We start from the raw sequence: 51,977 nt of genomic DNA, 5'->3' as shown, positions 1-51,977 counted from the left end.
AGATCCAAGAATTATAAACGTAGCTACTTTTTTGGAAATGTAAATTGATATAATAGAGCATTACTATTCATGATAGTAGTGCTTTTTTAATGTAAAGGTTGTCGGTTCGAATGTCAGTATATTATAAAAAAGCCGAGTTTATGTATAATGTACTGTAGAAGATTCAAATATCATTCACTGAAGAAATAGGGAAACTAAGAATGAGTAAAAGAAAAACTATATCAGCCCTCACAGCAATAAGCATACTGCTAGTAGGCTGCAGTGAGAAAGCTAGTCAAACAGAAGAAGTAAAAAGTAAAGAGATAACTACTACAGCCGCCTATACCCAGCAGGAACCGACTGAAGACAATGGAGAATACGACTTCACCTTATGCTTTGCTGGGGATATTAATTTTGATGAAAACTGGGCCACGACACAGTACATGAATACTTGTGTAAACGGGATTTATGACTGTATCGATTCTGAGTTGATAAATGATATGCAGCAGGCTGACATAATGTGGATAAACAATGAGTTTACCTACAGTGATGGTGGACAGCCGCTGGCCGGAAAGGCATATACGTTTAGAGCAAATCCAGATAGAGTGGAGAATTTGGAGCTACTTGGTGTGGATATAGTTGGTCTTGCGAATAATCATGTTTATGATTACGGCAAAGAGGCATTGTTAGATACATTTGAAACATTGGAGCAGGCGGACATTCCTTATGTCGGAGCAGGACGGACTCTAGAGGAGGCAAGCGCTCCAGTATACATGGAGGTTGATGGCAAGACAGTGGCGTTTGTTGCAGCTAGCAGAGCTGAGAAAAACAAAATGACACCGCAGGCTACAGCTACTGAGCCAGGAATATTAAGATGCTATGATACCACCTTGTTTGATGAGAAAATAGCAGAAGCCAATGAAAACGCGGATATTGTTGTTGCGTTACCACATTGGGGGACAGAGTATTCCACAGATTTAGAGCAGGTGCAGATTGATACAGCAAGAGAATACATTGATGCCGGGGCGGATGCTGTAATAGGAGCACATACCCACTGTTTACAAGGATTTGAATATTACAATGAGGTTCCAATAGTGTATAGCCTTGGAAATTATTGGTTCAATGAAAAGACACTAGATACAATGCTTGTGAACTTACATTGTTACGGAAACAATGATGAAAGTCACATGGAAGTGAAGATTATTCCAGCCTTGCAATCAAACTGCAGGACCACATATGTCAGTGATTCTGAGGCTCAGAGGCAGCTATATGACCGCCTAGAGAATATTTCAGTTAATGTAGAAATTGATGATGAAGGCATAGTTCGAGAAATAAGTGAGTAAAAAAGGGGATTAATATGTTAAGTATGACTCACATAGCCGTGGGGTTGGCTAGTACCATTGCAGTTCTGTCGCCACAAACACCAACAGAGCTACGTCCGGTAGTTATTGGTGGTGCTGTAGGAAGCATAATATGCGATATAGATTGTAAGTACGGCAAATCAAAGGATGCAGTGTTGGGAAGAGCTGTTGCTGGAGTGATATCAGCAGTGGCATTGTATATTGATATTCAAAATCAGGGGAAAATATTTTTCTATGCCAGGGAAACCAGTATAGCTTTGATGTTCCTAGGATTAGCAATGATTTTTGTGACAGGGTATTTTGCAAGAGAATCTGAGCATCGATTCTTTTCACATTCTTTACTAGCCTTTGTACTATACAGCGTGGGCTTGTACTTGATGTGCAGACCTTTAGTTTTACCATTTATCATAGGGTTCGTATCTCATTTGCTATTGGATTTATTGAATTATCGTCCGGTACATTTATTATTCCCTTATAAAAATGGGTTTAGCTTAAAGCTTTGCAAGGCAAAATCAAAGGCAAATATTGTCATAATGATTGCAGGCTTTATATTGCTTGCAGTAGAGCTCTTTCAGAAAATATTGATCCACGTCTGATTCTTGATTTTCTGAGGAAAATAAAAAATATATGATTTTATATTAGAGGATTGGAAATGTATTTAATTTCAGCATATTTTGATTCAAACACTAATAAAATTCTACAAAAGTATATTGATGACATTGCAGCAGCCTCAGGAAACAGGTTTATGGTTGATAACAATGTGCCACCGCATTTGACTTTGTCTGCAATAGAGGCGAAATCTGTGGATGTGCTGGTGCCTGCATTTGAAAACTTAAGAGGTAGAATTAAAGCTGGTGAAATAGAGATAGTTACCATAGGGCAGATTATGCCGAAGGTCATATATGCAGCTCCATATCTCAACAGTTATTTAAATGAATTGTCAAAAAGCATTTATAGTACTTTTGCAGATATTTCAGAAACGACAATTAGCAAGTACTATAGACCTTTATCATGGCTCCCACATATTACCCTTGGAAAAACACTTTCATCTAGCCAAATGCAGGAGGCTTTTAAAGTAACCCAAGATTTCAAGCCATTCACAGGACAAATAGTAAAAGTCGGTCTTGCAAAGGTCAATCCTCATGAGGATGTGTCAGTAATTGAAATATAATTAAGCCCCTTGTAATGACTGGTAAGCAGTAGTATATTACTACTATATGAAAGGGGAAATAATATATGAAATTCAAAAGATTCATGGTACTCATTTGCGCATCTATGTTGTTTACAGGTTGTACATGGTCCAATAGAGAGCATCTTGATGAGTTAAAGGAAAAAGCGGAAGAAACAAAAGCAAAAAAAGCACAGGAAGAAACAGAAGAAACCACAACAGAGGATATCACGGAAACTGCTGAAAATGAGGATATGCTTTATCTTGGAGATATTCCACTAATCAGTTCTGAGGATAGTGCAGATGGGCTGGATTTGTATTTCCAGTATGATGGAGATGTAGATGATGAGAATCCTTTTATTGACAACTTGACACTTGTCAATGGCAGTAATAAAGACACAGCTACAGACATCTATTGCAGTTATAGTGAATTTGATGAAAGCTACCACATGTTCACAGATGATGATAGAGAGTATATTTATATTGATGCAGAATTAGGTAATGATTATTACAATATGTATGTTTTTGACATAACAGACGATAATGCAAAATTTGCAGGATTTTTTGGGCACACCAATGTATATGTTGAGGAACTTGATAGTGGTGAGGACTTTTCAGATCCAGACAATATGCTGATTTGTAATACAGAAGGTGTTCTAGGGACTTGTCAGTGCTATGATTATTATCATATTGGCGAGGATGGCATGCCTGAATCAAATACAAATGGGGCTACAATTTTTCATGTTAGCTCGAATAATATAACATCAAATGAATCCATGGAACTTGATATTGTGGATGACGAAGGTAATCTTACCGGTGATAAAATGACAGTAGCTTCAGGCACAACCTTCGTACCTGTTAGAACAGATCAGGAAACATGGATTGATGCTGAAATTGATGATGGCACCGTAGTTAGAATTTATTATGAATATGACTATGATGAATACGAATACATAATAAATGGTAAGACCTCAGATGAGATTTTTTCCGGACTTGAATACGTAGGATAGCAGCAATATAAAATAAAAGTGAGGACAATGTTTTGACAGAATTACAAAAGGGAAGACCGGCTGATACAACAGGCAGATTGGACAGAGAGATTCGAGTGTACGACTACCTTGATAATTTGGGAATCGAGTACATGAGAGTAGATCACGACCCAGCGGATACCATGGAGGTGTGTGCAGAGATTGACAAGGTGCTTGGTTCACTGATATGCAAAAATCTATTTTTGTGTAACAGACAAAAAACCAATTTTTATCTGCTCATGATTCCTGGAGACAAAAAGTTTAAAACGAAGGAGCTTTCGAAGCAGATAAACTCAGCAAGACTTTCCTTTGCGGATCCAGAAGATATGCTGAAATATTTGGACATCGAGCCAGGCTCTGTCAGTGTAATGGGTCTCATGAATGACAAGGACAATGTAGTCCAGCTGCTAGTGGACGAGGATGTGAAAAACAGCGAGTTTGTGGGCTGCCACCCATGTGTTAATACGTCTAGCTTAAAAATCAAAGCCAGCGATATATTTGAAAAATATCTCCCAGCCGTGGGACACGAGCCAATAGAAGTAAAGCTTTTGGGTGAAGATTAAAATGACATTAACAACACTTTGCTATTTAATAAAGGACAACAAATATTTAATGCTTCACCGCACCAAGAAAGAGCATGACATAAATGCCGGAAAATACATAGGTGTTGGTGGGCATGTGGAAGAGGGGGAATCCCCTGTTGATTGTATAAAAAGAGAGGTTCAAGAAGAGACAGGGCTGAGCCTTAACTCCTTGAAATGTAGAGGCTACATTACGTTTGTGATGGGGGATGAAACTGAGCATGCATTCCTTTATACAAGCGACGACTTTGTCGGTGAACTGGCAGATGAATGTAACGAGGGTGAGCTTGTTTGGGTGGATATAGATAAAGTTGAAGCTCTCAATCTTTGGGAAGGAGACAGAGTTTTCCTTAGACTTTTAAACGAAAGACAAGAATTCTTCTCTGTAAAGCTTGTTTATGACAGCGATGATAATTTACTTGAATCAATTGTAGAAATATAGATTAAGCTGATAAATTCATGATTTAGTCTGTAAATGGTCAAATCCTTTTCACAGAATGGTAAAGAGGAGATGGTATAATAACTCTGACTACAAATGTTTGTATGAGGATTTGCCATGACTAGCCTTAATCAAATGCCAAGCAGCTACGACGAGTTTTTGCTGCAAAATAGAAAATATATAAATACAACATTTTTATATATTGTTTTAACCTGCATACTTACAGGTCCAGCGATTGGACTTGGGATTTATGCAGGCATTTTTACGCATACATCTTATGAGACATGCATTATTATTTCTGTTGGCATGCTTTTACTGTATTTTGTCTGCCTGAATATTTATAAAAAATGGCCATATAAAGCCTATACGTCTTTTTTAGCAATTTTTGTAATGAATATACTGCTTGTGTACATGAGCTATGAGAAAATCAATGTCCGTGTAACTTGGTTTTTGATGCCTTTACTTAGCATGCTTCTACTGAGTTCCAAGTTTTATATTATCTCGTGTCTATTTAATTATGCCATGGTTTTGCTTTCAATATGGCTAGCAGCTCCATACATGAGTGCAATGAATGTAGATGAGTCTGCTTTTGATTATTTCAAATACGAAGCTGCAGCTCGTACAATAGAGACCTTTATAATGGCAGTGGTTGGGTATGAGATAGGGCGACTGATTTCGTTTTATTACAGATCATTGATAGAGGAAAAGCAGACGGTTTCTGCGGCTGAGCGCCAGATGGAAAAGCAGGTATTGCTGCTTGAGTCAATGAACGACTTGTATGACAAGGTTAATTACCTCGATTTTCAAATCATGAAAGAGCAGTCATTCCATGAAAATGAAGTGGAAGAGTACGACCTAGATTTTTCAAAAAGCACTCATTCTCACATGGTTCAGTCAATGCTTGAGTTCGTGCCAGAGGAAAGCAAAAATAGATTCCTTTGGTTTACAGATTTGCAGACAATACAAGAGCGACTTATTAAAAATAAAACTACCTTCGCAGAGTTTACTAATACAGAAAATGAATGGTATAGATTGCAGTATCTTGTGGTAGACTCAGATGAAAATGGATTGCCTACAAAAATAATATTTACAGCACAAAACATTGATGATGACAAGCAAAAGGAAAATGAGCTCCTCAAGATGGCATTAACAGATGAGCTGACAAAATTGGGTAACAGAAGATGTTTAGATATAGACATTGCAGAGTTTAACAGACATCCAATACCTGCCAATATCTGTGTGATGTCATGTGATTTAAACGGTCTTAAAATCACTAATGATACATGGGGACATCGAGCAGGAGATGAGCTGATTAAAGGGGCAGTACAGTGTATCCTAAAAGCTATGGAGCGATTCGGCAAACTATACAGAACAGGCGGAGATGAGTTTGTAGCCATTATTTTTGCAAGAAATTTTAGATTGGTTGAAAGTGCAATTATAGAGAATGCCAAAAGATGGCGTGGAGAGAATAATAACAGGCTGGCATTGTCAATCGGTGTTGCCTCTAGAATTGATTACCCAGATGCTTCAATTGCTGAGCTTCAGAAAATATCAGACGAGATAATGTACAAGAATAAAGAGGAGTACTATAAGGAAAACGGCATTGATAGAAATGCTTTGTATAATAAATATAAAGAACGGTAAAAGAAAACCACTATCCCTGACATAGAGATAGTGGTTGTTTTTATTGTATATAATTAAGCAATTCTTCGCACCTGTCCAGGGTCAGTCTAGCCCATTCTTCGTTATAGTCAACGGCCCACATTGAGCCATTAACCTCAGGACTAAATTGATCAAGAGTCTCTTCCTTGTCAGCAATCCACTGGCGCTGCTCGGCAAGAACCTTTTCATAAGTAGCATCATCAGTGTTGTATTTTACAAGAATCCAGAGACTATTAAGAACTCCGTCAACAGCATTTGCCTGTGCGGAGGTTATTTCTGTCATTTCGGCAGTTGTTACTGCATTTACAAGCTCCTCACTATAAGCATCATAGCTTTGTTTTGCCCCATCGTAAAGTGACTGTGCTTCTTCCTTATCAGACATGCGCTCATATGAGCAAATGCCCAAATCGTCTGTTACGTTTACAAGAGCAAGATGCTCAAGGGTATCCTGCTGGTCCTGATAATCAATGGATAACCACATTTTTAGATCATCGGAAAAATCATCAACAGGCTTGCCAGGAAGATAAATCTGAATTTCATCAGCATCATCTAAAGCATAAGGAGCAATTGGAATATATTTAATACCATCTTCAATATACTCATCTGGTTCAGTGGTTACAGTCAAATCAGTCAATTTCATGGTGTAGGTATACTCATCCACCTTCTTGATATCAGCGAAATGTCCTTCGTATTCGCAGATATAGTATGTGCCGCCTGGATAATCATCCCCTGTATCTCCCATATCAGAATCATGGTAGCAACCATGGAAATAGCCATCCTTTTCAATCTTAAAATCATCAGACCATCCACCTACACCGCTGGAAAATTCGTAATTGTATCCAGATAAAAATTTAAAATCGATAGTGTCTCCATCGTCCTCAGTAGCATTAGAATCATCTACTGAAATGTCCTCGGAAGAGCTTTGTTCCTCCGCCCTTGAGGCAGTGGATTCGGTTTTAGAATCTGTATTTGAAGCCACATTTTCATTCATTTTATTGTAGATTCCATAGCTTACAACTCCAGCAATCAAGCCAATTGCAATGACAATGAGTGTAATACTAATAGTTCTGTTTTTGCGTTTTCTTCTTCTAGCCATTTTATTATTCTCCTAAATCAAGTATTGTCCGAGTAACGAACAGAAATGATTTTAGCACAATAAAAGAAGTGTGTCGTAAAAATATATCATAATAAAGGAGCTAAAAATTCAAAGAAATTAATATAATTTGCATAGGTAGGGCATACTTGACATAAATAATTTTGAGTAGTAATATGCTACTTATAAAAAGCCGAGAAAGGTTATATTATACATAAAATCAGCTTTTAACAGGAGAAATGATAAGTATGAAAAAAGGTATTTTTGCTCTACTAGTAATGAGTTCAATTGTATTTATTGGTTGTGGATACACCAAAGAAGAGCAAGAACTCATGGATAAATATGAAGAAATTGGCGAAAGTAATGCGATAAAATATGTGGAAAACAAATATGGTTTTACCCCTAAGGTTATTGAAACAAAAAATACCTATAACGAACCAGGGATTGTTCCTGACTTTTCTCCTATGCCAAATGGAACGGTACTGGTGACCATGGAGTATGATGACAAAGAGTTTGAAGTGGAAATAACGGGCGAAGAGGAATCCTTAGAAGGTGCGGACAATTATCAGAAGGATGAAATTCTAGTATATCTGAATGATTATGTTGTAGAGCATTACCCAATGGTGGAGGAAGCAGAATTCTATGAATTAGAGCAGGATGATTATTATTTCTCTGAGCTGCTAACTGGGGATAATTTTAAAGATTATGTGGAAGATTACTATGTTGCTATAAAGCTTTGTGATAAGGATGTTAGTGAGTTTCCTGTAGCAGAATTTGGCGCGGAATCTAATTGTAGTGAGATTTCAGTACTTAATTATAGGGACAAGGATAAAATGCCTCTTTTGTTTAATTCAGGCATTTGGACATCATCTGGTGGTCCAGATATGGATTCGATTTTACCATACATAACTCAATATGAATGGTATAACCCAAGTGATGGAGAGACTATTGTTAAGGACGTTTATACTAAATACGACGAGGATATTGTGGTATGTACTTTAGTTGATGAGCCTGTCTATGTAACAAAAGCGGAAAAATCTGTTGATGATGAGGATTTACTGTCATACCAATCATTTATAAATGCATATAAAATCCAATCCAATGCAAAGGATGTGTGGATTTATGTTCCTCATAGCATGGTAAATAAAGACCAGTCGATAGCCTTTTACTGTGGAAAATATGAGGAAACTAGCTATGAAACTGAGGGCTATGATTACATTGACAATATGGTAATCAGTAATGATGAGTCCGATGAATTCGCTACTTCATTTGAAATAAATATTTGTACAGACAAAAAAAGGCAGAATGTAGAATATTAAAAGTAAAAGGTTGATTGAGCTAATTATCTTTTTCTATGGTTTAAAATCTAGTAAAATAGCTAGTAATTATAGTTGAAAACAATACATCAAGGAGGAGATTATGGTTAAGCACGTTATTTTATGGACATTAAAAGAGGAGTATTCTGCAGCAGAAAAGCAGAAAATTAAAGAGGAAATCAAGGCAGGACTTGAAGGCTTAAAGGGCCAGATTCCAGGACTTCTGGAAATACAGGTAAATATCGATGGTCTTGCAAGCTCAAATGCTGATCTTATGCTTGATTCTTCCTTTGAATCTGAGGAAGCGCTCAAAGGCTATGCAGTTCACCCAGCTCACGTTGCTGTAGCAGATGGCAAGGTTCGTCCATTTACTGCATCAAGAGTTTGCCTGGATTACGAAGTATAAAGGAATTAGCAATGAGCGAAAATGAAAATTTAGAGTGGGAAGAGATTTCCTGCGAGCATATCGTAAATAACGAATGGATAGATTTTAGAAAGAGTACTTACAGATTCCCAGATGGCAGGACATTTGAGCCTTACTATAGCTACAGCCGTAGGGATTACGTGGTTATCGTGGCAACAGACGAGGATGGAAATTATATCTGTGTACGCCAGTTCCGCCAGGGAATAAAGAAGGTTACCACTGAGTTTTGCGCCGGCGGCATAGAAAGAACTGATGGCAAGGAATACGGAGCAAATCAGGACGGCAAAAATTCAGAGGATGCTTTAGCGGCTGCAAAGCGTGAGCTGATGGAAGAAACTGGCTACGAAAGTGATGATTGGAAATTCCTTCTTCATGTACCTTCGAATGCTACGATTGCCGACAATTATGCATATATTTACGAGGCAAAGAATTGCAAAAAGGTTAGCGGCCAAAGCCTCGATGACACTGAGTATTTAAATGTTCATTTATATTCAAGAGAGCAAATAGATGAAATGATAAAATCAGGTGAATTCCCACAGGCTATACATGTGTTGGCATTATTATTAGCAGATAGACAAAATCTCTAATTTGATGTTTTTATTTACAGGACAGTTTTTATATGTTAGTCTATTAAAAGTAATTTTGACTAAGAAAGGAGGGCGTATTATGACTTGGAAAACAGTTAATATTCATTTAACAAAAGGTTCTATTTTTGCGAATGACAGGGATAGTGTGCCCTTTTTTAAGGGATAAACAAAGCTTCACATAAAGCAAAAGCACTATCTCCTAATTCTACTAAAATAGATAAGGAGATTTTTTTATGCAAAAATTTAATATAAAGACACAGCTTAGAAAGCTATACTGTATAGATACCTTTGGAGCATTGATGATTGCAGGGGGCTCTTGGGTAGCCCTACTCGCAGCCAGAGGTTTTTCCACATTTGAAATAGGAATATTTGAAAGTATATTCCATGTTGTAAGCATGATTTGCGAGGTACCATCGGGAGCCTTAGCCGATGTATTTGGACGAAAGAAATCTATGGTAATGGCTCAGATAATGTCCATGCTATCAGCGCTAATTATGATTTTTACAGACTCATTTTTTACTATCTCAATAGCAATGGGAGTCAGTGCTCTTAGCTACAATCTGGCATCAGGCACTCGCGAGGCACTTGCCTACGACAGCATGGTTTTGGCTGGTACTCAAAAGGATTACGAAAAGTTTATTTCTACAGATATGATTATCTACGAGATATTCAGCTCCAGCGCTACATTAATGGCAGGCGTTGCCTTGATGCTTGGCTATAAGCGAGCCTACCTCATAGACATCATAATGGGAAGCATTGCACTTATATTTGCCCTTTCACTTACTGAGGTACACGCCAAGGGGCACGAGACAATGACGATAAAATCTCGATTCAAGGATGTAGTTTACGGCAGTGCAAAGTTTATCAAGGAAAACCGTAAGGCGAGACTACTTATTGTGTTCAATGCACTTATCGGGGCAGTAGCAGTACTTATTGGATTTTTCTTACAGGCAAAACTGCCTGAGGTAGGATTACGCCCAGTATTACTAGGACCTGCCCTATTTACAATTGGAATCTTTGGAGCGATAGGCTCTAAGACTGTCACATTTTTCGACAGGTGCAGATATAGGACCATAGGACTCGTATCAGTAATAGGAGTTATGCTGGCATTTCTGTCAGTGTTTACCGGACATCCATACATAATGATCTTAGGAGGCTGCCTGGCATCCTTTTCCGACAGCTTCATAGAAATTCGCTCCGACGTAGTCCTAAATGATATGATTCCATCGGGGCAGCGAGCAACACTGATGTCCATCAATTCCTTCACCTACTCAGTGTTTATGATTATACTATCCCCAATATTTGGGTACATCTTTAGATAAAAGGAGACCAACAATGAACCAAGAACTTATCACCAGCTATTTGATTATGATCAACGCCTTCGGACTTGCCATCATGGGTATCGACAAAAAGCGTGCCATCCAGCACCAGTGGCGCATCCCTGAGAAAACCTTATTTCTCACCAGCATCCTCGGTGGCAGCGCTGGCACCCTAGCCGGAATATACCTATTTCGCCACAAAACCAAGCACTGGTACTTTGTCCTTGGCATGCCAGCCATCCTAATCATCCAACTCGTAATTGCATGGCTAATTTGCACCAAAGGCATCTAAGGCCCAATTGGCCCCAGCTTGCCACTATAAACCCTAATGGCCCCCGCAGGCCTGCCCACCCATCCACCTTAGGAAACACATCGCAAGAATATCTTGTTTTCCAAATATGCAAAGACTCGCATCTTTATTAGCATGTGTCTTTCTCATGTCTGCACAGTTTTGCAAAAAGTATTTTATGGGCGGACACAAAATAAAAAAATAGTACAACTCAGGCTCAGGGGGAATTGGGCGATTTTTAAGTGAACCTAGAAAAATAAAAGCAGGATTATCAATATATTGGCATGCGCCGCTAGGACGGCGGCGCAAGTGCGACACGCGACACGATGTCGTATAAAGCACGGTGCCAATATATGATAATCCTGCTTTTTAATTTTTCTTGGTGAACGATATATGAGCCCAATTCCCCCTTGAGACCTGAGTTGTACAAATTGAGAATTATCAATATGTCCGCCCAATAAAAATACATTTTTCAAAACAGTTCATCCATAGAAAGACACATGCGGATGCTCCCTTTTGCATATTGGAAAACTACGATATTCGCGAAATTGTGTTTCCTAAGGTGGCTGGGTGGGCAGGCCTACGGGGGCCCATGGAAAATGAGGTGGCAAGCTGGGGGCAATTGGTACCTATAGCTAATTTGCCGCAATTAAATTATGGTAAATTTAATATATTCTCGGTGGGTATAGATTTGGTAAAATGAAGGTGCACATGTTAATGTAAAAGGAGGGTGTAATATGGCAGAGAATAAGTACGCAGGCACTAAGACAGAGAAGAACCTTTTGGAGGCTTTTGCAGGGGAATCAATGGCTCGTAACAAGTATACATATTTTGCTTCGGTGGCAAAGAAGGCAGGATATGAGCAGATTGCAGCGTTGTTTTTAAAGACTGCAGATAATGAGAAGGAGCATGCAAAGCTTTGGTTCAAGGCCCTTGGTGGTGTTGGTACAACCGAGGAGAATCTTCTTCATGCAGCAGAAGGTGAGAATGCTGAGTGGACAGATATGTATGACCGCATGGCTAAGGAAGCAGACGAGGAAGGATTCCATGATCTTGCAGAGCAGTTCAGAGGTGTTGCTGCTATCGAGAAGGCTCATGAGGAGCGCTATCGCAAGCTTCTTCAGAATGTTGAGGCTATGGAAGTATTCAAGAAGAGTGGCGTAACAATGTGGGAATGCCGTAACTGTGGACATATAGTTGTGGGTACAGAGGCTCCTGAGGTTTGCCCTGTTTGCAAGCATCCAAAGGCTTACTTCGAGGTCAGAGAAGAGAATTACTAAGATATAAATAAAAATGCATCAGTATCGCTAGGCGATAACTGATGCATTTTTTTATGCTGAGAGTCGTTTAAGCAAAGGATGAAGGACTGTTGCAATAATGACTCCAAACACACCTTGTATAAGATTTGGAACGATGCCAGCTAGGGAAGCAATAACTCCGGCTGAAAGGCTAGAGTGGTTGGCAACTGCCAGCATAAATATTTCAAAAAGGAAATAGCCTAAAACCATCACAAGCTCGCCTAGGATAGATGCGATAATTAATTGTGGAATAGGGTTTTCAGTTTTAATTAACTTTTTCAACCCTGTGAAAACGAAGTAGGCGGTAATGGCTGTGAGGGCCTTTATTAACAATGTGGCAGGAACGTAAACGAAATATCCACCTATTAAATCTGAAAGTGCAGAACCAACTCCAGCGGCCAAGCTTCCCCATAGAGGGCCTAATATTAATCCGGATAATAACACAAAGCCGTCTCCTGGGTGAATGTATCCCATTGTAGGGGTTGGAACTTTGATAATCATTGTGCCAACGCAGGTAATTGCCGAAAATAAAGCCGAAAGAATAACCTTTTTAGTTTTGTCTGTTTCTAGATGTCTTACATTTATAGTTGTATCGCTCATAACAAAAACCTCCTAATTTTAAGTGTTGGTCAAAAAGCGCTTTCCTTTAATTTATGTTGGAGCTATAATATCACCAACCTGACAATATAAAAATATTCAAAAACAGATAATTTTTAGGGGACAGATATGAAGGTATATGAGAAAGTATATGATTATTTTGTAAATCAGATTCAAAAAAAGTCGTTGAAATCAGGAGATAAAATGCCATCCTTGAGGGAGACAGAGAAGCTTCTTGGGGTTAGCAGAACATCGGTAGAGACAGCATATTTGCAGCTTTCTGCAGATGGATATATCTATTCGGTGGAAAAAGTAGGCTATTTCATATCTGATACTGTAGATAGTGTGGCGATTATTAAGCCTGAAGAAAAAGAAATTAAAAAACAGACAGAAAAAATATATAAATACGATTTGTCTACAATAGGAGAGGATAAGGAGGTTTCCTGCCTTCAGCTTTGGAGACGCTATATGAAATCTGCCCTTCGTCAGGAGGATAGATTGCTTTCCTACGGGGATAATCAAGGGGAAAAGGACCTAAGAGAAGAGATTTGTAAGCATATTCGAAAAACTAGAAATATTATCTGCTCAGCTGATGAAGTGGTAATAGGTGCAGGCTTCCAGAATCTGCTTCAAATATTGGTGGCCCTTATTCCGGGAGAGAAAACAATTTCATTTCCAACTAAGGACTTTGCAGATGGTGCAACAACCTTTAAAAATGCAGGCTTTCAGGTAAGCTACCGTAATAAGGAAAGTCATGTTATTTATGTTACGCCCCAGTACATGACATTGTGGGGGGATGTGATGCCCATGAAGCGCCGTAGGGAGCTAGTGGAGCATGCCAAGGTTAATAATCATCTGTTAATAGAGGACGATTATCAGAATGAATTCGTTTTTTCACAAAAGCCAACACCAAGTCTTTATGCTTTAAATGGTGGTGAAAATACTGCATTTTTAGGCTCATTTTCTAGAGTGCTTTTGCCTAGTGTGCGCATAAGCTATCTTGTGCTGCCTAAGGGAATCAAAGAGGATTATCTAAAAATAAAGGATTTGTATAATCAAACAGCCTCAAAGGCAGAGCAGATAGCCTTGACCCAATTTTTAAGAGATGGCCATTTGAACCGTCATATTAAAAAGATGAAGAGATTCTATCAGGACAAGCGCAGCCTTATGGAACAGGAGATAGAAAAAGCATTTAGCTCAAAGGCTGAGATTATGATTGGCGACAGTGGTATGGAATTTGGTCTACGCTTTAAGAATTATGACAAAAAAAAGCTCCATGAAAACTCACAGGTAAAAACCACAATTCTCGATGAAAAGGATAATGAGCTGTTGCTTTTATTATCCTGCAGTAAAATACCAGAAAATGAGATTCACGAAGCTATTAATTCACTTAGTGATGTAATTATTTAACAGGCACGCAATGCTTGTCGTTGATATCGCAAACCTTTTGAACGCGCCGGCGATATTTTTCCTCCATAAGAGGGTCAGTGTTAAGCCATGTTTTTACAATCTCCATAGACATAAGTCCGCCGATTATTTTGGCGCCAAGGCAAAGGATGTTTGAATCTGTATGCTGCCTTGCAAGTGTAGCGCAAAGTGGGTCCTGGCAAACAGCTGCGTAGCAACCATTGATTTTGTTTGCGATTAGAGCGCTGCCGTAACCAACGCCGTCACAGAAGATACCTCTGTCACATTCACCCTTTGCTACTGCAAGTGCAGCAGGGTAAACAAAATCAGACAAATCGCAGCTTTCTTCATCATAGGTTCCAAAATCTACGACTTCATAGCCATTGCTTTCTAAGTATGCCTTAATCTCGTTTTTCATCTGTGTTCCGGCATGATCATTTGCCATTGCAATTTTCATATTTTATACCTCCATTAACTATATCAAGAAGAATACTTTTCAAGAAATTCATCCATAGGGATTGGCTTTGAAAAATAAAAGCCCTGTAGGTAGGTACAACCAATATCCCTCATCATGTTAGCCATCTGTTCGTTTTCGATACCCTCAGCAGTAATTTCAAAGCCTGAATTAATAAGCCCCTGAATCTCGGATGGAAGGATATCATCAGGTTTGTTGCAGTAATCCCATACTATGCTCATATCAAGCTTTACATTGATAAACGGCGTTTTCCTTAGGCGGGCGATGTTGGAATAGCCCTTGCCGTAGTCGTCTAAAACAAATTTGAAGCCCTTATTTGAAAGGGATGCAATCTGTTTTTCCATCAATTGCTCATCAGCCATATGCTCTTCGGTGATTTCTAAATGTATGAAGTCAGGCTTGGCTCCAATTTCAGAAGTATATGTGTAAAGGGAGTCATCTAAATCACTCCTCATAAACTGAACAGGAGAAAGATTAACATTGATGAACTGTAAATTGAGCTTATCAAAATCATTATCCTTTATAAAATGACAACATTTCTTGAAAACCTGTTTTCCTAACTGGTTAATCTTACCACTTTTCTCGGCAATTGGAATAAATAGTGCAGGGGAAATCAGATTTCCCTGGGAATCTCTGATGCGAGAAAGAGCCTCAGCTCCAACAATCTTGCGGGTTTTGCTATCCACAATCGGCTGCAGAAATACCTCCACTAGGTCGTTTGAAATGGCTAAATCCAAGGAATGCTTAACCTCATTTTCACGAACTAATTTATCTACCATTTCCTTTGAGAAAATGGAAATCTCGTTATCAGCCTGTTTATCAGACTCAAGGAAGGCTTCGATAAACAGTTTCAATAATATATCTGTAGGATGAAAGGTATCATCCAAATCGATGATGCATGCACCTATATCCAGATAAAGTTCAGTGTCGATTGAGGTCCAAGGCTTTCTAAATCTAGCTTGGAGTTTGGTGAAAATATCATGCCACTGGGAATTATCCTGGCTGAAAATAATAAAACGACCATTTCTGTAATAGAAAATCAGGTTCTTAGGGAATTCCTTCTGCAAATAGTTTTCAATTAAATAGATTCCTTGATTGATTTGCCTGGTTCCATATAGCTCAAAAGAATCCATGTAATTTTTGATAGAGAAAACTAAAGCACAAACAGGTTTAATACCATTGATTTCTCTAAGGTAATCACGTAGACCGTTTCGGTTAAATATGAATGTTCGCTCCTCTAAATAGTTATCAGGGTTTTCAAAGGAAAGGTATATAACAATCAGCGCCATCAAACAGAAGATGTCCATAAGTAGAAAGCGTGGGAAGGTATATCTGAGTGTAATTCCTAAAGTTAAAATGACGTTATACCAAAGTATTACGTACTTTTCTCGTCTAAGTACTAACCTTGAACGATACATGTACAAAGAAACAAAGGACAAAACAAGATAAAAGATAAAAATGACATACAAAAGACTATAGCAAGGACCGTTGTTGTACCCATTGTCGTTGATAAAATAGTATAAATGAGTCCACGGTGTGGATAAAACAATGAGAATTCCAAGGTTAACAGGAAGCTCCAAAATGAAAAGCCATGCTTTGCTTTTGGCAACGCCTGAGCCTAAAACATTTGCTGTGAACAGGAAGAAAGAGAATCCTTTTGCAAAAAATCCAATAAAATAAGCACTATTTAAGAAATAAAGTAGATAATTAGGGAAAAGCTCGTGGTTGATATCAGCCCATGTAGAAAGAATATCAAATGCCATAACGAAGCATGCGTTACCTATAAGCCATATGAAAATGCGATTTTTGCGCAAAGGAAGACGCGGGAGAGATAGGTAAAATCCCACAAAGACAGCTAATATTAAAAAGCTAGGTACAATATAGCTAAAATCCCACATATATGCTCCTAAAATCCTCATAAGAGGAATAATTCTACATTAAGACTATTAATGATTATAAAATAATATTGTGAATTATCTTTGGAGATGTAATGAAGTTACTATTAAAGAAATTATTGAAGTCTGTATAGTGGCTTAAGTATAATGGTTTTAACGGTTATGGGTTTTTAAAGAAAAGGAGACTGGCGTAATGGAAAAGGTTTTTAACGATGACACTAAAAAACTGGGATTTGGCTTGATGAGACTTCCACGTTTGGACCCTACAAGAGAGGATTCTATCGATATCGAGACTTTAAAGCAGATGGTAGATTATTTCATTGAGCAGGGATTTACTTATTTTGATACAGCTTGGATGTACTGCGGTTTTAAGAGCGAGGATGCGGTTAAGCCAGCTCTTGTTGACAGACATCCTAGAGATAGCTTTACTTTAGCTACAAAGCTTCACTGCGGATTCTTTAATAAGCCTGAGGAAATGGACAAGATTTTCAATACTCAGCTTGAGAAAACTGGCGCAGGCTATTTTGATTATTATTTGATCCACGATGTTGGAGAGGATCATTATAAGAAATATCAAAAGATGGGCTCCTTTGAGTGGCTGGCTAAGAAGAAGGAAGCTGGCCTTGTTAAGCACATGGGCTTTTCATACCACGACGGAGCAGATTTGCTTGATAGGATTTTGAATGAGCATCCTGAGGTAGAGTTCGTTCAGCTGCAGCTTAACTATCTTGATTGGGAAAGTGAGGCTATTCAATCTAGACGTTGCTACGAGGTTTGTGTAAAGCACAACAAGCCAGTTATCGTAATGGAGCCTGTTAAGGGTGGCACTCTTGCAAATGTTCCAGAGGGTGTTGAGAAGGTGTTCAAGGATTACAATTCAAGTGCTTCTATTCCATCATGGGCTATTAGATTTGCAGCTAGCCAGCCAAATGTAAAAATGGTTCTTTCAGGCATGGGAAATATGGACATGATGAGGGACAACACAGGCTATATGAAGGACTTCAAGCCTCTTAATGAGAGGGAGCTTGAGCTTGTTCACAAAGCTGCAGATATTATTAATGGAGCAGTGGCTATTCCATGTACTGCTTGTGCTTACTGTGTAGATGGTTGTCCAAAGAATATTGCAATTCCTAAGTATTTCTCACTTTATAATGCAGAAAAGCAGGAGTATGAAGGTAAAGGATTTACTCCACAGGGTGAGTATTATAATAGACTTACAGAAAACTTTGGAAAGGCAAGCGACTGTATTGAGTGCGGCAAGTGCGAGAAGATTTGCCCTCAGCATCTGCCTATCAGAGAGAATCTGAAAAAGGTTGCTGCTCAGTTCGAATAAGACATCATTTCTTCAAATTAATCTGATAGACTACTTTCCATAGGGAGAGCTTGGGAGCAGTTTATGGATTTTAATTTTGAAGATGAGAGCAAACCTTATACACCTGAAGAAGCCTATGAGGACCTTGAAAAAGTGCGAGAGATTTTACATGACGCTCAAAGAAAGATTAACAAAGACAAGCTCAGTAAGGCAGATATTGATGTGAGTATAAATATAGATATAGAGAACTGATTGAAAAAGGCTGTGTTTACAGTCTTTTTCTTTTACTATATTGTGCGCAATATAAATTTAGGATATATTTTAATCATCAAAAAGAAAGAGAGATTTAATTTATGTGGTTATTTTTCGCACTTGCAACAACTCTAATCTGGGGTCTTGCAGAATTATTCTATAAGAAGGGAGCACTTCCTGATGAGAAGTATGCTCACCTTAAAATCACTGTAACAGTAGGTATTGTAATGGGTATTCATGCAGCATTTTCGCTGCTGACAAAGGACATTGGATATGACCCAATGAACCTGATTAACTATTTACCTGTTTCACTTTGCTACATTCTTTCAATGGCATTTTCCTTCTTCGGAATGCGCTTCATAGAAGAGTCAATTTCAGATCCTATCGAGAATACTTCAGGTGCTATCTGTACAGTACTTGCAGTAGTAATCCTCGGTGAGTCTATTGCCCTTGGTTCTGGGGTAGCAATCGTACTTATTGTTATTGGTATCCTTGGTGTAGGAATCCTTGATAATACAGGAACTACAGACAGAAAGAAAAAGCTTGGTAAGAAGATGGCTATAGTAGCATTCGCAATGCCATTTTGCTATGCAACTATCGATGCTATCGGAAGCTTCTTAGATATCTATTTCCTTGAGATGGAAACTAGCCCACTTATCAATGTTTCAGAGGAGACAATCGAAGAGGTTGCAAATACATCATATGAGATTACATTTTTTATAGTGGCAATTCTTCTTATTATTTTCATGAAGATAAAGGGTGTAAAGTATGAGCTTCCAAAGCAGAAAGATAAAATCATTGCAGCTATTTGTGAGACAGCAGGTCAGTTTACTTATGTATTTGCAATGAGTGGTAACGGCGCAATTGCAGCACCAATTATTTCTGCAGTATGTGTAGTATCCCTTATTCTTTCAAGAATTTTCCTTAAGGAAAAGCTTACAAAATTACAGTATTTATTTATATTCATGGTTATCGCCGGAATCTTGATTTTAGCAGTAATTGAGGGGGATTGATTCTCACCCGAAAAATATACGAAAATATACAATACTTTAGTTGATTAAAGCGGTAAACTGGTGCTATAATGAAAGCATCCTTTTAGGAGAAAAAATGGGACAAACATTATATCTAGAATGCAATTCAGGCATTAGCGGTGACATGCTAGTTGGCGCGCTTCTTGATTTGGGAGCCAGCCAGGACACATTGTCCAATGTGCTTGATACTGTTCAGGCAGAGGGCTTTGATATCGTATATACGAAGCAAAAGCGTTCAGGCCTTGAGTGTATGGATTTTGATGTGGTTTTAGATGCTGACCATGAAAATCACGACCATGATATGGATTACCTGTATGGTCATTTGCAAGAGGACCATAGTCATGAGCATCACCATGACCACGAGCACACCCATGAACATGAGCACCATAATCAGCATAGCCATGAGCACCATCATTCTCATGACCATATTCATAGAGGAATAAAAGAAGTTAATGAGATTATCGATGCTGCCAAGATGACAGATAGGGCAAGAGAAATAGCAAAGGCTATTTTTGATCAGGTTGCCAAGGCTGAGTCAAAGGCTCATGGAGTGCCAGTGGAACAGGTTCATTTCCACGAGGTTGGAGCCATTGATTCCATCGTAGATGTAATTGCAATAGCCGTTTGTATCGATGATTTGGATATTACAGAGGTTATTGTTCCAAAGCTATATGATGGACAGGGCACCGTCAGATGCCAGCACGGAATTTTACCTATTCCAGTTCCAGCAGTAGCGAATATTGTAGCTGACAATGCAATCAAACTAGAAATTTTGAACGTAAGGGGAGAACTGGTTACTCCTACAGGTGCTGCAGCTGTGGCAGCCCTTCGTACTAGTGACAAGCTACCGGATGAATTTCTGGTTAAAAAAATAGGTATGGGAAGTGGCAAAAGAGACTATGGTTTGGCTGGATTTTTAAGGGCTATGATCATAGAATAATGTCACTCGGGGAGGTTGAGTTGAACAAAAAATTAGCTAATATTGACTTTTCTGATGGGGAAATATTGGGAATGCTTAAGGATTTGCCGGATGCTTGTTGTATTTTTCAAGTTGTAACAGATCCATTTGGTACAGTAAAAGATATGCAGTTTCTTTTTGTAAATGAAAAATATGCATCTTTAGTAGGCAAATCAGCGCCGGAGCTTGTAGGCTCCACCTTTTATGAGACCGTCTCTAATAGGGACGAGGACTGGATTAGGCTTAGTTATCAGGCGGCAATCATGCGTCAGTCTGTAATTAACCGCACCTACAATACCAAATACAATAAATGGTTTGAGTTTTGGGCAGTACCAGTTTATAAAAAAGGATTCTGCGCTTTTATTATTCATGATGTCACTGCAGAAAAAAGAGAAGAAGAAAATAGAACCATTCAAAACAACAGCAACAGAATTATTATCGAATGCGCTAAAAGCATGAATTCCAACGATTTCAAGACAGGAATCAATTTGGTTTTGGAGCAGCTTGGCAACGAGCTAAGCGCAGCCAGAGTTTTTGTTGTTGAAAGAAAAGAGGATGGCAGTGTAGGACAGTTTTATTCCTGGTCCCACAAGAATACAGGGATAGGTCTGCCTACGGTTAAGATATTCAAGAAATTTGATTTCTTCGGAATGTGGCAGCGACAATTGGATGAGGATAATATTTCCATCATCAATGACATAAAATCCGTTAATGAACATGCTCCTGAGATTTTTGAAAAGATATTGGAGGGCATTATCACCAATTACATGGTGGCGACTCTTAGAGACCATGATAGGATAATTGGCTATATGGTGGCAGATAATTACAATTATGAGGCTGATTTTGACATAGAAAATGTTTTCGAGACAGTTTCCATGTTTGTGGCATCAGAATTGAGTAATTATAATCTCAAGCAAGAGATTGATAATTTAAGGTGAAGGAGAGAATAGGCAAAATGGTTATTTCAAAAAACATGGAAACTCTCGTAGCAGGTAGCTCTACTATCAGAAAGCTTTTTGAGGAGGGATTGCAGCTTGCAAAGGAAGTAGGAGCTGAGAACGTATACGACTTTAGTTTGGGAAATCCAGCGGCTCCAGTTCCTGAAAAGGTCACTCAGTCAATCAAGGATATTTTGGCAGAGAAGCCAGATTCATACATTCATGGATATATGAAAAATGCTGGTTTTGATGAGGTTAGACAAAACGTTGCGGCAAGCCTAAATAAAAAGTTTGGCATGAGCTACGGACCAGAGGACGTTATCATGACTGTTGGTGCAGCAGGCGCCATGAACTGTATTTTTAGAGCTTTACTTGGATACGAGGACGAAGTAATCGCATTTGCCCCTTATTTTGGAGAATATCGAAGCTACGTAGCAAATTATGGCGGTAATCTTGTGGTTGTTCCAGCAAAAATGGACGACTTTGATTTGAATCTAGATGCTTTAGATGAGCTTATCAACGAAAAGACACGTTGCATTATCGTTAATAATCCAAACAATCCTTCAGGTAGAATTTTCCCAGAGGAGACACTTAAAAAGCTTGCAGAAATCATAGAGAAGGCTGAAAAGAGAGTAGGTCATCCGATTTATGTGCTTGCAGACGAGCCATACAGAGAGCTTGTATATGATAATGATGTGGTTCCATACATTCCATCAATTATCAAAAACAGCATTTACATTTACTCATTCAGTAAGACACTTTCACTTCCTGGCGAGCGTATCGGATACATGGCACTTTCCAAAAACATGGATTGCTATGACGAGATGATTAATGCAATGGCAGTAGCCAACAGATGTATTGGTTACATCAATGCACCATCACTTTTCCAGCTTGTTGTGTCTAGATGTCTTGATGTAGATGTGGATTTGGAATTCTACGATAAAAATAGAAGATTGCTCTATGACAAGCTGACAGAGCTTGGATTCAATGTGGTGAAGCCACAGGGCGCTTTCTACTTGCTTGTTCAGTCGCCATTTGAGGATGAGGCAGAGTTTGTAGCTCTTGCCAAGAAGCATCATATTATCCTGGTTTCAACCAAGACCTTCGGTTGCCCAGGCTACGTAAGAATTGCATATTGCGTAGATTACGAGATGATTAAGCGTTCATTGCAAGCATTTGAAGCATTGGCAAAGGACTGCGGATTATAAAATATATGGGATGTAGGTTAGCCTACATCCCATTTTTAAAGAATTCATTTATTTTCTTATAAAGCATATCTACTGGTGAAGAGATAGCATTTCTAGACCATGCGATGGAAATTGGCAGTGCCTCATGCAAATCAAAAATATGCATTCCCGGATGATGAATGCCCTGATACCAGGAATCTAGTACAGCTACTCCCAGACCATTCTCCACTGAAGCAAAAACTGAATTAATATTAGGAACTGCAAAAAACTTAGGAATGAAGCCATAAGGGCGGAACATAAGCTCAATATCCTGACATAGCTCACCAACCTTAGGGTCGTCAATCATGTAGAAGGTGTACTCCTCAAAATCCTTAGGGGAGGTGATGCTCTCATGATTTGGAAGCAGGTCAGAGTAGGCAATAATACGAGAAATACTAGTAAAATGATACTTGACGAAATCTGCTCGTCCCTCTAAATAATCATCTGTTGTGATAATCGCATCCAAATGTTTGTCCTCTATGGCCTGAACCAGGTCTCTAAAGCCCAGACATTCAAAGGAAATCTCCAAATCAGGATTCTCTTTTCTACATTCATCTACAATTGCAGGCAAAAAAGAGGATACATTCCAGCCGATATTGTAGCCTATTCTAAGGGTTGAGCTGGTGTTTGTAAGCATCTTTTTAATATTTCTAAACTCAGCATGGTAGCGCTGGAAGAAATTGAAATAGATGGTTCCCTCCTCTGAAAGGGATATATTTCTGCTATTTTCTCTAATGAAAAGAGACACACCTAGCTCCTGTTCTAGGGCAGAAATATATCGGCTGACAGCAGGCTGTGGAAGATATAAGTTTTGTGCAGCTTTTGTAAAGCTTTGATATTTACCTGTTTCTAAGAAACATTCAATTTGTTTATCAGTCATGCCCCTATTATAGCAAAAAAAAGAAAGCTGTCACGTGGCAGCTTTCTTTAAGAGAGAAATTAGAAATAATTGTAATATACAAACTATACGAGACACTTAAGGATGTAAACTCCATCATGCATAGCGTTCATATAGATGTAACCTCTATCATCAACGACAAGATCCTCGGCTGTTCCAAGAGGCTTGTTAGGCATCTTTACGTCGAAGCAAAGCTTCTCTGGATTTGGAGGAATAAAGTATGCTATCTCCTTTGGAACATATGGGTCTGAAATATCGTAAACACGAAGTCCAGCGTGGAAGTAGCAGTCGTAAGCACGATCGCTTCTGTCCTCAAGCCAAGGCTTTCCTGTCATTGGTTCATGTAAGTTGTGAGGACCAAATGATGTAGGGTAACCATATCCTAAATCATTAAAGTTCTTGTAAGGGAAGTTCTCAGGAACTTCTGGGTAAGGAAGTACTGAAATAAGTACTGGATCCTCAGGGTCTGAGATATCAAACATCTCAATACCGCACATAGCCTGAACGCCGAACTTATCAAAATCATTTTTGTTGTAAGTCCACTGACGTTCACCTTCCTGCATACCAATAGCGTATTTTGTACCGTGGATTGGCATGAATGTGTGGCAAAGTGCACCACCGAATTTAGTAGCAAATGGTGGAGTCATTTTTGCTTCTCCGATAACCTGTGGCCATTCAGGATTAGAAACATCAAGAATCTTGAAGCCTGCGCCAGCACAGCTAAGGTAAGCTGTATCTCCGTCAACATATGGGAAGTGTACGAATCCAGGGTAAGTATTGTAGCCCTGCCAACCGTTCCATTCCTTATCTCTTGTCTTCTTTGTCTGATTTCCAAAGAACTGACCTGGATTCCACCAGCGACCAACCTCATGTGGGTTAGTAGGGTCAGAAATATCTACAATTCTGTAAATAAAGTCCTTGAAACCAACAGCAGTAGCAGAAAGATGTAAGTATTTTCCACCATTGTAAGTAAATCTGTGAACACCAGCTCCTGGGTTATCAGTGTCGCCAGTTGCCCAGAAAGACAATTTCTTAGGGTGCTCAGGGTCTTCCTTTAATGAGAAGATATGAACTCCACCTGGAGCTGGAGTGTACTTCTCTGGTGCAGGACCATGTAAAAATTCAAGACAGTTTCCATTAGAAACAATCATTAAATCATCGGCAATCTGTACCTTTGGTGTAGACATGTATGGGTAAACCTCAGGATCCATAACTGGCATGTACTGTACGTGGCGTGGATTTGCCGGGTCAGTAACCTCTATAATTTCAACACCATATCCGTAGAAGCATCCACCGTAAAGGTAATAACGTCCATCTTGTGTCTTATATAACTGAGACTGGAAGAGATAGTGGTTATCAGCGTCGTGATAGCCAACGACTTCCATATTCTTTATATAGCCTTCGTTGCCGGGACTCTTAGCGTAAAACTTATCGCTCATTTAAAAACCTCCTTTTTCATAGCTGAGCACAATTGCAGTGCTCGTTCGTAATCAGATTGTAAGACCCATTTGGTAAAAACGTCCAATATTAAAGTTTGAATTTATCTATATCAAATTTGTTATTAAATCCATTGGATATTGATATTTTTTATCGAGAAAAGATGATGCTATGATTTAGCCACGGTCAATTTGCACAAAGAAAGTCAGTTAGGTTAATCTAACTTTGTATCTTTTTTTGTTAAAAAATAGTCAAAGTCGTATCTCATATGAATTTAAAGGAGGGTAATTTATGTCATACGAGTTTAATATCATGCGAAGCCTCATCTATGTAGGTCTTGCAAAGGAAGAGTACAGACCAAAGCTTGAGCATTGGCTTTACTATCATCACGTGCCAGAGAGCATCAGCAAGTTCAGCCCATACGTAACTAAATATGCATTTTATCAGTGCTATCCAACACCACCAGAGGGAGACAGATTTGGTGCTAGAGCGATGCAGCTTACTGAGCATTACTGGTTAGTAAATGAGCATCTTCCTGAGATGGCAAACAACATTTTCTGCGAGTACATGCCTATGGATGTTCTTCGTTGGCAGGGATGCATTCCAGATGTAAACAGCTCAACAGTACATAACAATGCTGAGTCTGGTGATGCAGGACGTGCAGCAGGCGGCGGAGATATGCCACCATTTATTTTCTCATTCGTCCCACTTAACTGGGAAGAGGACTTCAAGGGTAAGGAAAGAACACTTGAGGATGGACCAAACTTCCGTTGGCAGTTCCTTATCAAGTATCCAGAGGAGTGCGGCAAGGAAGAGGGCGAGAGATGGTTCCATGAGGAAGTAGTTCCATTCCTTACAGGATCAGTAAGAGTAAACAGAGTTGTAAGTAGCAAGGTAGTTGTGAATTATGGTGCTCCAGAAGCACAGTTCGATAGAGTTTGCGAGGTTTGGTTTGAAGGACCAGAGGAGTGGTATGACCTTTGTGTAAATCTTTCAAAGACACATCTTACAAAGCCTTCATGGGCACAGCAGGATGAGTTCCCATTCTTAAAGCCTCAGCACAACATCGCATCAGTATTCTTAGGTGACAGATGTACATCTGACAACTTAAGACAGTACAAGGGATATATAACAATGCGTTAATTGTGGATAACAAGGAGATGTAATTGAAATGAAGTTGATAAATGATGCTTTAAAGGCAGGAAAAACAAATTTCATATTGATTGGCGGTGCTGGCTGCGGAAAAAGTGAAATTTCACTAAATCTGGCAAAGTACTTAGCCAAGGAATCTGATAAAAAGGTACATCTCTTTGACATGGATATGACAAAACCGCTTTTTAGATCAAGAGATTTGCTAGAAAGCGAAGAGCTTGCAGATATTGCCATTCACTACGAGGAGCAGTTTTATGACGCGCCTACAGTAGTGGGTGGTGTAAGCGAGCTGTTAGCGGATCCAGAAAGTATCGTGGTTATGGACGTTGGCGGAGATGACATAGGTGCCAGAGCAATCGGAGGCTTCATGCTTCGAGCAAAAAAGGAATCCTTATGTGTCTTATATGTTTTGAATTATTTCAGACCATTCTGCCAGGACATTAACCATATAGATAGATTCTTATCAGAAATTCTTACAGTTTCACACTTAAGCCTAGAGGATATTCACTTTATTGATAATCCAAATGCCGGCATCACAACAACTATTGATGAAATGGTTGAGGGAGCAGGCAATATGGAAAAAATCGTCTCAGACCATAAGGAAATTGAGATGGTTTGCGTTCACGAGGGCTTGGTTGAGTCGGTTAAAAAGAATTTCAAGGTAGAAAAGATTATGCCTATACACTTGTACCTGACCTATGAATGGCTTAGGGATTGAGTTTATGGATATACAAGAGTAAAAGGAGGTCATATAATGGCAAAATTTAGCATTAATGTAGTTGCACAGCGATGCAAAAGCTGTGGTTACTGTATCAAGTTTTGTCCCAAGAATGTTCTTGAGATCGGAACTGAAGTAAATGCCAAGGGCTACGAGTATGTTGTAGCTGCAAGACAAGAAGATTGCGTAGGTTGTCTAACTTGTGGACGTATCTGTCCAGATGGGGCAATTGAGATTTATAAGGAGGATTAGATAAATGGCTAGAACATTTATGAAGGGCAGCGAGGCTGTAGCTGAAGCAGCAGTTCGTGCCGGCTGTCGTTTTTTTGCAGGTTATCCTATCACACCTCAAAATGAAGTCCCAGAGTATTTCTCAAGAAGACTTCCAGAGGTTGGTGGAAATTTCGTACAGGGCGAGTCAGAAGTAGCATCCATCAATATGGTTTACGGTGCAGCTTCTGCTGGTGTCAGAGCAATGACATCTTCATCTTCACCAGGAATCGCACTTAAGAGTGAGGGTATCTCATATTGTGCATCAGCTCGTATTCCAATTGTGTATACAAACTTTGCACGAGGGGGCCCTGGAGTAGGTTCAATCCAGCCAGCACAGATGGATTATTTTGAGGCAACAAAGGCAGCTGGTAATGGTGGTTTCCAGATGATGGTACTTGCACCTTCAACAGTTCAGGAGGCAGTAGACCTTACAGTTAAGGCTTTCGAGCTTGCTGATAGAGATAGAAACCCAGTTCACATTCTTGCAGACGGTGTTATCGCAACAATGATGGAGCCAGTTGAGCTTCCAGAGATGATGCCTGAGGAAGAGGTTCAAAAGATTAGAGAAGAAAAGAAGAAGTGGGCATGTGTAGGTCACAAGCTTGACTATGCTAACCGCTCTTGGATCCAGCCAGGTCAGTGGCAGACAACAGTTATGCAGAAGTGTAACGAAGAGGCTGCAGCACTTTATGAGTCATGGAAAGAAAATGACGTTATGGTTGAGGAATACATGGTAGAGGATGCTGAAATCATTCTTACAGCTTATGGTATTTCAGGCCGTATCGCTAAGTCTTCAGTTGATATCTTGAGAAAGCAGGGAATCAAGGTTGGTCTTATTCGTCCAATCACTCTTAATCCATTCCCAACAGAAGCTTTTGAGAAGCTTGACTATAGCAAGGTAAAGGCAATTCTTGATGTTGAGATGTCAATCCCAGCTCAGTATGCAACAGATGTAGAGGCAGTAGTTAGACGTCGTTGCCCAGTTGAGAAGTGCTTATGCTCAGGCGGTAACGTAATGTCAAGAGAGGCCGTGCTTGAGGCTGTAATGAAATTAGCAGGACAGGAGGCTTAACATGGCAGAATTATTATACGGAAGAACAAAAACAATTCAGGAGGACAAGGTTTCAGGATTTTGTCCAGGATGTATGCATTCTTCAATCATGAAGCTCATCGGTGAAGTTATTGACGAGATGGGCATCATTGATAAGACAGCTGCAGTTTTAGGTATCGGATGCTGTGGTCTTCAGATGGACTACATGGCATACGATAACATCACAGCTCCACATGGTAGAGCTTGTGCAGTTGCAACAGGTATGAAGAGAGCAAATCCAGATACACTTTATTTCACATATCAGGGTGATGGTGACCTTGCATCAATCGGTCTTGCTGAGACAATGTCAGCTGCAAACCGTGGCGAGAACTTCACAGTTATCTTCGTAAACAATGGTATTTACGGTATGACAGGTGGTCAGCTTGCACCTACAACTCTTTTTGGAATGAAGGCAACAACAGCACCAAAGGGACGTATTGCAGAGGAGCATGGTTATCCAATGCATGTTTGCGAGACACTTAACCAGCTTACAGCACCTTACTATCTTGAGAGAACAAGCTGTAACACACCAGCAAATGTTATGAAGACAAAGAAGGCAATCAGAAAGGCATTCGAGTATCAGCTTGCTGGCAAGGGATTCTCTCTTGTAGAAATCGTAACAAGCTGCCCAACAAACTGGGGACTTGATTCACTTAAGGCACTTGATTTCCTCGAGGAGAACATGCTTAAGGAATACCCACTTGGTGTTATCAGAGATCGCGGAATGGAGGAGAAATAATGGAAACAAATATATGTGTAGCCGGCTTCGGTGGACAGGGTGTTATGACCCTTGGAAAGTTCCTTGCTTCTGCAACATGTGATTCTACAGATAAGAATGTAACATTCTTCCCTTCATACGGCGCAGAGCAGCGTGGTGGTACAGCTAACTGCTACGTAGTTATTTCAGATGAAATGATTGGCGCACCACTTGGAGATGTTATGGATGACCTTATTGTTATGAATGGTCCATCTTTAAATAAATTCATCGGTACATTAAAGCCAGGCGGAAGACTTTTCATCAACAGCTCAATCGTAAAAGACAAGATTGAAAGAGATGATATTGAGCTTATTGAGGCACCTGTAACAGAGCTTGCTCTTGAGATGGGTAACTCAAAGGTTCTTAACGTAATCATGCTTGGTGTTTACGTTGGATATACAGAGGTTGTTGCTCCAGAAATCGTTTGGGGCACAGTAGAGCATAAGCTTGGTAGCAAGCCAAAGCTTTTACCTCTTAACAAGGCAGCATTTGATAAGGGACTTGAAATTGGACGCGAGTTCAAGGTAAAGAACGGCAAGAACTAGTTTTGAAAGGAAAATCAAATGGTATTTCACAATTTTGATGAATTGATTGCAAAGGTTAAAGGCGCACCTTCAAAGAAGATTATGGCTGTAGCTTGTGCAAATGATGATCATACTCTTGAGGCAGTTGTAAACGCTAGAAGAGAAGGCATCATCGAGCCAATCTTAGTTGGCGATAAAAAGATAATTACTGAGATTTTAGCAGACCTTAAGGAAGAGATTCCTGAGGAAAACATTATCGACGTACCAGCTGAGGATTTACAGCAGGCCTGCGAAAAGGCAGTAAAGCTTGTTAGCTCAGGAAAAGCTGATTTCCTTATGAAGGGTAAGGTAGATACAAAGATTATCCTCAAGGAAGTTGTTAACAAGGAATACGGACTTGGACAGGGAAGACTCATGTCACACTTTACAATGTTCGAGGTTCCTACATATCACAAGGTAATTCTTCCTGTTGACGGTGGAATGGTTACATATCCAGACCTTATGCAGAAGAAGGATATTATCCAGAACACAGTAGATACACTTTGCGCTATGGGTTATGACTGCCCAAAGGTTGGTGTACTTGCTTGTGTTGAGAAGGTTAATCCAAAGATGCCTGAGTCTGTTGATGCAGCAGAGCTTCAGGCAATGAACGAAAGAGGCGAGATTACAAACTGTATCGTAGAAGGACCTATCCAGTACGACTGCGTTATGAGAAAGGATCTTGCTGAATTCAAGGGACTTAAGTCTAAGATTGCTGGTGATCCAGACGTGCTTGTTGCACCAAATATCCATGCAGGAAACATCATGGGTAAGATGTATGCAATCAGCTGCGGTGCAAAAATGGCTGGCTTTATCGTTGGCGCAAAGTGCCCAATCGTTATGGTATCTCGCAGCTCTACAGCAGAGGAGAAGTACCTCTCAATCGTTGTATCTGCAGCAGCAGTTAAATAAAGGAGAATCCTATGGCAAATGAAAAAATATTAGTCATTAACCCAGGTTCTACTTCTACAAAAATCGCTATTTATCAGGGCGAGGAGCAGCAGTGGATTGAAAGCATTTCACATAGCTTAGATGAGCTCAAGGCTTATCCTACAATCTACGATCAGCTGGATATGAGAAAGGATTTGATTCTCGCATGTCTTACAAAGCACGGTGACAAGGTTGATAGCCTTGGAGCTGTTGTAGGACGTGGAGGAGCACTTCCTCCAGTAAAGACTGGAGCCTATGAAGTTAATGAAAAAATGGTTGAGACTTTACAGTTTCATCCAGTAGACCAGCACGCAAGTAATCTTGGTGCAGGTATTGCGTATTCAATTGCTCAGCAAATCGGTGTAAAGGCTTATATTTACGACGCAATCACAGTAGATGAGATGACTGAGGTCAACAAAATCACTGGTATCAAGGGCATTAGAGTTCCTGCAAAGGGTCACAACCTTAATACTCGTGCGGCAGCATTAAAGCTTTGCAAGGACAAGGGCATTGACTACAACAAGGTAAACATTATCGTTGCACACTTAGGCGGCGGTATTACAGTAAACCTTCACTCTAATGGACAGATTATTGATTTCTTCAATGACGAAATTGGAACATTCGCTCCAGAGCGTGCAGGTGGACTTCCAACTTATGCTCTCGTAGACATGTGCTACAGCGGTGAGTACACAAAGGAAGAGATGATGAAGAAGCTACAGCGTAGCGGTGGAATGATTTCTTACTTTGGCACAGCAGACATGCGCGAAGTTGAGCAGATGGTAGTTGATGGAAATGAAGAGGCAGCACTTTTATATGAAGCAATGGCTCTTAACACAGCAAAGACAATCGCAAGAATCGCACCATCTGTTGACGGAAAGGTTGATTACATCGTACTTACAGGAGGACTTGCTTACTCTGATATGTTCGTTGATTCAATCAAGAAGCATGCAGGCTTTATCGCACCTGTAGAGATTATCCCAGGTGAAAACGAAATGAAGGCACTTGCTGAGGGAACACTTCGTGTTATCCGCGGCGAAGAAAAAGCCAGAATTTTTGAATAAGACGGGAAATAGGAGGCTTTAATGAAAAAAACAAATAGATGGGCGCAAGCTATCTGGGGTGTTTTAATACTTCTATTTGCTGGACTTATATATGCATGGTCAGTACTTTCTAGTCCATTTGCAGCAGAATATCCAAATTGGAGCAAGGGGTCACTTTCACTCACATTCACCCTTGCAATGAGCTTCTTCTGCATCGGTGGACTAGTAGCTGGCCTACTAGCAGGAAAAGTGAAGGAATGGGTGATTTGCGGAATTTCTGCAGTGCTTTTCTTAGTGGGATTTATCATTGTTAGCTCAATGACAAATATCACACAGCTATATCTTGGCTTTGGTGTTCTTGCAGGACTAGGAGCAGGATTTGCCTATAACACAGTTATGGGCTCTGTAACAAAATGGTTCCCTGACAAGAAGGGCTTGATTTCAGGAATCCTACTTATGGGATTTGGAATCGGAGCCTTCATAATCGGAAAAGTTTATGCAGGATTTTTAGGCAGCTTTAGCTGGAGACAGGAGTTCAAAGCTCTTGGAGTTATCGTATGTGCAGTAATTTTAATTGGTGGTCTTTTTATTAAAAAGCCAACAGAGGAGCAGATACGAGAATATGTTCCAGCAGAAACAGCAAATAAGGCTGCAAAAGGCGCTGACTTTAAGACTGCCCAGATGATTAGCAAAGCATCCTTCTGGTTATATTTTGTATATGCGATTTTACTTAGTGCAGCAGCGTTGGCATTGGTAGCACAGGCTAGTGGCATTGTAACAGAGACATCGCCCAACCTCGCAGCAGGGACAATTGCAACTATCGTAGGTTTGATTTCAGTATTCAATGGAATCGGTAGAGTAATCTTCGGCGGACTCTACGATAGACTTGGTCAGAAAAAAACTATGTTACTCAACTGTGGACTTTATTTGGTTTCAGTTTTGATTAACATAGCAGCATTAAATGCTGGCAGCTTGGCACTTGTGGTACTAGGATTTATATTCTTTGGACTGTCATACGGCGGTGTGACACCTACCAATTCAGCTTTTATTATGGATTTTTATGGGGTTAAAAATTACCCAGTCAATTTCTCTATCATAAACCTGAATTTGCTTTTGGCTTCCTTCGGAGGAACTGCAGCTGGTGTAATTTACGACAAGCAAGGTACATACATGACCATATTTGTAATTATGATTGTAGCTATAGCCTTAGCTATTGGTTGTACTCTCTTAATTAAGAGACCAAATGAAGCAAAAAATAATTAGTAATAAGTCATTTGTTTCAGGAACAACCAATTATTAATAAAGGAAATCTAATAACTAAGACAAATTAAATTTAGGAGGTTTTTAATTTATGAAAATTTTAGGTTTGTCTTGTGGTACAAGAAACGGTAACAACGATACTATGTGCCGCGTTGCCCTTGAGGCAGCAAAAGAAATGGGAGCTGAGATTGAGTTTATCCACGTTTTTGATTGGGATATCAAATACTGCACAGGTTGCGTAGCTTGCTCAAGAAGCCTTGTAATGGGTAAGGGAATGGTTTGCTCTCAGAAGGATGATTATGCAGCACTCTTTGATAAGATGGCTGAAGCTGACGGTGTACTTGTTGTAGACCCAATCTATGAGTCAGGCGGATCTGGATTATTCCACGTACTTTGTGACCGTATGGGACCTGGACACGATATCGGAATGCTTCACATGCTTGATGGAAAGCTTAAGGAGCAGGGCAAGGATGGTCTTGATCCTAAGTACTTAAAGAAGAAGGCAATTTCATTTGTAGGTATCGGTGGTTCTGACTGGGCAGTTCGTGTTGAGACAGATCACGCTATGCTTGCTATGAGCCCAGCTTGGACAGTAATTAACAACGAGTACTTCTCATGGTGCAAGGACGTTATCATGCAGGATGACAAGGTAGAGCGTATGAGACAAATCGGACGTAACCTTGTTGAGGCTGCAAAGGATGTTGAGAATGCTAAGTGGATGGGTACACCAGGTGCTTGCCCACACTGTAACGGTAACAACTTCTACATCTTCCCAGGAACAACAGAGTGTGAGTGCGAGCTTTGCGGTCTTCACGGTACACTTGAGGTTGTTGATGGAGCATTTAAGTTCAAGTTTGATCCAGCAGATGAGCACAAGGCTCATGACACAATTTCTGGTAAGAAGCTTCACGGCGATGATATCTTCCAGAACGAGGGACGCCTTATGAACCTCTTCAAGGATCCAGAGTTCAAGGCTCGTAAGGAGCACTATACAGCTGTATGTGCACCAACACCTTCACCTAGCAAGGCAAATTAGAAGGGACCCATTTGAGGGTAATTAATAAAATCGGGGGAACTGGGCCCCTAATCCGTTAGGGGCCTAATTCTCTCTGGTAATAGAACAGCTAATAACTGTCATATAAAAGGAGAGAATAAAAATGGAAAAACCAAGTTTAAAATTTTTTGTTGTGTTCAATTTAGTAATGAATATTCCGCTTGCAACAGCAATGTCAGTGGGAGGAATGATATTTTCTGGAAACTCAGATAAGCTACTTACACCAGCTTTGCTGGTAAATATACTCTTGGGATTCGTGTTTGCATGTATTGTAAATGCAGTATTCCCAATACCTCTTATAGCCATCAATTTTCCTAAGTTATTTAAAGTAGACCCAGAGAGCGTTCCAGGAAGAATCCTAGGAAATGTGCCAGTAGTTTTAATTTTCGTAATCATCATTGGTTTGGTTATGAACTTCGTAAATGTGCAAGTATTTGGTGGAGCTCCTTTCCCAGCATTTTTATTTGCATTCCTAGGAACATTAATTCCTATGTACATCTTGTGCTTCGTAGTTGCTATGATATTTATTCCAATTGCGCAAGGTGCAGCAGGCAAAGCCTGTGCTCAATAATTTAATACTTTGGTTATATTTGACACTGAACTAAGCTTCAGTGTCAATTTTTATTATTTAAATTGCATCATTTGCAGAAAAGTGGTTAAATGTAACTAATAAGTATTTACAATTGCAAGATGTATGGGAGAGTTTAATGAGAAAAAAGTTAAAAGCATTGGCCATGTCAATCCTAGTTGCTTCTTCATTAATTGGTTGTGGTGAGAAAGAAGAAGCTCCTATGCCAATAAGTGAGATGAAAACAACCCTTACTGTGTGGGCCTGGGATTCTAATTTTAACATTCCAGCTTTGAAGGCAGCAGAGCAGGATTATCAGCAGGTTAACCCTGATTTTAAATTAGAAATAATAGACATGGGAAACTCGGATGCCATCGAGGACGAAATAGTGGCGGCAGACGAGAAAAAGGTTTATAAAAGCCTTCCAGATTTAGTGCTGTTTCAGGATCACAATATCCAAAAATACGTAAAAAACTATCCAAGTGCCTTTGTCCCAGTTGAAAGCGCAATTATAGATTGGGACAATTTAGGTCAGGACAAGGTTTCCTATTCTATAGTGGATGACGTGCACTACGGGGTTCCAGTGGATGCAGGAACATCGGTTTTTGCTTATAGAACTGATATTTTAGCGGAATGCGGTTACACAATGGATGATGTGACAGGTATCACCTGGGACAGATTTGCCGAGATAGGACAGGATGTTTACGAGAAAACAGGTAAGTACCTAATCGGCGCCATCGGTAAGGACAACGACCTTATTTATATGATGCTTCAAGCAGAAGGTGAGTCTCCATTTAGAGGAGGAAGCCCATACATCGTAGGAAATCATACTCTATGTGATGTTGTTTCAATGATTGTAAAGCTACAGCAGAATCACGTTTTATATTTGGCAGAGGATTGGACAGACTATATTGATAATGCCATTGGAAATGATATGCTTGCAGGAGTCTATGATGGAAACTGGATCATTAGCTCAATGGAGCAGGTTTCAGACCATTCAGGAGATTGGGAGATAACTACAGCCCCTTCATTTTCAGGGGAACCAGGATATTCTTCAAATGGCGGTTCATCCCTTTGTGTAACCACAAACTGCAAGAATTCTTTGGTAGCAAACGATTTTCTAGCCTATACATTTGGTGGAAATTCTGCAATTGATGGTCATTCAATTACCTATGATGAGGCACTAACAGAGGCAGGACTTATTGGTACTTGTGTGGCTGCAGCAGAGTCAGAGGTTTATAGTCAAGGAGTAGACTACTTTAACGGACAACCAATTTATTCTATAATTGTGGAGTACTCTCAGGAAGTACCACTTGTTGAGCAATCTGAATATCATTATGAGTGCAGAGAGATAATGTCCCAAGCAGTTCTTAGCATTATTGAAGGTAATAATATAGATGATGTTTTGGCAGATGCTCAGGTTAAATTAGAGGAGGTAATAGCGCCTACAGAATAGGCATTTTATTGGGGTTATAATGGCAAAACAAAAAAGACAGATAGAATATAGATATTATGAGATACCGTCTGATCAATATGTTTTGGCTCTTTTGGGAGATAAATGGATTCAAAGCTATGGTGAAGAAACTGGTAATATGCGACATTTTCATAATTATTTGGAGGTAGGCTATTGCTATTGGGGCAGCGGCAGGCTGATTATTGACGAAGCCACTGTAAATTATAAAGGGGGCATAATAACACTCATTCCAGAGAACATCCCACACGATACAAAAAGTGACGAAGGTGGAGTTTGCAAATGGGAATATTTGTTTATCGATATTGATAATTTTATAAAAAAGGAAATGCAGTTTCATAGACTTATTCCTGAGGAAGTTATAAAGCGGATAAATAGCCAAGGATACGTAATTCACTGGAGCAAAAATAAGCAGTTAACCAACATTGTTCGTAGCATTATTGAGGAATATCGCGAGCAAAAGCCTTATTACAAGCAGGCTGTAAAGGGCTATTTAAGGGCATTTGTGGCTGAAATGCTTAGACTTAATGAGAATTTGACCACATCATTGACCTTGGAGGAAAAGCGATTAAACGGCTATATAGAAAGAAGTGTTAACTATTTTGCAGAGCATTTTGCAGAAGATGTTAAAATGTCAGACGTAGCCTATGAATGTGGGCTGTCTGAGAGTCACTTCAGGCGTATATTTGAAGAAACCATGAGTATGAAGCCTCTTGATTATTTAAATATGGTCAGGATAGACAACGCATGCGAGCTTATTAAAAATAAGGATTATGGAATGGAAGAGGTTGGATACAGAGTTGGATATCAAACGCCTTCCACATTTAATAGAAATTTTAAAAAGCTGACAGGAAAAACACCCTATCAGTGGAAAATGGAAGAGAGCCATTTTGGTTCTACAAAAAAGAATTATAAGATTAGTGCCAAGAAAGGATGGTAATCGCGTTTTGTGATTACCATCCTTTCTTCACGGTTTCGCCACTTTTTCGTAGAAAAACAATTATTTAACAATCTTAAATAGTCGAATTTGCATGTTTTTGGCTTTTTTCTATTATATAAATAAATACTCAGTCGTGTATTATGACTATAGAAGAAAAGATTAAAGGGCTATTCATTATGCATATTGCACAAGTTGAGCCCGAGAATTTTTACAGAAGGAGAAGAAGGGGAATGAAGAAAAAATTAATTTCACTTATGCTCGTTGGGGCAATGGCAACTTCTTTAGTTGCTTGTGGCGGAGCAGAATCAACAGGCTCATCAGAGGTCGATAGCACAGGAGAAGGCGATACAGCGGCTGTGCAATCAGAGGATGAAAACACTCTTACAGTTTATGCTTGGGATGAGAACTTCAATATTCCAGCACTTAAAGCAGCAGAAAAGGATTATCAGGAGAAGAATCCTGACTTTAAGCTTGAGATTATCACACAGTCTCAGTCATCAGATGTTGAAAATGCTGTAACACTAGCAGCAGAGGCAGGAGATTACAGCACATTACCAGATATCGTTTTATTCCAGGATCACTACATTCAGCAGTATGTAACAAACTACCCAGATGCATGGCAGTCAGCTGAGGGAGCTACATGTGATTGGTCAGGTCTTGGAGCTGAAAAGCTTTCTTATTCTACTATCAATGGCACTCACTATGGATTCCCAGTAGATGCAGGTACAGCAATCTTTGCTTATAGAACAGACCTACTTGCAGAAGCAGGATACACAATCGATGATGTAACAGGTATCACTTGGGACGAGTTCGATGAAATAGGTAAAGCTGTTTATGAAAAAACAGGCAAGTACCTTCTTTGCATGGATGGTTCAGGAAACGACTTATTTTACATGATGCTTCAGGCAGAAGGTGTTTCACAGTTCAAGGATGGAGAGCCATACATCACAGAAAATGAAGACTTAGTTAAGGTATTTAATATCCTTGTTAAGCTTGCTCAAGACAATGTTCTTTACCTCGCAAATGACTGGTCAGATTATACAGATCAAGCTATCCAGGGCGACATGGTTGCAGGCGTTTACAATGGTAACTGGATTATCCCAACAATCGAGCAGGTTGCTGATAACGCAGGACAGTGGGAGATTACAACAGCTCCAACACTTACAGGTGCTCCAGGGTATGCTTCAAACGGTGGTTCTTCACTTTACATCACAGCTAACTGCTCTAAGACAGAGTTAGCACTTGACTTCCTATCATACACATTTGGTGGTGAGTCAGCAGCTGATGGACAGTCAATCACATATGATGAGGCCCTTACAAATGGTGGTGTAATTGGTACTTGTGCAGCAGCAGCTGAGTCAGATGTCTACTCACAGGGTGTTGATTACTTTAACGGACAGCCAATCTACTCAACAATCGTAGAGTACACACAGCATGTTCCAACTGTAGAGCAGTCAGATTATCACTATGCATGTCGTACACAGCTTGGTACAGCACTTCAAAACGTTCTTACAAATGGTGAGGATGTAGATACAGCACTTGCAACAGCTGAAGAGCAGTTAAGATTTGAAATGGAATTAGATTAATCTAAAGAAATCTTTGGGAAGTGGCTAGCCCACTTCCCATTTTTAAAAGAAGGGGGATGCCAAAGGTGAAAAATAGAAAAGGAATGACACTTGCTAATAAGCAATTGGCAGCCGGCTGGTTGTTCTTATTTCCAGCAACACTATTGATTTTCATAATGAATTTCTATCCTATAGTCAGGGCGTTTTTTATTTCGTTACAGACTGGTAAGGGCGTAAACATGAGGTTTGCAGACCCTTTATTTAACAATTACATTCGAATGTTCAAGGACGGTATTTTTTCTCAATCAATTAAAAATACATTCCTTTATTTAATAATAGAAGTACCTATTATGTTGATTTTGGCCATATTGTTGGCGCAGCTATTAAATAATAAGGACTTAAAATTTAAGGGACTATTTAGAACAGCAATATTCTTGCCATGTGCTACATCTTTGGTTTCGTATTCAATCATTTTCAAGTCAATGTTTGCAACTCAGGGACTTGTAAATTCGGTGCTTATGAAGCTAGGAATTATCAGCGAGAATATTAATTTTCTTGGAACGCCAGCTACAGCAAAGGCAGTTATCATCATTGCTCTTATTTGGAGATGGACAGGATACAACATGGTATTCTACTTGGCTGGACTACAAAATATTGAATATTCAGTATATGAGGCAGCAAAAATTGATGGAGCTACAGGCTGGAAGACATTCTGGTACATTACATGTCCACTGCTTAAGCCAACAATTGTTATGACAGCGATTATGTCAATCAACGGTACATTACAGCTCTTTGATGAGTCAGTTAACTTAACAAGCGGTGGTCCTGCAAACTCAACAATTACAATGTCTCACTATATTTACAACACTTCGTTTGGTGACGGCACAGGCAATATGGGTTACGCATCGGCAATGTCATTTATTGTATTTATTATGGTTGCAATTCTTGCATTTATTAACTTGAAAGTAGGTGATACACGTGAATAAGAAAAATAAATCAATGGTTCAACGTAGACTTATTCCTACATACATATTTTTAATAATTTGCTCACTCATATCGGTATTTCCACTGTATTGGATGATTGCAGCTGCAACAAATGCATCACTTAATATTGCTAGAGGTTCCATAGCGTTTGGAGACCAGCTGATGGTTAATTTCCAGCATTTATTAAATGCAGTTCAGGGAACACTTTGGTCATCAATGAGAAATTCATTTTTATTCTCAACAATCCAAACACTATTTACATTGTTTGCTTGTTCCTTGGCTGGGTATGGATTCGAGTTATATCACGACAAGAATAAAGATAGATTATTTGGAATAATCCTTCTTGCTATGATGGTTCCTCAGGTGGCAACACTTGTTCCACTTTATAAATTAGTTTCAGACATGAATATGCTTAACACAGTTTGGGGCTTTATTCTCCCAACAATAGCTACGCCATTTATGATTATGATGTTCAGACAGAATTCTCGTAATTTCCCACCTGACATCATGGAAGCAGCCAGAATAGATGGACTTCCTGAATGGAAAATCTTCTTCAAAATGTACGTTCCAATTCAAAAGTCAACTTATGCAGCAGCTGCTGTAATCACATTCATGACATCATGGAATGCATATTTGTGGCCAAAGGTAACAATGAGAGAAGCATCAGCTCAGACAATGCCTATGTTTATCGCTAACATAACAAGTGGTTATACAGTAGATTATGGAATGACAATGCTTGGTGTATTATTCTGCTCACTTCCAACAATGATTATTTTCTTTGTATTACAGAAGCAGTTTGCAGAAGGTATTACAGGTTCTGTTAAATAAAAAAATAATTGGGCGGTGTTCCCGCCCTTTTTTAAAGGGGAATGAAAAATGAGAAGTTCCGAATTTAATTACAAAATAGTAAAAGATCCAAGAATTTTTCAAGAAAACAGAATAGATCCACACTCAGATCATGAGTATTATGACAGCGAAGCGTATGGCTACGGTGATAGGTCAAATTTTAAATATCTATTAAATGGGATTTGGAAATTTGAGTATGCCAAGAATTACGATTCTTGCGACAAGGATTTCTATAAGGAAAACAGAGATTGTAAAAGCTGGGATGATATCAAAGTTCCTGCCCACATTCAATTAGAGGGATATGACAAGGTAATGTACGTAAACACACAGTATCCTTGGGATGGACACGAGGCAATCGATCCGGGAGAGATTCCAACTGAGGATAATTCTGTTGGCAACTACGTTAAATATTTTGAGCTTCCTCCGTTCATGAAAAACAAGCCTGTATACATTTCATTTCAAGGCGTAGAAAGCGGATTTGCTCTTTGGTTAAATGGCCAATACATAGGTTACAGTGAAGATTCATTTACTCCAGCCGAATTTGACTTAACACCTTTTGTTAAAGAGGGAGAGAATAAGCTTGCAGTTCAGGTTTTCAAATGGACTGCAGGAAGCTGGTGCGAGGATCAGGATTTCTTTAGATTCTCAGGTATTTTCAGAGATGTGTACCTATATACTGTTCCTGCAACACACATAAGAGACATTCGTATTCAGACTTTGTTAGATGACGAATATAAAAATGCAACACTAGTACTAGATATGGACGTTATTGGAAGTGGAATGGTGCATATGACACTCTCCAATGAGGAGGAGGATATTCTCAGTAAAGCAAATCTAGCAGAGGGGGCAAACCACATGGAGGTTCACGTTAGAGAGCCAAAGCTGTGGAGTGCAGAAAGCCCATATCTATTTGATTTACAACTAAATGTATTTGGAGAGGATGGAAGATTATCAGAGGTTCTCAAGGAAAAAGTTGGATTTAGACGATTTGAGATAATTGACAATATAATGCACCTCAATGGAAGACGTATTGTTTTCAAGGGTGTGAATCGTCATGAATTTTCTTCAGCTACAGGACGAGTTCTTTCTGAGGAAGATATTTTAAAGGATATAATCACTATAAAAAAGAACAATATAAATGCTATCCGCACAAGTCATTATCCTAATCAGACTGTATTTTATAGACTTTGTGATATATTCGGATTGTATGTAATCGATGAGACAAATCTTGAGACTCACGGTACCTGGCAGACACCTATTTTGATCCTTGGAGAAAAAGGAAACGATTACGCTGTACCTGGTGATAGAGAAGAGTTCACTGAGAACGTAATAGATAGAGCAAGAAGCATGTTTGAGCGTGACAAGAATCATCCAAGTATCTTGATTTGGTCACTTGGAAATGAAAGCTATGGTGGCTCAAACCTAAAAAAAATGAATGATAAATTCCATGAGTGGGATAACACAAGACTAGTACATTACGAGGGAATTTTTAACGATAGACGAGTGGACATGTCTGATGTTGAATCTACCATGTACGTCCCTACAAAGGATATAAAGGAATGGCTAGCAGAGCATAAGGAAAAGCCTTATATTAACTGCGAATACATCCATGCCATGGGAAATTCCTGCGGAGCAATGTATAAGTACACAGAGCTTGCTTATCAGGAGCCATTATACCAGGGTGGATTTATTTGGGATTATATTGACCAGGCAATCACCACAAGGGATTGCAACGGTGTAGAATTTGAGGGCTATGGTGGTGATTTTGATGAAAGACCACATGACGGCAGCTTCTCAGGAGATGGCCTTTGCTATAGCAAAGATAGAGAGCCAAGTCCAAAGATGCAAGAAGTTAAATATGATTACCAAAACATAAAAATCACAATTGCTGATGGTGTTGCTCATATCGAAAATAGGAATTTATTTACAAATACAAATGAGTTTACTGCAATTCTCACCATAGAAAAAATAGGAGAACTTGTGGCAGAGGAGGAACTGACAATTGATTGTCCACCTCTTGAGACAGTAGATTATCCATTAGAGCTTGAATTGCCAGAGGATAGCGAATATGTGGTTACTCTATCGTTTGTACTTAAGGAGGATACTCTATGGGCAGATAAAGGGTACGAAGTGGCGTACGGTCAGACCACAGTAGGCAAATATATAGTAGAAAAGGGACTTGAGCAAAAACTAAGAGTAACAAAGGGATTTTTCAATATTGGAATAAAGGGCGATGATTTCGAAATATACTTTGCAAAACAAAAGGGATTAGTTTCATACAAATATCATGGTAAGGAATTGTTAAAGCGCACTGTGTTGCCAAATTTCTGGCGTCCGCTGATAGAAAATGATGTTGCAAATCAGCTTCCATTTAGAGCAGGACAGTGGAAATTAGCAAGTAAATACCTCTCAACCATGATAATGGATGAAAAGAAATATGAATATCCTGAAATAGTTGAGGATGAAAAGCAGGTTAAAGTCATATTTACATATCATTTGCCTACAAATCCAGCCTCAAGCTGCAAGGTGGATTACACCATACATAGCGACGGTTTAATTGATGTAAAGGTTATTTTGGAAAAATCTGATATGGTTGGAGAATTGCCAGAGTTATCAATGGTATTTACTTTAGATAGCCAGTTAAATAATTTAGAATGGTATGGAAAAGGTCCAGAGGAAACATATTTTGACAAGGACCACGCGAAATTAGGAGTATTCAAAAATAAAGTAGCTGACAACATGGCAAAATACTTAGTGCCTCAGGAATGCGGAAATCATATGGATGTGCGCTATGCTGCACTTACAGATGATAGAGGCGATGGTGTGATGTTTTATGCGAATTACAATGGATTTTCAGCCCTCCCGTTTACAGTCCATGAGATAGAAGAAGCAATGCACCACACTGAATTGCCTCCGGTCCACTTCACCCATGTAAGAATAGGCCAGCAAATGGGTGTTGGCGGTGATGATACCTGGGGTGCAAAAACCCATCCAGAATACATGTTAAATAACAACAAAGAAATAGGTATTTCCTTTAGTTTTCGTGGGATTTAAGTTATAATTAATGTCGGCTGAGCGTTTCAGCCGGCATTTTTTTGGAGGGTAATGGATAATGTTTGAGACAAATGACACATTTATCGAAGAGGCAGTAAAAGCCAAAGCAAAACCTAGTGATGCAGCAAAAAAAGGCGGCATGGTAGCAGTTACCGTCATACTTTTGCTTTCAGTACCAGTATTAGGTGGAGTGCCTGGTCTTGTGGCTAGTGGACTTTTGATAGCCTCAGCAATCTATACCATTGTGCTTATGGGCTACAAAAACATCGAATTTGAATACGACTACACAAATGGTAGCCTTGAGATTGCAAAGATTATTAATAATGAAAAAAGAAAAAAGGTGCTTTCTATAGAATCCAGTGAAGTAAAGCTAGTAGCAGCCCTTGGAACTAACGAAGCTCTTAAATTTGACAATGTAAAGCTTAAAACATATGACTGTTCTACAGGAAATAGTGAGGATAAAACTTACATTTTAGTTGGACATAGCGAGGCAAAAGGCAACGATTTTAAAGTGATTTTCAATCCTTCAGAGGAGTTGATTGCTGCAATGTCAAAGTACAACAGAAATGAAGTATATAGATAGGAGATAAGTAATGAACGAGAAAGAATTAAGGGTTTTATTCGAAGAAAAATTTGGTGAGGGTGGAGATATCCGCACTTATTTTGCTCCAGGTAGAGTTAATCTTATCGGAGAACACACTGATTACAACGGCGGACACGTATTTCCATGCGCTCTTACCATTGGTACATATGCAGTAGCAAGAAAAAGAGATGACAGAGTAATCAAGTTTTACTCAGCAAACATGGAGCAGGCTGGTGTAATAGAATGTAGCCTTGATGACCTTAAAAACAAGGACGAATATCACTGGGCAAACTATGCTTTAGGTATCGTTTGGGCTTTAAAAGAAAAGGGTGACGAAATTAAATCAGGATTTGAAATGTGCGTTTGGGGCAATATTCCTAACGGTTCTGGCCTTTCTTCATCAGCATCACTTGAGGTGCTTACAGGCACAGTTCTCACAGATTTATTTGAACTTAACAAGACAATGACAGAGTTAGCCCTTATCGGACAGTACTCTGAGAACAATTTCAATGGATGTAACTGCGGTATAATGGACCAATTTGCGGTTGCAATGGGACAAAAAGACCACGCCATTTTCCTTGACTGTGCAGATTTATCCTATAAATATGCATCAGTTAAGCTACCAAATGCCAAGATTGTTATCACAAATTCCAAGGTAAAGCACTCACTTGTAGACTCAGCATATAATGATAGAAGAAAGGAAAGTGCTCAGGCTCTTGCAGATCTTCAGACAGTATGTGGCATCAGCACACTTGGTGAGCTCACTGATGAGGAGTTTGAAAAGTATGGCTCAGCTATTAAGGATGAGGTTTGTTATAGACGTGCTAAGCATGCAGTTTCTGAGAATCAGCGTACTATCAAGGCAGTTGATGCTTTAAATAATAATGATATTGCCACATTCGGACAGCTTATGAATGCCAGCCACGTTTCACTTCGCGATGATTACGAGGTTTCCTGTGAGGAGGTTGATTTCCTTGTTGAGACAGAGTGGTCGGTTCCAGGAGTTATCGGAGCCCGCATCACAGGCGGCGGCTTTGGTGGATGCACAGTTGCCATCGTAGAAAATGATGCTGTTGAGAATTTCAAAGAAACAGTTGGCAAGGCATACAAAGAAAAATATAACTTAGATGCTGAGTTCTATGTAGTAGACATAGGAGACGGCGCTAAAAGAATAGCATAGGATATAGGAGCACTTCGGCTCCTATTTTTTTGCCTATAAATATTTTTCTATGGAAAAATATTGGCTAAATGCATATTATTCTATAGAAAAATATTTACACATTGCATATTTTTCTATAGAATAATATCAAAGGAGGTATCTATATATGTTAGAAAGAAAGATACTTAACGACCTAAGAGACTGGAGAAATAAGAAGAATCATAAAAGTGTAATTGTTACTGGCCAACGCCAAGTAGGAAAGACATATGTTGTTGATCAGATGTTTGCTAATGATTATGATTCATATATTTATATAAATTTTATAGAAGAACCTTCCATGATTGGAGAATTTGCAGGTGATTTAGATGTAAACACACTAAAGCTAAACATATCTGCAAGGAGACCAGGGACAAAGTTTATAGAAGGAAATACATTGATTTTGCTGGATGAGATTCAGGAATGTCCGAATGCCATTGCATCTTTAAAGTTTTGGACTGAGGATGGAAGATATGATGTAATCGGTATGGGTTCATCACTGGGAATGAATTACATGAGTGAAATATCTTATCCTGTTGGAAAAGTCGAGTATTTATCTATGCATTCTTTGGATTTTGAAGAATTCTTATGGGCACTGGGAGTTGGTAGAGATGTTATTGAAGGACTGAAAAAATACTTTGATAATGTAGAAAAATTGCCAAAATCACTAATTGAGACTATGACAAAATATCTCCGTAAATATATGGTGATCGGTGGCATGCCAGAAGCTGTAGCTACATTTGTCGAAACAGGAGATTTGCATGCTGTAGATGAAATCCAAAGGCGATTAATTAGAGATTATAAAACAGATATTGCGAGATTTGCAGATGCAAATATTAGAATCAAAGCTCAGGAATGCTATGAATCTATTCCTTATCAACTGACGAAGGAAAATCATAAGTTTCAATACTCAAAAGTTGAGTCTAAGGCAACTGCATCAAAATTCGGTACAAGTATAGCATGGTTAAACAATCAGCTATTAACTTTGCAAGTCCAGAATTTAAAACGAATAGAGTTTCCGCTAGAATCATTTGCAGATGAGACTAATTTTAGAATATATCCAACTGATATAGGTATTCTTGTAGGAATGTTTGATGAAGGCCTAAAAAAGGCTTTGCTCGAAGACAACAATATTGAAGAGAAGGCAAATGGATTGATTTTAGGTACAGCAAAAGGGGCTTTGTATGAGGCTCTGGCTGCAGATATGCTTCACAAAAGGGGATATAATAAATTATTTTTTTATAAGCATGAAAAGAATACAAGCGAGATTGAATTTGTATTAATGAAGGATGATGAGATAATCCCAATAGAAATTAAGGCAGGTAAAAAGCAGGCAAATTCATTAAGGAATATACTCGACAATAACATTCAACTAAATAAGGGATATAAAATGGCATCAGTAAATATTGGGCAATCAGAAAAGATAATTTCAATGCCAATATTTATGCTAATGTTTATGTAAAATTTCAAGAGCCGGCTCGTATGAGGTGGCTTTTGTATATTTATAAATCTAAATGGCAGTCAGTTGACTGCTATTTTTTTTTGAAAAATTTTTAAAAATTTAAAACCTAATGGCAACCTTATCTGTAATAGAAGTAGAAAGAGAAAAATAAAGAACAAATTTTGAAGAAAGGTAGGTTAATTTACACTAATGAGAAAAATGAAGAAAAAAGTGGCGCAAACCCTTGAAAATACTGGGTTTTTTAGGGGTTGACATGGGGGGGGGTGGAATGGGTTTATAATGAATACACAATTCGGAAAATATTATGTTTTGAAAAAGCTGGTTTAAAATTTAGAAAAAAATAATGAAAAAATATAAAGGAGAAAATATATGATTTTTTGTAAAGAGTGTGGGACAGAATTAGGAGATGAAGCAGTATTTTGCACCACTTGTGGGGCAAAAATAGAAAGGGCAGAGGCTGTACAGCAGGCAACACAGCAGTATCAACAGCAACAGCAGTATCAGCAACCACAGTATCAGCAGCAGTATCAACAGTACCAACAGCCACAGTACCAGCAGCCTATGCAGCCTAGAAAACCAATTTCTAAGAAGTCTATCGCAGCAATCATAGCAGTAGTTGTAGTAATAATTGCATGTCTTGTTGCAAAGAATACAGTATTTGCACCAAAGATTGACCTAGAAGAATGCTTGTTAGTTGATGTAACAGGCTTTGATGGAGCAGGAAGACTCGACATAGATATCGATTACGATACTCTTATGTGGGAAATCAGCGATATGAATGACAATATATCTGATGACAAGATATATGAACTTGTTAGTTCAATCTCTTTTGAGCCTTCAGAGGATGAAAATCTTTCAAATGGTCAGGAAATCAAAATAAAGGTTAAATATAAAGAGAGTCTTGCTAAAAAATGTAAGGTTAAATTTAATGCAGAAGATATTACATATACAGTAGAAGGCTTAAATGAAGTAACAGAAATTGATCCATTTGAATATGTAAATGTTTTCTTTGAAGGTTATTCTCCAAATGGTTCTGTAGAAATTCAGGCTGATGGAATCGAAGATATAGGTGCATTATCATACGAAGCTGATAAGACAGAAGGCTTGGCAAATGGCGACACAGTTACTGTTAAGTGCACAAGTGAAGAGAGCAGATACAATGAGTTAGGATATAAATTTACACAGACTAGCAAGGAATATACAGTAGAGGGACTTGAAGCATATGTTACAAGCCCTAGTGAAATCGATGAGGCAACACTTGCAAGACTTCAGGAAAAAGCGCTTGCAGAAATCACTGACGATTTGTCATATGTTACTGATTTATATGAAATAGAACACACAGACTACACATATGAGGGAATGGTTGTACTTACTGGCAAGGAGATGGGTCAGTGGAATAAAAATGATAACGAGGTAATTCTTATTTATTCAACAACTGCTTCATGTGAAGATTTTGAGACAACAACATTCTATCTTCCATATAGATTTGAAGATGTAATCAAATATGAGGATGGAACGATTGATTATCAAAATGATGAAGCAGTATATGAATCTAATGGTGATTATTACTTTGGAGCTGGCGATTATTATAAAGGTTATGATGACGCATCAACAATGTTTACAGAGCTTGTAAGAAATAATACAGACGATTATGACTATGAGATAAGCAGTGATCTTGAGGATTTATACAATCAATAAAATGAAGGGTTTTGCTAAATGAGCAGCATAGAAGAACTAATAGCAAAAGCCAAAGCCGGTGAATCTGAGAGCTTTGGACAAATCTATGAGATGTATAGAGAAAAGGGTATAGCAATTGCCCGCCAATACGTGAAAACTGCAGAAGATGCAGAGGACATGTATCAGGACGCATTTATAAAGGCCATGGAGCATATTGACTCTTTTGATGAGACAAAGAGCTTTGGACCATGGCTTGATACAATAATTGTTAATACCTGTAAGAATTATTTAGTGAAAAAGAAGCCTACTAGCTTTACCGATGTATCTGATGAGGAGATGGACTTCGTAGATACCATCGCAAACAGTGACGAGGACATCATTCCTGAGAGCGCCTATGATAGAAAAGAATTGATGGAAATCATGGATGGAATCATAGGTGCCCTTCCTGCAGCTCAAAAAGAGGCAGTGGTTCTTTTTTACTACAAGGAAATGTCGGTAAAGCAGATTGCCCAGGTTCAGGAAGTGCCTGAGGATACTGTAAAAAGCAGGTTGAATTATTCTAGAAAAAAGGTATCTGAAGGGGTACTTGAGTTTGAAAAGAAAAATGGTATCAAAATACACAGCACAATTATCGTACCAGTTTTACTTTCTCTGCTTTACAAGAATACTGCACGAGCAGCTGCAGCAGAAACAGCAATAGTATCTGCAAAAGCTATTACAGCTACTGGTGCAAAAACAATTGCACAAAACTATGCAGCAGGGCAAGCCGCCACAGCCACAGGGACTACATCAACGGGAGCTGCGGCAACAGGAACCGCAGCTACAACTGCAGCAACCGCAGCCACGGCTGCCGCTGGTTCAGGAGCCTTAATTGCCAAATTAGCAATAGGTGGTTTAGCAGCACTTACGGCTGTAGGCGTGGCCACATCAAGCTCCCACAAGGATGATAGAAGAGAGGATAGAGAGGATAATTCATTTTTTGAGAAAAGCTATGAAGAGGATTATTACAGGGATTATGACTATTATTCTGATTTGATATGGGAAATAAATGATATGCTCGATGAACAAAACAAGAAACTTTGTGAGAACCTACCTTATATATGGAATGAAAGATAAAGATTATTAGGAGGAAATATTTTGCGAAAAGAAAAGATGTTAACTGAGGATTATGCATCCGCAGTTGAAATAAAAAACTATGCTGAGGAGCAGATTAGAAAAGCTAAAAGCTTGGAGCCAACAGCATTTAATATACTATGGACAAATTGGGCTATGATAGCAGCCCCTCTTGCCTTTTGTTTCTTATTTGGGCATGTACCAGTTTTAGAATATATAGCACAGTTGATGTTTTTTGTGGCGGTAGCACTTGCACTATATGGAGTCTATAGAGCATATATGGGTGTAGCTAAACCAATGGGAGGATTTGAAACTATATTTGGTTCTGTAAGTGTCCTAGCAAATAATAAAGTGACAACAAGTGGAATTGGAGCTTTCTCACTTTTATTTGGTCCTGAATTTTATGGAATGTCAGGTTTACTTTTTTCAATTTTAAAGCTGGGATTATATGTTGAGATTCCATTCTATATGATGGGGTATCCACCACTTTTCTTAATTATTATTAAAAAACAATACAGTAATCTTATAAAGAAATGTAATAAGGAAATGGATTACTATGTGAAAACTAATGACCCTAGTGTGCAAGAGTACATGGAAGATAAGGATTATTATACAACCTCTAGTTCAAAAGCAGAGCCAGTAGAATCAAGTTATCCAACAGTTACTGATTTATTTAATAAGATTAATGTAGTGACAAAGACAGCTTCATCAGCAGTAGTTGGGGTAAAAGAAAAATACATGCCAAATCAAGCACAAATATCAGAGCCTAAGAAGCTATTCTGCAGTCAATGTGGAGCAAAACGAGGCGAGGGAAAATTCTGCGGAAGCTGCGGAGCAAAATTAGTTTAAAAAACTAAGAAATATTAAAACCTAACACCTTCTTTATCTGTAATAAATATAGAAAGAGATAAAGGAGGTGAAGAAATGGAGTATTATCTAAAATTTACATTTCTGATTTCTCAGCTGGTAAAGGATGAGAAGAAGAAAAAAAGAGCCATAAAACTAGCAAGAACCATAGCTAAAAATGATGAGGCAATTTTAGATTTTATAAAAAATGAGGGACTTATCACAATAGGAGAAACCAAAAAAGATGGTCCTTGTGCAGAACCTGAGAACGCAGATAGAATTGATGAATTAATATATCAATATTTCAGGTACAAAGAGAATGAATGGAACAATAAGTTTTTAATAGAAAGGAATTGAGTATGAAAAAGTTTGTAAAGAGCATGTTGATGGTGGCAGTGGCAGGAACATTGCTTGTAGGCTATAGCACAAGCGCCCAGGCTGCTAACATTGGTTACGAGAACGTAACCCAGGACACACTTAATGCAGCCAATGAGTTGCACGCATACTATGGCAGCAAGATTCCACAGGAGGCTGTCACACTTGCAGAAGCAAATGCAAAATACTATGCAGATGCAATTATGGCAGACCCTGAGCTTGTAACAGATTATGACAGAATTAATGCAGCAGCATATATGGTAAGTCTTCATTGTGCAGAGTCACAGTATGGCTCAGATGATTTAAAGGCCTACAAGTCCCCAGCAGGTCCTTTCGTTTACGGAGTATACACATGCGCAGGCTCCACAAGAGCTCTTGGCAGAATCCTTGATTACATGGGCTACAATTGGTACCACGTAAATGAAAATGAAAACAAGCATCAGTGGTGTGTAGTTGAAATGGACGGACAGCTTGGATTTGCTGATGGCATGGGCGGCTTTGCAGGCTATGGAGAGATGGTAAATGGAATGACACTTCCAGACGGACAGGTCATAATGTTTGCAGAGTAAAGGAGTTGTGAAATATGAAGAAGTTTTTTAAAAAGTTAGCAGTTTCAATGATGGCACTTAGTGTGATTATTCCTGTACATTCAATTACAGCACACGCTGAGATAGTGGAGTTTTTGGATCCATATAGACCCCAAGATCACAGAACTGGTTTATATGAATTTGAACATTATGATACAGACTGGGAAGCAACAGTTCATCCATACATTGATAATCTGAATAAGGCAAGAGCAGAGGCAATTGCGCAAGTGGAAGCAAATGCTGCTCTTGCAGAGCAGGATAAAACAGGATACCCATTTGTAAAGATTCCAGCACGAGATTTTTTATGTAATTATCAAGTTTTAAGTTATTTTAATAATGATGGATTTGATTTTGATGCTGAGAGCTATGCAGCAATGTATCCAGAGGTTAAGGAACAGTACGGAAACAAGTTCTCGGATTTATGGAGTCACTACAAGACAATCGGAGTTTATGAAGGAAGAGTTGCCCATACAAATGGAATGATGTCATGTGGTTTTGATGCAATAATGGCATTGTACGAGGTATGGACACCAGAGATGACAGATAGGGAAAAGGTAATTTTTGTAAATAACTATTTACGTGAAAAATTATTCCCAATAGAGACAAATCCTGGTGTAAATATTGATGAATCGGGTCAATTAGCTGCTTTTGCAAGAGGTTATGAAATTGAATTTACAGAGATAATGCGCCAGTTAGGTATTCCTTGTATTAGAGAGAACAGTTATGAAATAAACCATTGCGTGCGTGGTGAAATATGGGATTCAGATTGGGATCAGGTTTATTTAGACGGAAAATGGTACATTGTTGATGTTTATATGAATGATGTAACAAATTCAGACCAGTATCTATTGATAGATAGACATCCACTTGCTTATCCAGATTATTGGGCTGAAAAGAATATTCA

At 39.0% G+C, this 51,977-nt stretch carries 51 protein-coding genes and 1 pseudogene; 46 read left to right on the top strand and 6 right to left on the bottom strand.

What is annotated here, in order from left to right; translation table 11 throughout:
- Positions 1 to 200: 200 nt before the first annotated feature.
- The 7 genes from E7276_RS11405 to E7276_RS11375 all read left to right on the top strand — a co-directional run bounded on the left by E7276_RS11405 (position 201) and on the right by E7276_RS11375 (position 6,200).
- Positions 201 to 1,322, top strand: a complete 1,122-nt coding sequence (locus tag E7276_RS11405; RefSeq protein ID WP_294217681.1) for a CapA family protein — start codon at positions 201 to 203, stop codon at positions 1,320 to 1,322.
- A gap of 14 nt (positions 1,323 to 1,336) precedes the next feature.
- On the top strand, positions 1,337 to 1,936 hold the full coding sequence (locus E7276_RS11400) for a metal-dependent hydrolase (protein WP_294217678.1): 600 nt from the start codon (positions 1,337 to 1,339) through the stop codon (positions 1,934 to 1,936).
- Positions 1,937 to 1,992: 56 nt separating this feature from the next.
- Complete coding sequence (locus E7276_RS11395) at positions 1,993 to 2,511, top strand: 2'-5' RNA ligase family protein (protein ID WP_294217675.1); 519 nt, start codon at positions 1,993 to 1,995, stop codon at positions 2,509 to 2,511.
- A 65-nt stretch (positions 2,512 to 2,576) separates the two neighbouring features.
- Entirely contained in the window at positions 2,577 to 3,518 is a 942-nt protein-coding gene (locus tag E7276_RS11390; protein ID WP_294217672.1) for a hypothetical protein, read from the top strand.
- Between the two features lie 32 nt (positions 3,519 to 3,550).
- Positions 3,551 to 4,099: a prolyl-tRNA synthetase associated domain-containing protein gene (locus E7276_RS11385; protein WP_294217669.1), complete on the top strand. Its 549-nt coding sequence runs from the start codon at positions 3,551 to 3,553 to the stop codon at positions 4,097 to 4,099.
- 1 nt (position 4,100) lies between these two features.
- A complete protein-coding gene (locus tag E7276_RS11380; RefSeq protein WP_294217666.1) occupies positions 4,101 to 4,559 on the top strand; it encodes an NUDIX hydrolase in 459 nt (152 codons plus the stop codon).
- A 114-nt stretch (positions 4,560 to 4,673) separates the two neighbouring features.
- Positions 4,674 to 6,200, top strand: coding sequence for a sensor domain-containing diguanylate cyclase (locus E7276_RS11375; RefSeq protein WP_294217665.1), 1,527 nt, complete (start codon positions 4,674 to 4,676; stop codon positions 6,198 to 6,200).
- 40 nt (positions 6,201 to 6,240) lie between these two features.
- Here the strand turns inward: E7276_RS11375 and E7276_RS11370 are convergent, their stop codons facing one another.
- Positions 6,241 to 7,314: a lysozyme inhibitor LprI family protein gene (locus tag E7276_RS11370; protein WP_294217663.1), complete on the bottom strand. Its 1,074-nt coding sequence runs from the start codon at positions 7,312 to 7,314 to the stop codon at positions 6,241 to 6,243.
- Between the two features lie 245 nt (positions 7,315 to 7,559).
- Here E7276_RS11370 and E7276_RS11365 point away from each other — a divergent pair, with 245 nt between their 5' ends.
- The 6 genes from E7276_RS11365 (at position 7,560) to rbr (ending at position 12,526) form a co-directional block, all read left to right on the top strand.
- Complete coding sequence (locus E7276_RS11365) at positions 7,560 to 8,630, top strand: hypothetical protein (protein ID WP_294217660.1); 1,071 nt, start codon at positions 7,560 to 7,562, stop codon at positions 8,628 to 8,630.
- A gap of 100 nt (positions 8,631 to 8,730) precedes the next feature.
- On the top strand, positions 8,731 to 9,033 hold the full coding sequence (locus tag E7276_RS11360) for a Dabb family protein (RefSeq protein WP_294217658.1): 303 nt from the start codon (positions 8,731 to 8,733) through the stop codon (positions 9,031 to 9,033).
- Positions 9,034 to 9,044: 11 nt separating this feature from the next.
- A complete protein-coding gene (locus E7276_RS11355; RefSeq protein ID WP_294217655.1) occupies positions 9,045 to 9,638 on the top strand; it encodes an NUDIX hydrolase in 594 nt (197 codons plus the stop codon).
- 233 nt (positions 9,639 to 9,871) lie between these two features.
- A complete protein-coding gene (locus E7276_RS11350) occupies positions 9,872 to 10,960 on the top strand; it encodes an MFS transporter (RefSeq protein WP_294217652.1) in 1,089 nt (362 codons plus the stop codon).
- 13 nt (positions 10,961 to 10,973) lie between these two features.
- Complete coding sequence (locus E7276_RS11345; protein ID WP_294217650.1) at positions 10,974 to 11,249, top strand: DUF1294 domain-containing protein; 276 nt, start codon at positions 10,974 to 10,976, stop codon at positions 11,247 to 11,249.
- Between the two features lie 734 nt (positions 11,250 to 11,983).
- Positions 11,984 to 12,526: a rubrerythrin gene (rbr, locus tag E7276_RS11340; protein WP_294217649.1), complete on the top strand. Its 543-nt coding sequence runs from the start codon at positions 11,984 to 11,986 to the stop codon at positions 12,524 to 12,526.
- Between the two features lie 51 nt (positions 12,527 to 12,577).
- On the opposite strand, the gene E7276_RS11335 is transcribed toward rbr, so the two are convergent.
- Positions 12,578 to 13,144 (bottom strand): ECF transporter S component, encoded by a 567-nt coding sequence (locus E7276_RS11335; protein ID WP_294217647.1) that lies wholly within the window; start codon positions 13,142 to 13,144, stop codon positions 12,578 to 12,580.
- 126 nt (positions 13,145 to 13,270) lie between these two features.
- On the opposite strand from E7276_RS11335, the gene pdxR reads away from it, so the two are divergent.
- Positions 13,271 to 14,551 (top strand): MocR-like pyridoxine biosynthesis transcription factor PdxR, encoded by a 1,281-nt coding sequence (pdxR, locus tag E7276_RS11330; protein WP_294217645.1) that lies wholly within the window; start codon positions 13,271 to 13,273, stop codon positions 14,549 to 14,551.
- On the opposite strand, the gene E7276_RS11325 is transcribed toward pdxR, so the two are convergent.
- Together E7276_RS11325 and E7276_RS11320 are read right to left on the bottom strand one after the other, a co-directional pair.
- A complete protein-coding gene (locus E7276_RS11325; RefSeq protein ID WP_294217643.1) occupies positions 14,544 to 15,005 on the bottom strand; it encodes an RpiB/LacA/LacB family sugar-phosphate isomerase in 462 nt (153 codons plus the stop codon). The genes pdxR and E7276_RS11325 overlap by 8 nt on opposite strands.
- A gap of 23 nt (positions 15,006 to 15,028) precedes the next feature.
- A complete protein-coding gene (locus E7276_RS11320; protein WP_294217640.1) occupies positions 15,029 to 16,786 on the bottom strand; it encodes an EAL domain-containing protein in 1,758 nt (585 codons plus the stop codon).
- A gap of 325 nt (positions 16,787 to 17,111) precedes the next feature.
- Between E7276_RS11320 and E7276_RS11315 the strand changes: the two genes are divergently transcribed.
- The 6 genes from E7276_RS11315 (at position 17,112) to E7276_RS11290 (ending at position 22,617) form a co-directional block, all read left to right on the top strand.
- On the top strand, positions 17,112 to 18,251 hold the full coding sequence (locus E7276_RS11315; protein ID WP_294217637.1) for an aldo/keto reductase: 1,140 nt from the start codon (positions 17,112 to 17,114) through the stop codon (positions 18,249 to 18,251).
- Between the two features lie 63 nt (positions 18,252 to 18,314).
- A complete protein-coding gene (locus E7276_RS11310) occupies positions 18,315 to 18,482 on the top strand; it encodes a hypothetical protein (RefSeq protein WP_294217636.1) in 168 nt (55 codons plus the stop codon).
- Between the two features lie 101 nt (positions 18,483 to 18,583).
- Complete coding sequence (locus E7276_RS11305; RefSeq protein ID WP_294217634.1) at positions 18,584 to 19,495, top strand: DMT family transporter; 912 nt, start codon at positions 18,584 to 18,586, stop codon at positions 19,493 to 19,495.
- Positions 19,496 to 19,589: 94 nt separating this feature from the next.
- Entirely contained in the window at positions 19,590 to 20,453 is an 864-nt protein-coding gene (locus E7276_RS11300) for a LarC family nickel insertion protein (protein WP_294217631.1), read from the top strand.
- Positions 20,454 to 20,473: 20 nt separating this feature from the next.
- Positions 20,474 to 21,409 carry a PAS domain S-box protein gene (locus tag E7276_RS11295; protein WP_294217629.1) on the top strand — a complete coding sequence of 312 codons (936 nt, stop codon included), beginning with the start codon at positions 20,474 to 20,476 and terminating at the stop codon, positions 21,407 to 21,409.
- A 17-nt stretch (positions 21,410 to 21,426) separates the two neighbouring features.
- Positions 21,427 to 22,617 carry a pyridoxal phosphate-dependent aminotransferase gene (locus E7276_RS11290; protein ID WP_294217626.1) on the top strand — a complete coding sequence of 397 codons (1,191 nt, stop codon included), beginning with the start codon at positions 21,427 to 21,429 and terminating at the stop codon, positions 22,615 to 22,617.
- A gap of 22 nt (positions 22,618 to 22,639) precedes the next feature.
- Here the strand turns inward: E7276_RS11290 and E7276_RS11285 are convergent, their stop codons facing one another.
- On the bottom strand, positions 22,640 to 23,515 hold the full coding sequence (locus E7276_RS11285) for a LysR family transcriptional regulator (RefSeq protein WP_294217623.1): 876 nt from the start codon (positions 23,513 to 23,515) through the stop codon (positions 22,640 to 22,642).
- A gap of 83 nt (positions 23,516 to 23,598) precedes the next feature.
- Positions 23,599 to 24,972, bottom strand: coding sequence for an LVIVD repeat-containing protein (locus E7276_RS11280; RefSeq protein ID WP_294217622.1), 1,374 nt, complete (start codon positions 24,970 to 24,972; stop codon positions 23,599 to 23,601).
- Positions 24,973 to 25,261: 289 nt separating this feature from the next.
- Between E7276_RS11280 and E7276_RS11275 the strand changes: the two genes are divergently transcribed.
- The 26 genes and pseudogenes from E7276_RS11275 to E7276_RS11150 all read left to right on the top strand — a co-directional run.
- Positions 25,262 to 26,113 carry an acetyl-CoA hydrolase gene (locus tag E7276_RS11275; protein ID WP_294217621.1) on the top strand — a complete coding sequence of 284 codons (852 nt, stop codon included), beginning with the start codon at positions 25,262 to 25,264 and terminating at the stop codon, positions 26,111 to 26,113.
- Positions 26,114 to 26,141: 28 nt separating this feature from the next.
- Positions 26,142 to 26,840, top strand: coding sequence for a nucleotide-binding protein (locus E7276_RS11270; protein ID WP_294217620.1), 699 nt, complete (start codon positions 26,142 to 26,144; stop codon positions 26,838 to 26,840).
- Between the two features lie 36 nt (positions 26,841 to 26,876).
- Positions 26,877 to 27,092, top strand: a complete 216-nt coding sequence (locus tag E7276_RS11265) for a 4Fe-4S dicluster domain-containing protein (protein ID WP_294217618.1) — start codon at positions 26,877 to 26,879, stop codon at positions 27,090 to 27,092.
- Positions 27,093 to 27,096: 4 nt separating this feature from the next.
- Entirely contained in the window at positions 27,097 to 28,185 is a 1,089-nt protein-coding gene (vorB, locus tag E7276_RS11260; RefSeq protein ID WP_294217616.1) for a 3-methyl-2-oxobutanoate dehydrogenase subunit VorB, read from the top strand.
- A gap of 1 nt (position 28,186) precedes the next feature.
- Entirely contained in the window at positions 28,187 to 28,942 is a 756-nt protein-coding gene (locus E7276_RS11255; RefSeq protein ID WP_294217614.1) for a thiamine pyrophosphate-dependent enzyme, read from the top strand.
- Entirely contained in the window at positions 28,942 to 29,505 is a 564-nt protein-coding gene (locus tag E7276_RS11250) for a 2-oxoacid:acceptor oxidoreductase family protein (protein ID WP_294217611.1), read from the top strand. The genes E7276_RS11255 and E7276_RS11250 overlap by 1 nt, the downstream gene beginning before the upstream one ends.
- A gap of 18 nt (positions 29,506 to 29,523) precedes the next feature.
- Positions 29,524 to 30,435, top strand: a complete 912-nt coding sequence (locus E7276_RS11245) for a phosphate acyltransferase (protein WP_294217608.1) — start codon at positions 29,524 to 29,526, stop codon at positions 30,433 to 30,435.
- An 11-nt stretch (positions 30,436 to 30,446) separates the two neighbouring features.
- Positions 30,447 to 31,514 carry a butyrate kinase gene (buk, locus tag E7276_RS11240; RefSeq protein ID WP_294217607.1) on the top strand — a complete coding sequence of 356 codons (1,068 nt, stop codon included), beginning with the start codon at positions 30,447 to 30,449 and terminating at the stop codon, positions 31,512 to 31,514.
- A 21-nt stretch (positions 31,515 to 31,535) separates the two neighbouring features.
- A complete protein-coding gene (locus E7276_RS11235) occupies positions 31,536 to 32,756 on the top strand; it encodes an MFS transporter (protein WP_294217604.1) in 1,221 nt (406 codons plus the stop codon).
- A gap of 88 nt (positions 32,757 to 32,844) precedes the next feature.
- Positions 32,845 to 33,789, top strand: a complete 945-nt coding sequence (locus E7276_RS11230) for a flavodoxin family protein (protein WP_294217601.1) — start codon at positions 32,845 to 32,847, stop codon at positions 33,787 to 33,789.
- Between the two features lie 121 nt (positions 33,790 to 33,910).
- Positions 33,911 to 34,378 carry a hypothetical protein gene (locus E7276_RS11225; protein WP_294217599.1) on the top strand — a complete coding sequence of 156 codons (468 nt, stop codon included), beginning with the start codon at positions 33,911 to 33,913 and terminating at the stop codon, positions 34,376 to 34,378.
- A 136-nt stretch (positions 34,379 to 34,514) separates the two neighbouring features.
- Positions 34,515 to 35,831: an ABC transporter substrate-binding protein gene (locus E7276_RS11220; RefSeq protein ID WP_294217598.1), complete on the top strand. Its 1,317-nt coding sequence runs from the start codon at positions 34,515 to 34,517 to the stop codon at positions 35,829 to 35,831.
- 19 nt (positions 35,832 to 35,850) lie between these two features.
- On the top strand, positions 35,851 to 36,786 hold the full coding sequence (locus tag E7276_RS11215; protein ID WP_294217597.1) for an AraC family transcriptional regulator: 936 nt from the start codon (positions 35,851 to 35,853) through the stop codon (positions 36,784 to 36,786).
- 230 nt (positions 36,787 to 37,016) lie between these two features.
- Positions 37,017 to 38,372: an ABC transporter substrate-binding protein gene (locus E7276_RS11210; protein WP_294217595.1), complete on the top strand. Its 1,356-nt coding sequence runs from the start codon at positions 37,017 to 37,019 to the stop codon at positions 38,370 to 38,372.
- A gap of 56 nt (positions 38,373 to 38,428) precedes the next feature.
- Positions 38,429 to 39,337, top strand: a complete 909-nt coding sequence (locus E7276_RS11205; RefSeq protein ID WP_294217592.1) for a carbohydrate ABC transporter permease — start codon at positions 38,429 to 38,431, stop codon at positions 39,335 to 39,337.
- A gap of 13 nt (positions 39,338 to 39,350) precedes the next feature.
- Complete coding sequence (locus E7276_RS11200; protein WP_294217684.1) at positions 39,351 to 40,163, top strand: carbohydrate ABC transporter permease; 813 nt, start codon at positions 39,351 to 39,353, stop codon at positions 40,161 to 40,163.
- 48 nt (positions 40,164 to 40,211) lie between these two features.
- Positions 40,212 to 43,235: a glycoside hydrolase family 2 TIM barrel-domain containing protein gene (locus tag E7276_RS11195; RefSeq protein WP_294217591.1), complete on the top strand. Its 3,024-nt coding sequence runs from the start codon at positions 40,212 to 40,214 to the stop codon at positions 43,233 to 43,235.
- 58 nt (positions 43,236 to 43,293) lie between these two features.
- Positions 43,294 to 43,818 carry a DUF6106 family protein gene (locus tag E7276_RS11190; protein WP_294217587.1) on the top strand — a complete coding sequence of 175 codons (525 nt, stop codon included), beginning with the start codon at positions 43,294 to 43,296 and terminating at the stop codon, positions 43,816 to 43,818.
- Between the two features lie 10 nt (positions 43,819 to 43,828).
- Positions 43,829 to 44,998: a galactokinase gene (locus E7276_RS11185; RefSeq protein WP_294217584.1), complete on the top strand. Its 1,170-nt coding sequence runs from the start codon at positions 43,829 to 43,831 to the stop codon at positions 44,996 to 44,998.
- A 145-nt stretch (positions 44,999 to 45,143) separates the two neighbouring features.
- Positions 45,144 to 46,475 (top strand): ATP-binding protein, encoded by a 1,332-nt coding sequence (locus E7276_RS11180; protein WP_294217581.1) that lies wholly within the window; start codon positions 45,144 to 45,146, stop codon positions 46,473 to 46,475.
- Between the two features lie 369 nt (positions 46,476 to 46,844).
- Complete coding sequence (locus E7276_RS11175) at positions 46,845 to 48,173, top strand: zinc ribbon domain-containing protein (RefSeq protein WP_294217578.1); 1,329 nt, start codon at positions 46,845 to 46,847, stop codon at positions 48,171 to 48,173.
- A gap of 18 nt (positions 48,174 to 48,191) precedes the next feature.
- The gene (locus E7276_RS11170) at positions 48,192 to 49,268 is read left to right on the top strand and encodes an RNA polymerase sigma factor (protein WP_294217575.1); all 1,077 of its coding nucleotides are present in this window, start codon (positions 48,192 to 48,194) and stop codon (positions 49,266 to 49,268) included.
- Positions 49,269 to 49,289: 21 nt separating this feature from the next.
- On the top strand, positions 49,290 to 50,114 hold the full coding sequence (locus E7276_RS11165; protein WP_294217573.1) for a zinc ribbon domain-containing protein: 825 nt from the start codon (positions 49,290 to 49,292) through the stop codon (positions 50,112 to 50,114).
- A gap of 75 nt (positions 50,115 to 50,189) precedes the next feature.
- Positions 50,190 to 50,468 (top strand): hypothetical protein, encoded by a 279-nt coding sequence (locus E7276_RS11160; RefSeq protein ID WP_294217571.1) that lies wholly within the window; start codon positions 50,190 to 50,192, stop codon positions 50,466 to 50,468.
- Positions 50,469 to 50,470: 2 nt separating this feature from the next.
- A complete protein-coding gene (locus E7276_RS11155; protein ID WP_294217569.1) occupies positions 50,471 to 51,055 on the top strand; it encodes a hypothetical protein in 585 nt (194 codons plus the stop codon).
- A 14-nt stretch (positions 51,056 to 51,069) separates the two neighbouring features.
- A pseudogene (locus E7276_RS11150) lies at positions 51,070 to 51,977 on the top strand (hypothetical protein); the annotation flags it as partial.

The sequence above is a fragment of the Pseudobutyrivibrio sp. genome (genome assembly GCF_015057185.1).
Lineage (GTDB): Bacteria > Bacillota > Clostridia > Lachnospirales > Lachnospiraceae > Pseudobutyrivibrio.
Note: the sequence above shows the minus strand (reverse complement) of the source record. Positions and strands in the feature narration are given on the sequence as shown.

Coding starts and splice junctions, on each gene's coding strand:
- E7276_RS11155 (WP_294217569.1), top strand. CDS start 50,471: ATGAAAAAGTTTGTAAAGAGCATGTTGATGGTGGCAGTGGCAGGAACA.
- E7276_RS11310 (WP_294217636.1), top strand. CDS start 18,315: ATGGATTTTAATTTTGAAGATGAGAGCAAACCTTATACACCTGAAGAA.
- E7276_RS11315 (WP_294217637.1), top strand. CDS start 17,112: ATGGAAAAGGTTTTTAACGATGACACTAAAAAACTGGGATTTGGCTTG.
- E7276_RS11245 (WP_294217608.1), top strand. CDS start 29,524: ATGGTATTTCACAATTTTGATGAATTGATTGCAAAGGTTAAAGGCGCA.
- E7276_RS11210 (WP_294217595.1), top strand. CDS start 37,017: ATGAAGAAAAAATTAATTTCACTTATGCTCGTTGGGGCAATGGCAACT.
- E7276_RS11335 (WP_294217647.1), bottom strand. CDS start 13,144: ATGAGCGATACAACTATAAATGTAAGACATCTAGAAACAGACAAAACT.
- E7276_RS11200 (WP_294217684.1), top strand. CDS start 39,351: ATGGTTCAACGTAGACTTATTCCTACATACATATTTTTAATAATTTGC.
- E7276_RS11190 (WP_294217587.1), top strand. CDS start 43,294: ATGTTTGAGACAAATGACACATTTATCGAAGAGGCAGTAAAAGCCAAA.
- E7276_RS11275 (WP_294217621.1), top strand. CDS start 25,262: ATGTCATACGAGTTTAATATCATGCGAAGCCTCATCTATGTAGGTCTT.
- E7276_RS11325 (WP_294217643.1), bottom strand. CDS start 15,005: ATGAAAATTGCAATGGCAAATGATCATGCCGGAACACAGATGAAAAAC.
- E7276_RS11285 (WP_294217623.1), bottom strand. CDS start 23,515: ATGACTGATAAACAAATTGAATGTTTCTTAGAAACAGGTAAATATCAA.
- E7276_RS11350 (WP_294217652.1), top strand. CDS start 9,872: ATGCAAAAATTTAATATAAAGACACAGCTTAGAAAGCTATACTGTATA.
- E7276_RS11255 (WP_294217614.1), top strand. CDS start 28,187: ATGGCAGAATTATTATACGGAAGAACAAAAACAATTCAGGAGGACAAG.
- E7276_RS11170 (WP_294217575.1), top strand. CDS start 48,192: ATGAGCAGCATAGAAGAACTAATAGCAAAAGCCAAAGCCGGTGAATCT.
- E7276_RS11375 (WP_294217665.1), top strand. CDS start 4,674: ATGACTAGCCTTAATCAAATGCCAAGCAGCTACGACGAGTTTTTGCTG.
- E7276_RS11160 (WP_294217571.1), top strand. CDS start 50,190: ATGGAGTATTATCTAAAATTTACATTTCTGATTTCTCAGCTGGTAAAG.
- E7276_RS11220 (WP_294217598.1), top strand. CDS start 34,515: ATGAGAAAAAAGTTAAAAGCATTGGCCATGTCAATCCTAGTTGCTTCT.
- E7276_RS11345 (WP_294217650.1), top strand. CDS start 10,974: ATGAACCAAGAACTTATCACCAGCTATTTGATTATGATCAACGCCTTC.
- E7276_RS11405 (WP_294217681.1), top strand. CDS start 201: ATGAGTAAAAGAAAAACTATATCAGCCCTCACAGCAATAAGCATACTG.
- E7276_RS11175 (WP_294217578.1), top strand. CDS start 46,845: ATGATTTTTTGTAAAGAGTGTGGGACAGAATTAGGAGATGAAGCAGTA.
- E7276_RS11360 (WP_294217658.1), top strand. CDS start 8,731: ATGGTTAAGCACGTTATTTTATGGACATTAAAAGAGGAGTATTCTGCA.
- E7276_RS11235 (WP_294217604.1), top strand. CDS start 31,536: ATGAAAAAAACAAATAGATGGGCGCAAGCTATCTGGGGTGTTTTAATA.
- E7276_RS11400 (WP_294217678.1), top strand. CDS start 1,337: ATGTTAAGTATGACTCACATAGCCGTGGGGTTGGCTAGTACCATTGCA.
- E7276_RS11180 (WP_294217581.1), top strand. CDS start 45,144: ATGTTAGAAAGAAAGATACTTAACGACCTAAGAGACTGGAGAAATAAG.
- E7276_RS11195 (WP_294217591.1), top strand. CDS start 40,212: ATGAGAAGTTCCGAATTTAATTACAAAATAGTAAAAGATCCAAGAATT.
- E7276_RS11270 (WP_294217620.1), top strand. CDS start 26,142: ATGAAGTTGATAAATGATGCTTTAAAGGCAGGAAAAACAAATTTCATA.
- E7276_RS11225 (WP_294217599.1), top strand. CDS start 33,911: ATGGAAAAACCAAGTTTAAAATTTTTTGTTGTGTTCAATTTAGTAATG.
- E7276_RS11205 (WP_294217592.1), top strand. CDS start 38,429: ATGCCAAAGGTGAAAAATAGAAAAGGAATGACACTTGCTAATAAGCAA.
- buk (WP_294217607.1), top strand. CDS start 30,447: ATGGCAAATGAAAAAATATTAGTCATTAACCCAGGTTCTACTTCTACA.
- E7276_RS11395 (WP_294217675.1), top strand. CDS start 1,993: ATGTATTTAATTTCAGCATATTTTGATTCAAACACTAATAAAATTCTA.
- E7276_RS11290 (WP_294217626.1), top strand. CDS start 21,427: ATGGTTATTTCAAAAAACATGGAAACTCTCGTAGCAGGTAGCTCTACT.
- E7276_RS11390 (WP_294217672.1), top strand. CDS start 2,577: ATGAAATTCAAAAGATTCATGGTACTCATTTGCGCATCTATGTTGTTT.
- E7276_RS11300 (WP_294217631.1), top strand. CDS start 19,590: ATGGGACAAACATTATATCTAGAATGCAATTCAGGCATTAGCGGTGAC.
- E7276_RS11215 (WP_294217597.1), top strand. CDS start 35,851: ATGGCAAAACAAAAAAGACAGATAGAATATAGATATTATGAGATACCG.
- rbr (WP_294217649.1), top strand. CDS start 11,984: ATGGCAGAGAATAAGTACGCAGGCACTAAGACAGAGAAGAACCTTTTG.
- E7276_RS11265 (WP_294217618.1), top strand. CDS start 26,877: ATGGCAAAATTTAGCATTAATGTAGTTGCACAGCGATGCAAAAGCTGT.
- E7276_RS11370 (WP_294217663.1), bottom strand. CDS start 7,314: ATGGCTAGAAGAAGAAAACGCAAAAACAGAACTATTAGTATTACACTC.
- E7276_RS11320 (WP_294217640.1), bottom strand. CDS start 16,786: ATGGCATTTGATATTCTTTCTACATGGGCTGATATCAACCACGAGCTT.
- E7276_RS11185 (WP_294217584.1), top strand. CDS start 43,829: ATGAACGAGAAAGAATTAAGGGTTTTATTCGAAGAAAAATTTGGTGAG.
- E7276_RS11365 (WP_294217660.1), top strand. CDS start 7,560: ATGAAAAAAGGTATTTTTGCTCTACTAGTAATGAGTTCAATTGTATTT.
- vorB (WP_294217616.1), top strand. CDS start 27,097: ATGGCTAGAACATTTATGAAGGGCAGCGAGGCTGTAGCTGAAGCAGCA.
- pdxR (WP_294217645.1), top strand. CDS start 13,271: ATGAAGGTATATGAGAAAGTATATGATTATTTTGTAAATCAGATTCAA.
- E7276_RS11280 (WP_294217622.1), bottom strand. CDS start 24,972: ATGAGCGATAAGTTTTACGCTAAGAGTCCCGGCAACGAAGGCTATATA.
- E7276_RS11380 (WP_294217666.1), top strand. CDS start 4,101: ATGACATTAACAACACTTTGCTATTTAATAAAGGACAACAAATATTTA.
- E7276_RS11230 (WP_294217601.1), top strand. CDS start 32,845: ATGAAAATTTTAGGTTTGTCTTGTGGTACAAGAAACGGTAACAACGAT.
- E7276_RS11355 (WP_294217655.1), top strand. CDS start 9,045: ATGAGCGAAAATGAAAATTTAGAGTGGGAAGAGATTTCCTGCGAGCAT.
- E7276_RS11250 (WP_294217611.1), top strand. CDS start 28,942: ATGGAAACAAATATATGTGTAGCCGGCTTCGGTGGACAGGGTGTTATG.
- E7276_RS11305 (WP_294217634.1), top strand. CDS start 18,584: ATGTGGTTATTTTTCGCACTTGCAACAACTCTAATCTGGGGTCTTGCA.